The sequence below is a fragment of the Agrobacterium sp. S7/73 genome, assembly GCF_019355535.1.
Lineage (GTDB): Bacteria > Pseudomonadota > Alphaproteobacteria > Rhizobiales > Rhizobiaceae > Agrobacterium > Agrobacterium tumefaciens.
Map to the genome: position 1 here is coordinate 1,840,845 of NZ_CP072137.1, position 57,671 is coordinate 1,898,515.

Genomic DNA, 57,671 nt, shown 5'->3' on the forward strand with positions numbered 1-57,671 from the left:
GGGAGCTGGAGGAGGCGGCCCGCATCATCGATGCGGACATAAGCTGGCTCGGCCATGGCCCGGCGGATATCATCCACGACTTCGGCTTCTCCAAGGATGGCGACCAGACCTTCGGTCGATGGGGGCAGCAGCGCATCGTCGAGCGGCTGGTGCGCGCCTATCGCAAGGAACGGCCCGATATCGTCATTCCGACATTTCTCGATGTGCCGGGACAACACGGGCACCACCGCGCCATGACGCGCGCGGCGAAAAGCGCAATCGCGCTGGCGGCTGATCCTGCCGCCTATCCCGAGCATTTCTCCGAGGGGCTGAAGCCGTGGAAGGTGGCCAAATATTATCTTCCTGCATGGTCTGGTGGTGGTGACACCTATGATGACGAGGTGCCTCCGCCGGAAACGACGCTGACAGTCAACGCGGTGGGCAAGGAGCGGGCAACCGGCGCGCAATATGACCGCATCGGCGAATGGTCGCGTTACTATCATGCCTCACAGGGAATGGGGCATTGGCCGAAGCGGGCGCAGGAAGCATGGCCACTGCATCTCGAGCTCTCCAACGTCGCGGGCGGTGAGGAAAGCTCGATCCTCGACAGCCTGCCGTCGTCGCTGGCTGATCTCTCGGCTTTTCCGGGTCTTACCGCCGATTTGGCAAAGGCGCTGGTTGCAGCCGAACAGGCAATCACTGACGCAATCGATACCTTTCCCGACACGCAGCGGATCACGGCCTCACTTCTGACGGCGGCAACCCTTTTGCAAGAGGTCGACGAGGCCGCAGCGCCGGACTTCAGGGAGTTGCATGGGCACCGGATCGCGCGCAAACGGGCGCAGGTCGATGCCGCTATCCTGACGGCACTCGATCTTTTCGAGCGAGCCTATGCCGAGCCGGCCGAGATCGTTCCGGGCGGGACGTCATCTCTCTATGTGGAACTCGCGGGAAAGGCGGCTGAATTTGACGTCGAGGTTACCCCGGTCCTTCCGGCTGGCGTATCGTCTTCGGTTCAGTCGCGTGGCCAGACAATGGTCTTCTCACTTGCCGCCGATCAGGACGCGGCCGTTTCCGGGCTTTACCAGCCCGACTGGAAAGCCTCAGGCGGCAATGGTCATGCCTCGGTGCGCCTGTCCGTAAGGATTGGAGGCAGGGAGGTTTCAGCCAACTTCGATCTGGAGGAGCCGTTTTTCGTGACGCCGGCGCAGTCGCTGACGATTTCGCCCGATGCGCTTCTGGTTCCACTTGGACAGGGGCAGGATTCCCATGTTTTTCAGGCACACATAAAGGGTGCCGATGCACCGCTGTCTTTCAGGAGTACGGGTGGCTGGAACCTGCGCAAGACCGGCAATGACTGGATTGCCGAGCGTACCGGTGAGGCAGCGGTTGGCCTTGCCCAGATCGAAGCGCTTGTCGGTTCACAACCTGCCTTCCAGATCACGCCCATCGCATATCCGCATATAGGCCGGGCGCGGTTTCTGGCACCCTCCACTCTGAAAATCCTCTCTCTAGATCTCAAGCTGCCCCAGGGGGCGCGCGTCGGTTATGTCGGCGGCGGTGCCGACCGGGTCGGGTCGTGGCTTTCGCGCATGGGTCTTGATGTCACCGAACTCGATGCGCAGGCGCTTGGCGGTGATCTCTCGTCCTTCACGACGATTGTTGTGGGCATCTTCGCCTTCGGCATTCGCAAGGATCTGGCTGCGGCAACCGAAAGGCTTCACCGCTTCGTCGAAGAAGGCGGCCATCTTGTCACGCTCTATCACCGTCCAACCGACGGATGGAATCCCGAGACGACGCCCGTCAGGCGACTTGAGATCGGTAAGCCTTCCCTGCGTTGGCGGGTGACGGACCCAAATGCGGAGGTGACGGTGCTATTGCCCGATCATCCATTGCTTGTCGGGCCCAATACGATCGGTGCTGCCGACTGGACGGGCTGGGACAAGGAGCGCGGGCTCTATTTCGCTGCGCGCTGGGATGATGCTTATGAACCCCTGCTCGCCATGCACGATGTCGATGAACAGCCTCTGAAAGGGGCGCTGGTCTCGGCGGCCATTGGCAGGGGCCGGCATACGCATACAAGCCTCGTGCTGCACCACCAGATGGACAAGCTGGTGCCGGGGGCATTCCGCCTCATGGCAAACCTTGTGCAACCCGCGTGAATGGCCAGGACCAGAGTGAAAAACAGGAAAACCCGCGCGAAAACGATGCTCGCGCGGGCATCGGCTGGCTGCTCATGGATATGTCCCTCGTTTCGGGCGGAATGACAGCCCTCGTCAAGGCGCAGGGTGTGACCTATCCGGCATTCCAGCTCGTCTTCATAAGAGCGATGATCGGCCTGATCTTCATCCTGCCGCTTATCTGGCGACACCGGGGGGAAATGGCGCGCGTCAAATATCCCTGGCGCAACCTTTTCCGAATCTGCTGCAACGCCATTGCACTCACCAGCAACTTCGTCGCCATCACCCTCTTGCCGCTCGCCACCGTCAATGCTGTCGGCTTCTCACGCCCGCTGGTGACGATGGCCATGGCGGTTGTCTTTCTCGGTGAAAAGGTAAGCCGATATCGCTGGGTCGGCGCTTGCCTCGCATTTGTTGGCGTCCTTGTTGTCATCGGGCCGGGCGGCGCGGAGATTAACGCAGGCGTGCTCGTCGTCCTCGTCTCCGTCGTGTTCGGCGCGCTTGCGGTGATCCAGACCCGGGCGCTGCGGCAGGAAAACACCACTGTCATGATGGTGTTCTACACTGTGGGTCTTGCCGTCATTACCGCCGTTCCGGCGATCTGGACGTGGAAACCGGTCATGCCGCTCGACTGGGTGGCGCTGCTCGCCATCGGCCTGCTTGCGCAAATGGGGCAATATTGCTTCCTGCGGGCCTATCGCATCGCTGACGCCAGTGTTCTGGCGCCCGTCGGATATCTGTCGATATTGTTCGTGACCGCTGTGGGATACTTCCTGTTTGACGAGGTGCCCGAAGCCCGTGCTATTCTTGGCATTGCCATCATTCTCGTCTCCTTGCAGGCAACCGCCTTTGCGGAATATCTTTTGAAGAAGTTGCGCGGCCGGCGGTGAAAGGTGCCGCTTTTATCTTTGACGCGCCAGAACGCTCAGCCGGATCCAGCCCAGTGTCGCGCGCTTGAAGCGATCGTAAAACGAACGGGCAAACCGCACATATCGCATGATCCATGCGAACCAGGCGTAGGTGAGGAGCTTCTCCCGACCGGCGTGGTAAATGCGCTCGACAATCAGGAATGTGGCGAGGTGAGCGAGGATCGTCAGCGCAATTCCCGTTTTGACGGTGCCGTGCGCGATGAGGAGCAGGCCGATGATTTTCATCGGTTCGGCGATGGCAAATGGCACCGCCAGCAAAAGAAGAATGGCAAGACGCGGTAATCCGCCAATCCGGCTTTCCAGTTTCCTGATGAATGTCAGTCTGGATATCGCCTTGATGATCGGCCGATAGAGCGGGCGAAAAATGCCGTCGAGGATCAGGGCAAACACGATGATTGCCCGAAGCGGAAAGATGAGGATCTTCCTGATTTTGTTGTTCACCTCATTCGGTCTCCAAAAGGGGCTGTATGGCCAATTCTTAATCGCCTGAAACGTGGCAAAACGAAGTTGTTTTTTACGATCTGCTCTGCTGAACGCTCGCATACATGCCGGTGGTGCGGAATTCGCTTGGATTGATGCCATATAGCCTGCGGAAGACCTTCGAGAAATAGTTCGGGTCTTCGAAGCCGCATAGCACGGATACCTCCTTGATGGGGATGTTTTCGGCTGTGGTGAGAAGCTTGGCTGCCCGCCTCAACCGTCGCTGCAATACAAATTCGGCCGGTGGCAGGCCTTCGCTTGCCGTGAAGATGCGGGAAAAATGCGCACGGCTGAGGCCGGCGACGGCGGCAAGATCGCTGACGGAAAGACGCTCTCCGAGATGCCCGTCTATATAGCTCAGCACCTGCTGCATGGTGCGATATTCACCGCCAAAGGAGGGATGCGAGCCGAACACGTCGTCATAAAGCGTCATCGCCGCTTCATAGGCGACGGCGGAGGCCGCCCCTGGTGTTTCCGCGCCGTTGACGAGGCGCGAGCAACAATGGGCGAGATGATCGACGGTTTCCTGTTGCAGCTTGAGGATCGGCCCGGTGACGGCAAGAATATTGCGGTGAATGCGCAAGGCCTCTTCGCCATTCATGGAGATCCAGAAGAACTCCCATTGCTTTCCCGCTTCCAGCCAGTAGCGATGATTGTGCGGGATGAGCAACAGGAGGGTTTCGCCCGGCTTCACCACGTAATGACGGTTCTCGTAACGAAGGTTTCCCTGTCCGCCAATGCAATATTGCAGCACAGTGAATGGTGTCTGTCCGCGCTTTCGTCCGTCCCAGTCATAATTGCCACTGCTGCGGATTTCATAGCCGCTGCTGGTGGGCATTGTGTGCAGGGTCTGGCGGCCGCGGGGCAGCGAGACGGTCCGCATCCCCGGCCCCTGATCGATCAAATCGCGCAGCACAAAATTACCCATGAAAGCATAATCCTTCTCTGGTTCCGCTCGTCATTATACGCATAATCCCGAACCGAGGAGACAGCCAGCGCGATATTGTTGCGGAGAATTTTTTAGGAGCGCCGGTTTTCCGGGGTTCTTACAGGTATATTCTCGCAGCGCCTTATTATGATCGTTTGGCCCGTTTCATCCGTTCGATTTGCAACAGAGGTGGCGTTATGAGTTTCAAAATCGCTATAATCGGCGCCGGAAGCGTCGGATTCACGAAAAAACTGTTCACCGATCTTTTGTGCGTGCCGGAGTTTCGCGACATCGAGGTCGCGCTGACGGATATCAGCCAGCACAATCTGGATATGATCAGGGCGATCCTCGACAAGGTCGTGGAAGCCAACGGTTTTCCGGTGAAAGTGACGGCGCATACCGACCGCCGTCGCGCGCTTGAGGGTGCGAAATACATCATAAGCTGTGTGCGGGTCGGCGGTCTGGAAGCCTATGCGGACGACATCCGTATTCCGCTGAAATACGGGATCGACCAGTGCGTCGGTGACACCATCTGCGCCGGCGGCATTCTCTATGGCCAGCGTAACATTCCGGTCATTCTGGATTTCTGCAAGGATATCCGCGATGTCGCCGCACCCGGTGCCAAGTTCCTGAATTACGCCAACCCCATGGCCATGAATACATGGGCAGCCATCGAATACGGCAAGGTGGATACGGTTGGTCTTTGCCACGGTGTGCAGCACGGTGCGGAGCAGATCGCTGAAATTCTCGGCGCAAAATCCCCGTCCGAACTTGATTACATCTGCTCGGGCATCAACCACCAGACATGGTTCATCGATCTAAGGCTGAATGGCCGCAAGATCGGCAAAGAAGAGCTGGTCGCCGCTTTCGAGGCGCATCCGGTTTTCTCACAGCAGGAAAAGCTGCGCATCGACGTGCTTAAGCGCTTCGGTGTCTATTCGACGGAGAGCAACGGCCATCTGTCCGAATATCTGCCGTGGTACCGCAAGCGCCCGGATGAAATCGCCCGCTGGATCGATATGTCGGACTGGATTCACGGCGAAACCGGCGGTTATCTGCGCCACTCCACCGAGACGCGGAACTGGTTCGAGACGGAATTCCCGCAGTTCCTGGCGTCAGCCGCCAAGCCCATCGAACCGGAGAAGCGCTCCAACGAACATGCGAGCCACATTCTGGAAGCGCTTGAAACCGGGCGTGTCTATCGCGGCCACTTCAACGTCAAGAACAATGGCGTCATAACCAACCTTCCTTCTGATGCGATCATTGAGTCGCCCGGTTTCGTGGATCGTTTTGGCATCAACATGGTCTCGGGTATCACGCTGCCGGAAGCCTGCGCGGCGACCTGCATGGCGTCTATCAACGTGCAGCGCATGTCGGTACATGCGGCGGTCAGCGGCGATATCGATCTTCTGAAGCTTGCCGTGCTGCATGACCCGCTAGTCGGCGCCGTCGCCACTCCGGAGGAGGTCTGGCAGATGGTGGACGAGATGGTCGTCGCACAGGCGCGCTGGCTGCCGCAATATGCGGATGCCGTGCCTGATGCCAAGGAGCGGCTTGCGAAATCCACCGTCAAGACCCGCGACTGGGCGGGTGCGGCGCGCCGCAATGTGCGCTCAATCGAGGAACTACGGGCCGAGAAATCGGCGCTGAAAAAGGCCGTTTGAAGGAAAAGGCATGGGAACAGGCCGGTGGTGAAAAGGGAGTTCGCCGCCGTGGCTATCGCGACAACAGAGGGTGGGCGGTCGAAGAGCTGCCATTTGGGAGGAATGACGATGCAACTTCAACGCAAGATCGGTATCATCTCGGCATTGGGTCTTGGTGTTTCGATGATCGCACTCAGTGCGAACGCCTTCGAAACCACCACGCCGCCGGAGCCGCCGCAGTTTCCGGCCGAAGGCAAGATCGATTATGTGGCGCGCGACTCGATCCTGGAATTCAAGGCCCTGCCTGATTACAGCGAGCCGGACTGGATCACCGAAAAATTCGAGAAGACTGGCAAGCTGCCGCCCTTGAAGGAACGCTTGCCTGAGGAGCCGCTGGTCTACAAGACCGGCAACATGGTGGATGGCATCGGCGTTTATGGCGATACGATGCGCCATGTGATCGGCGGACGGCCCGAAGGCTGGAACTACATTGCCGGCCAGAGCCAGGGCTGGGGCGGCATCGATATTGCGCTTTCCGAATGCCTGACGCGCACAGCGCCGCTGTTTCAGGTGAATGCCAAGGACACCGAACCGCTGCCCAATCTCGCCAAAGGCTGGGAATGGTCGCAGGATGGCCATAAGCTGACGATGCATCTGGTCAAGGGTGCCAAATGGTCTGACGGTGTGCCGTTCAACGCCGATGACGTCATGTTCTACTGGGAAGACGCGGTTCTCGATCCCAACGTCTCGCCGCTCGGCGGCGGCGCGTCGCCTGAAGCCTTCGGCGAAGGCACCACGCTCAAAAAGATCGATGACTATACGGTGGAGTGGACTTTCAAGACCGCTTTCCCGAAGCAATATCTCTACACCATGGCTTATCCGAGCTTCTGCCCCGGACCGGCGCATATTCTGAAACCACAGCACCCGAAATATTCCAAGAACACCTATAACCAGTTCAAGAACGCCTTTCCGCCGGAATATATGAACATGCCTGTCATGGGTGGTTGGGTGCCGGTGGAATATCGCCCCGACGACATCATCGTGCTCAGGCGCAATCCATACTACTGGAAGGTCGACGAGAAGGGCCAGCAGCTGCCTTATCTCAACGAGCTTCATTACAAGCTCTCCACCTGGGCCGATCGCGATGTGCAGGCTGTGGCGGGATCGGGCGATTTCTCCAATCTCGAGCAGCCGGAGAATTTTGTCGCTTCGCTGAAACGCGCAGCTGACCCGAATGCGCCGGCTCGCCTTGCCTTCGGGCCACGCCTGATCGGCTATAACCTGCAGATGAACTTTTCCGCCAATGGCTGGGGCAATCCGGACGAGCGCGGGCAGGCCATTCGCGAGCTGAACCGCAACGAGGTGTTCCGTCAGGCGGTGACCTCGGCCCTCGATCGCAAGGCAATCGGCGACTCGCTCGTCAAGGGCCCATTCACGGCGATCTATCCGGGTGGCATTTCCTCGGGCACCGGTTTTTACGATCGCAATTCCACGGTCTATTACCCCTTCAACCTTAAGGAAGCGAAAGCCGCCCTTGCATCAATCGGCCTGAAGGACACCGATGGCGACGGCTTCTTGAACTTCCCGAAGGAGACACTGGGCGGACGAAACGTCGAGATCATTCTTCTGGTCAATAACGGCTACACGACGGACAAGAGCATTGCGGAAGGCCTTGTCGGGCAAATGGCGAAACTTGGCCTTCGCCTCGTCATCAACAGCCTTGATTCCAACCAGCGCGATGCGGCCCATTATGGCGGTCAGTTCGACTGGCTGGTGCGCCGCAACTCCACCGAGCTTTCGTCCGTGGTGCAGAATACCGAGCAGTTGGCACCCGTTGGCCCGCGCACCAGCTGGAACCATCGCGCACCTGAAGGCAAGGAACTGGATCTGATGCCGTTCGAAAAGGAGATGGCCGATATCGTGCGCAAATTCATCTCCTCGCAGGACAATGCCGAGCGGGCGGAACTGATGAAGCAATATCAGAAGGTCTACACGCAGAACCTCTACACGATAGGGCTTACCGAATATCCCGGCGCGCTTATCGTCAACAAGCGGTTCTCGAATGTGCCGCAGGGCACGCCGATCTTCATGTTCAACTGGGCTGAAGACGCCATCATCCGCGAACGCCTTTGGGTCGCGGCCGACAAGCAGGGCAAATACGAGCTTTTCCCCGAGCAGCTTCCCGGCAAGCCGGGTGAGGGCGGCCCGATCAACTAGAACTCCTCCCGGAGAAAACCCGGTACCGGTCGCGCGTGAAGCGCGGCCGGAGACACACGGACTAGCCAAGTGGAGGATACCCGTTCGATGCTGAGATTCCTGACAATACGCATAGGCTCCGCCATTCCGGTGCTGCTTATCCTGAGCGTGGTGACATTCGCCATCATTCAGGCGCCACCCGGCGACTATGCTGACTACATCCGCTCGCAATTGATGAACCAGGGCGGTGCGTCCTTCGAACAGGCGGAAGCGCAGGCGCAGGCCTACCGCATCGAACACGGTCTCGATAAGCCGATCGTCGTGCAATATTTCAACTGGATCGGCGGTATCATCACACGCGGCGATTTCGGCTACAGCTTCTATTACAACAAGCCGGTTGCCGATGTGGTCGGCGAACGCCTGCCGCGCACCATCGCACTCGCCCTTGTCTGCCACATTCTTTCATCGCTTCTCGGCATCGGTTTCGGCATCTGGGCTGCCACCAGACAATATTCCTGGATCGATAATCTGCTTTCGACCGTCGCCTTCCTCGGCATGACCATTCCGCGCTTCCTGATGGCGCTGATCCTCGTCTACCTGATGGTGTTTCATTTCGACGTGTCGGAAATCGGCAGCTTCTTTTCGCCGCAATATGGCGGTGCGCCATGGTCATGGGGGAAGTTCGTCGATCTCGTCAGCCATGTCTGGCCGGTGGTTGCCATCGCCGTTTTCGGTGGACTTGCCTATAATATGCGGGTGATGCGCGGCAATCTGCTGGATACGCTGAACGCCCAATATGTGGAGACGGCGCGCGCCAAGGGCCTTTCGGAAGGCGCGGTCATCATGCGCCACGCCGTGCCGAACGCCGTGCATCCGCTCATTATGTATCAGGGCGTCGTGCTGCCCTATATGCTGAGCGGCGAAATCGAAACTGCGATCATCTTTGCGCTGCCGACCGTCGGTCCCGCCATCGTCGGGTCCATGGCGGTCGGCGATGTCTATGTCACCGCAACCTTCATGATGGTGCTGGCCGCCACGCTCATCATCGGCAACATCATCGCCGACATGCTGCTCGCCATGCTCGACCCGCGTGTGCGCGAATTCGGGAGGGCTTGAGATGGTGGCCGTTGACGAACTCAAGAATGAATCGGCTGCCGCAGCGAAGCCCGAGCGGGGTGTTCAGGGTAACGAGACCTATCTCGCTCTGGTGTGGCGGCGCCTCAGACGCTCTTTCACCGGCATGGTGGGGCTGGTGCTGGTGGTGCTGTTGATCACGATCTCAGTCTTCGCCGATTTCTTCGCGCCGATGAACCCGCTCGAAACCAATGACAGTTTCTCCCCGCCGCAGGTGGTGCGGTTCTCCGACAAGGACGGCAATATCAGCCTGTTCCCTCGGGTCTATGCCACCGCTGAAACGGATGAGCTCGATCCGGTGACCTTCCAGCCTATCGTCGGCCCGGATTACGACAATCCGCTTTATCTCGGCTTTTTCGTGAAAGGCGCGGAATATCGGCTGTTCGGCCTCATCCCGGCAAACCGGCACTTCTTCGGCACCACGGACGGGCAGCCGGTGCATTTTCTCGGAACCGACAAGTTCGGACGCGATGTGCTGTCACGCGCCATTTATGGATCGCGCATCTCGCTTGCCATCGCGCTCAGTGTCGTCACCATCGTTACCGTCATCGGCACCAGCGTCGGGTTGATCTCAGGATATTTCGGCGGGCCGCTGGATGCCTGGGTGCAGCGTTTCGTGGAAGTGGTTCTGGCCTTTCCACAATTGCCGCTCTATCTCGCCTTGACGTCGCTTATCCCGGTCACTGCCCCGACGACTGTTTTCCTCCTCTTCGTGGTCGGCGTCATGTCAGCGCTCGGCTGGGCGCAGATGTCTCGCGAGGTGCGCGGCAAGACGCTGGCGCTGGCGCGTATCGATTATGTCCGCGCCGCGATTGCCGTCGGTGCCACCGACCGGCGCATTATCTTCCAGCACATCCTGCCGAATGTGATGAGCCATGTGATCGTTGCCGTCACGCTGCATATTCCAAGCGTCGTGCTGCTCGAATCCTTCCTTGGCTTTCTCGGTTTCGCGGTCAAGCCGCCGCTGATCTCCTGGGGGCTGATGCTTCAGGATACGGCCACCTATTCCGTCATTGGTTCCTATCCATGGATCCTTGCGCCGGTCGGCTTTGTGCTGGTCACCGTTTTTGCCTTCAACGCGCTGGGCGATGGCCTTCGCGATGCTGTCGATCCCTATTGAGAGGAGCGTAACATGGTTGCTGCACAGAATACCTACGCCCCTGCCATCCGCTTCGATGCTGATAATCGAAACGACCAGGCCATCATCGATGCACGCAATATTGCCGTGACTTTCAAGGTTGAGCACGGCACGGTGGAGGCAGTGAAAGACATTTCCTTCCAGCTTTACCGGGGGGAGACGATCGCCATCGTTGGCGAATCCGGTTCGGGAAAATCGGTGACCGCCCGCACCATCATGGGGCTTTTGACGAAGCGGGCCTCGGTTTCGAAAACCGCGACCGTGCGCTTCAACGGCGACGACATCCTGAAATTTTCAAGCCGCCAGCGGCGGGCGTTGCGCGGCAACCGTATCTCGATGATCTTTCAGGAGCCGATGAGTTCGCTGAACCCGATCTATACAATCGGCAGTCAGATCGTCGAGGCGATCCGCGTCCACTCGAAGCTGAGCAGGAAGCAGGCCGAGGCGAGGGCGCTCGATCTTTTGCGGCAGGTGCAGATTCCGGAACCCGAGGCGCGGCTGAAGCAATATCCGCACCAGCTTTCCGGCGGTCAACGGCAGCGTGTCATGATCGCCATGGCGCTCTCCAACGATCCGGATGTTCTGATCGCCGACGAACCCACCACAGCACTGGATGTGACAGTACAGGCGCAGATCCTCAACCTCATACGCGATCTGCAGAAGAAGCGCGGCATGGCCGTGGTGCTCATCACCCATGACCTGACGATCGTGAAGCAGTTTTCCGATTACGTCTACGTCATGCAGCATGGCGAGATGCGTGAGCACAACACCACTGAGCGGCTGTTTGCAGCGCCGAAGCACCCCTATACCCGAAAGCTGCTTGCTTCCGAGCCGCATGGCACCGCCAAACCATTGCCGGAAAATTCCGGTGTGCTGCTGACGGCGAATGGCGTGCGGGTGTCGTTCATGATGCGCTACGGTGGCCTGTTCAAGCCGGAATTGAAGGAACTTGTTGCCGTCGACGATCTTGGTCTAGCCCTCAAGCGCCATGAAACGCTGGGAATTGTCGGCGAATCCGGGTCTGGCAAAACGACCTTTGGCCAATCCCTGTTGCGGCTGAACGAGCCGGTGGCCGGAGAGGTGATTTTCGATGGCGAGAGGGTCGACGGCCGCTCCCGGTCTCAAATGCGGCCTCTGCGCTCACGCATGCAGGTCGTCTTTCAGGACCCTTTCGCCTCGCTCAATCCACGCATGACCATCGGCCAGATCATCGAGGAAGGGCTGGTTATCAACGGGCTTGGTAAAACCAAGGCCGAAAGGCTGGAGCGGGTGCGCGACGCGCTGGAAGCGGCAGGCATGCCCGGCAACATCCTCTCGCGTTTCCCGCACGAGTTCTCAGGCGGCCAGCGCCAGCGCATCGCCATCGCGCGTGCAGTCGCGCTGGAGCCGGAATTCATCCTGCTCGATGAGCCGACCTCGGCGCTCGACCTTTCCGTTCAGGCGCAGATCATAGACCTGCTGCGCAAGCTGCAGGACGAGCGGGGCTTGAGCTACCTGTTCATCTCGCACGACCTGAAGGTCGTTCGGGCTCTCTGCCACCGCGTCATCGTCATGCAGCGCGGCAGGATCGTGGAGGAAGGCCCCGTCGAGGAGGTGCTGAACCGCCCGAAAACCGAATACACCCAGCGGCTCGTCCGGGCCGCCTTTGAAATCGCATAGTTCAAGATGCCGGAGGCAAATATGGCACGAGATCCCAAGATCACATTTATCGGCGCAGGTTCCACGGTGTTCATGAAGAACATCATCGGCGACGTGCTGCAACGTCCGGCCCTTTCCGGCGCAACGATCGCGCTGATGGACATCAACCGCGAAAGGCTGGAAGAAAGCGCCATCGTCGTCAACAAGCTGATTTCGACGCTCGGGGCAAAGGCGAAAGCCGAGACTTTTACAGACCAGAAAAAGGCGCTCGCCGGTGCCGATTTCGTCGTCGTCGCCTTCCAGATCGGCGGATACGAGCCCTGCACAGTCACCGATTTCGAGGTGCCGCGTAAATATGGCCTGCGCCAGACCATTGCCGATACGCTTGGTGTCGGCGGCATCATGCGGGGCCTGCGCACCGTGCCGCATCTGTGGAAGATTTGCGAGGATATGCTCGCCGTCTGCCCCAATGCGATCATGCTGCAATATGTCAACCCGATGGCGATCAACACCTGGGCGATTGCGGAGAAATACCCGACAATCCGGCAGGTCGGCCTTTGCCATTCGGTGCAGGGCACGGCCATGGAACTCGCCCATGACCTCGATATTCCCTACGAGGAAATCCGCTATCGTTCGGCCGGCATCAACCACATGGCGTTTTTCCTGGAATTCGAGCACCGCCAGCCTGATGGCAGCTACAAGAACCTCTATCCCGATCTCGTACGAGGCTATCGCGAAGGCCGTGCGCCGAAGCCCGGCTGGAACCCGCGCTGCCCCAACAAGGTGCGGTACGAGATGCTGACGCGTCTCGGCTACTTCGTTACCGAAAGTTCCGAGCATTTCGCCGAATACACACCCTATTTCATCAAGGAGGGGCGCGAGGACCTGATCGAGAAATTCGGTATTCCGCTCGATGAATATCCCAAGCGCTGCATCGAGCAGATCGAGCGCTGGAAGGGGCAGGCGGCGGCCTATCGCTCAGCCGAAAAGATCGAGGTCAAGCAATCCAAGGAATATGCCTCCTCCATCATCAACTCGGTCTGGACCGGCGAACCGTCTGTCATCTACGGCAACCAGCGCAACAATGGCTGCATCACCTCGCTGCCATCAGATTGCGCGGCGGAAGTGCCCTGCCTTGTCGATCATAACGGCGTGCAACCAACCTTCATCGGGGAATTGCCGCCGCAGCTGACCGCGCTGATGCGCACAAACATCAACGTGCAGGAGCTGACGGTGCGGGCGCTGATGAGCGAAAACCGTGAGCATATCTTCCACGCGGCGATGATGGACCCGCATACGGCAGCGGAACTCGATCTCGACCAGATCTGGTCGCTGGTGGACGATCTTCTTGTCGCGCACCGGGACTGGTTGCCGGAATGGACGCAGGTGGAGATGAAGCGGGCGCGGGCGGTGTAAGGAACGCAACGGCTGCGTTGACGGCAGGCTGGCGCACCTTGCGTGGCGTTCGCCGGTTGTCATTCCGCTATAGATTTAACGTCATCCTCGGGCTCGTCCCGAGGAACCAACCACCTAGCAGAAAATGATAGCTAGCAGATGCTCGGGACAGGGCCGAGCATGACGAAGTGGGTTTTAGTCCTTCATCCACTTGACGTGTGTCAAAGCCTCGAAGCGCTCCCTCACCTAAACAGTCCCTAGCAACCTGTCTTCTCGCTCCAATATGGGAAATATCAGGTGGGATTTATGAACGTAAAGGTGGCTGGCTTCTTCGGTTTTATCGTATTACGGTTGAAACTCGAAGGGTTCATGGGGAAGACGGATGTCTAAAAAAGGCTTGCTCGTTGGTCTGGCGGTTGGGGTTATTGCCGTTGCTGCCTATTTCGCCTGGTCGAAGTTGACGGCAGAGGGTCTGCCCTCCGGTTTCGTTTCCAGTAACGGCCGGATCGAGGCGGTCGAGATCGATATTTCCACCAAAACCGCCGGCCGTCTTCAGGACATCATGGCGCGCGAAGGCGATTTCGTGAAGGCAGGGCAGGTGCTTGCCCAGATGGATACTGCCCAGCTGGAGGCCAAAAAGCGTCAGGCGGAAGCGCAGCTTCGTCGCGCAAAGATCGCAATCGATACCGCCCATAGCCTCGTTGCCCAGCGGGAGGCGGAAAAGACCTCGGCGCTTGCGGTGGTGGAACAGCGCAAGGCCCAGCTTGATTCGGCGTCCAAGACCTATGCGCGCTCAAGACAGCTGTTGACCGGCAATGCCGTGTCGCAGCAGATCGTCGATGACAGTGAGGCGGCAGAACAGTCCGCCCGCGCCACTCTTGCCTCGGCGCAGGCCTCGCTTGCCGCCTCTGATGCGGCAATCAACGCCGCCAAGGCACAGATCGTCGATGCGGAAGCGGCTGTCGATGCCGCGCAGGCCGATATTGAGAGCATCGAGACAGACATAGCCGATGCGACGCTGAAATCACCCCGCGACGGCCGTGTGCAATATCGCATCGCCCAGCCCGGCGAGGTGCTTTCCGCCGGCGGGCGGGTTCTCAACCTCGTCGATCTCGGTGACGTCTACATGACGTTCTTCCTGCCCACGGCTGAGGCTGGCCGTACATCCATGGGCTCGGATGTGCGCCTGATACTGGACGCAGCGCCGCAATATACCATTCCCGCCAAGGTTTCCTTCGTCGCCGATGTGGCGCAATTCACGCCAAAGACGGTGGAAACCGAGGAGGAGCGCCAGAAGCTTACCTTCCGGGTGCGGGCGCAAATTCCGCAGGAGCTGCTGCAGAAATATATTCAGTATGTCAAAACCGGTCTTCCCGGCATGGCCTATGTCCGGCTTGATCCGCAGGCCGTCTGGCCGGAGAATCTCGAACGCAATCTTGTGAAGTGAGAGTGGCCGCGATGGTCACACCCTCCGCGACGAATACTAAAAATCCCGGCGCGCCAGTCGCGCGGTTGACGGATGTACGGCTGGCGTTTGGCAGCACGGTTGCGCTTGCCGATATATCGGTCGAAATTCCCGCCGGACGGATGATCGGCCTTATCGGGCCTGACGGTGTCGGCAAGTCCAGCCTCCTCTCTCTGGTTTCCGGCGCCCGGGCTATACAGAAAGGCAAGGTGGAGGTCCTCGGCGGCGATATGTCCGATCCGCGCCACCGCGAGGATACTTGCCCGCGCATCGCCTATATGCCGCAGGGCCTCGGCAAGAACCTCTATCCAACCCTCTCGGTCTTCGAAAATATCGACTTTTTTGGCAGGCTGTTCGGGCAGGACGGCAGGGAGAGAAAGGCACGCATTGCCGAGTTGCTGAAGAGCACCGGCCTTGAACCTTTTGCCGACCGGCCGGCAATGAAGCTTTCCGGCGGCATGAAGCAGAAGCTCGGGCTCTGCTGTGCGCTGATCCACGATCCTGACCTGCTCATTCTCGATGAGCCGACGACGGGTGTCGATCCGCTGTCGCGCCGGCAATTCTGGGAGCTGATCGATTCCATCCGCGCCGGTCGTCCGGGTATGAGCGTGATTGTCGCTACGGCCTATATGGAAGAGGCCGCCGGTTTCGACTGGCTGGTCGCCATGGATGGCGGCAAAATTCTTGCCACCGGCTCGCCCACCGAGTTGCTCTACCGCACCTCCGCCGCCAATCTCGATGCAGCCTTCATCGCGCTTCTTCCGGAAGAAAAGCGTAAGGGTTACCACGAGGTGAATATCGCGCCGCGCACGGTGACCGGCGAGGGCGATTATGCCATTGAGGCCTCGCATCTGAGCATGCGTTTCGGTGATTTTACCGCCGTCGACAATGTCAGCTTCAAAATTCCGTGTGGCGAGATTTTCGGTTTTCTCGGCTCGAACGGCTGCGGGAAATCCACCACCATGAAGATGCTGACCGGTCTTCTGGCCGCCAGTGAAGGCGAGGCGAAGCTATTCGGCCACGAGGTGGATGCCAGCGACATGGCGATCCGCCACCGCGTCGGTTACATGAGCCAGGCCTTTTCGCTCTATTCCGAACTCACGGTGCGACAGAACCTCGATTTTCACGCGCGGCTGTTCAAGCTGCCGGAAGCGACCATTCAGCCGCGCATCGCCGAGATGGCAGAGCGCTTTGATCTCGGCACGGTCATGGACACGCTGCCGGACGACCTACCGCTCGGCATCCGGCAAAGACTGTCGCTTGCGGTGGCGATGATCCATTCTCCTGACATTCTCATCCTCGATGAGCCGACCTCCGGCGTCGATCCCGTGGCGCGGGACGGGTTCTGGCAAATCCTAGCCGATCTCTCCCGCAACGATAATGTCACCATCTTCATCTCCACCCATTTCATGAATGAGGCGGAGCGTTGCGATCGGATTTCGCTGATGCATGCCGGCAAGGTGTTGATAAGCGATACGCCTGACGCGATCACCAAAAGCCGTAATGCCGCAACGCTGGAAGAGGCTTTCGTCGCCTATCTCGAGGATGCCTCGGGTGTCAAAAAGGCGGAACCTTCAATAGCGCCCGCTCCGGCAACGGAGGTGGTCCCGACGCAGCATGTTGCACCAGCCCGCAAACGGTTTTTCGATGTCAGGCGCATGTTCAGCTATACGCGCCGCGAGGCGCTGGAACTGCAACGCGATCCCATTCGCGGCACTTTAGCGGTTCTTGGCAGCGTCATCCTGATGTTCGTGATCGGATACGGCATCAATCTCGATGTTGAGGACCTGACCTTCGCGGTACTGGACCGCGACGATTCCACCATCAGCCGCGATTATGTGCTCGATATAGCCGGTTCCCGTTACTTCATCGAGAAAATGCCGATCCGCGACTATGCGGATATGGACCGGCGCATGCGTGACGGGGAACTCAGCCTTTCCATTGAAATTCCACCCGGTTTCGGCCGCGATGTGCTGCGCGGCAAGACGGTGGAGGTCGGCGCTTGGATCGATGGCGCCATGCCGCAACGGGCAGAAACCGTGCGCGGTTACGTGCAGGGCATGCACCAGACATGGTTGGCGCGCAAGGCGAGCGAAATCTATGGCAATGCAGCGACGCAAAGCAGCTTCAGCATCGAAACGCGCTATCGTTACAACCCCGATGTCAAGAGCCTCGTCGCCATGGTGCCGGCGGTCATTCCGCTGCTGCTGATGCTCATTCCCGCCATGCTGGCGGCGCTCAGCGTCGTTCGGGAAAAAGAACTTGGCTCGATCGTCAATCTTTACGTGACGCCGACCACGCGGTTGGAATTCCTGATCGGCAAACAGCTTCCTTATGTGGCGCTCGGCATGCTCAATTTCCTGCTCTTGACGGCATTTGCGATCTTCATCTTCCGGGTGCCGTTTACCGGGAGTTATCTCGCTTACGCGACGGGCGCTTTACTCTTCGTCATCATCGCCACATCCATCGGGCTCGTCATGTCTTCCTTCATGAAGAGCCAGATCGCGGCGATCTTCGGCACGGCCCTGTTGACGCTCATTCCGGCCACACAATACTCGGGCATGATCGATCCCGTTTCGTCGCTGCAGGGGGCGGGGGCCTTTATCGGCAATATCTATCCCGCCACCTATTTCATGACGATCTCACGCGGCACCTTCTCCAAGGGGCTGGATTTCGACGGTCTTTCGGGTTCCTTTCTGCCGCTTCTCATCGCCATTCCGCTGCTGCTCATCGCTGGTGCTACTCTTTTGAGGAAACAGGCGTCATGAGTTTGTTTTCATCCAACATCTTCCAGCTCGGCATCAAGGAACTGCGCGGGCTTGCGCGTGATGGCATGTTGTTGCTGCTGATCGTTTACGCTTTCACGCTGCAAATCTACACCGGTTCCAGCGCGTTGCCCGAAACCCTAAACAACGCCGCCATCGCCATTGTTGATGAGGATCAGTCGCCGCTTTCCGGTCGCATCAGCACGGCGTTTTATCCGCCCTATTTCGCGCCGCCGAAGCAGATTTCCATTGCTGAAATGGACAAGCGCATGGATGCAGGGCTCGACACCTTCGCGCTCAACATTCCGCCGGATTTCCAGCGTCAGCTAATGGCCGGGCAGCACCCTGCCATCCAACTCAATATCGATGCCACCCGCATGAGCCAGGCCTTCAGCGGCGGCGGTTACGTGCAGAACATCGTGACGAGCGAAGTTGAGGAATATGTCAACCGCTATCGCGGCGCGACGACGGTGCCAGTCGATCTGACGCTGCGTTCTCGTTTCAACCCTGAACTGGACAAATCCTGGTTCGGCTCGATCAACAATATCATCACCGCCATCACCATGCTGTCGATCGTGCTGACGGGCGCGGCGCTCATTCGCGAGCGTGAACATGGAACGGTCGAGCATCTGCTGGTCATGCCGGTCACGCCGCTGGAAATCATGCTCAGCAAGGTCTGGTCCATGGGCCTTGTCGTGTTGGTGGCCTCGGCATTTTCCCTTTTCGTTGTCGTCAAGGGGCTGCTCGCTATTCCCATCGAAGGCTCGCTCTCCCTTTTCCTACTTGGAACGGCGTTGCAGCTCTTTGCGATGACCTCGATGGGTATTTTCCTGGCAACAGTGGCGGGTTCCATGCCGCAATTCGGCATGTTGCTGATCTTGTTCCTGCTGCCGCTGCAGGTGCTGTCCGGCGCCATGACGCCGCGCGAAAGCATGCCGGATATCATCCAGTACCTCATGCTGCTCGCACCCAACACTCATTTCGTAATTCTGGCGCAATCGGTGCTTTTCAGGGGGGCGGGGCTGGATGTGGTCTGGCCGCAATTGCTGGCGCTGCTTGCGATAGGCTCTGCACTCTTCATTTTTGCGCTTCGCCGCTTCCGGCGGTTCCTGCGCTGACCGGCGGACATTAGCCCGTTTTCCAGCATTTGCGAACGAGTTGAATTAATTGTGTTCGGTAACGGTATGTTCGCCCTCCGGGAATATGCCTATGAGGACGGTTGGGTAAAAGAGGGCTTTGTTGAGGAGTAGCAAATGAATATCGCAGGACGTCTGTCACTCACGGCCATGATCGCACTGGCCACGACACCATCCCTCGCATCGGAGGATATGGCTTCGCAGACGAGTGAAGCGATATTTGGTTTCGGTGGTGTTTTAACGAAAGAAGACATGTTGAAAAGCGCTGCCCTCGTTCCCGTGGAATACGAAAAGAATGCCATTCTGGGTGGCGGTTATCAGTTCTATCCCTATCGCATCGGCAATGTGAAGCTGGGCGGTGAAATCGGCGTTGCCGTCAGGTTTGGCAAGGGGTTCACCGGTGAAGTCTGGGCAGGACCTGTCGCGCGTTATGACAAGATCAGGCTCGGGGAACGGTTGTTCGTTTCGCCGAGTTTCACGGCGGGTCTGAGCCTCGTCTCGGATGCGCAGCCGGGGCGGGAGAGGCAAGAAGAAATCAAGGACAACGGCAACGCCAATGTCCTGTTTTACCTCGGCCCGGAAATCAACGTTTCCTTCAGCGAAGAATCCTCGACGGAGTTCTTCTGGCGGCTTCACCACCGTTCCGGCGGCGGCAAGACGCTGGGCAATATGAAGGGCGCGACGAATGCCAATGTGTTTGGCGTTCGCTACAAGTTCTGACGACGTGGTGTCGGTAGTGGCCCCCGATATGACTGAATTTACGCCATACTTCTGTTTTTCCGCGCCCCTCGGAGGATGACCTTTGCACTCAGCGCATGGGTGGCCTGCCTTATTCTGTCTGTTCTTTGGTCCCGACAAGGCGCATATAAGGGACATCAAAGGACGCCGGAACGAAACGTTACTGACGTCGCCAACACCTTGAAAGGGTAATGTCATGAACGTAGCACGCAGCTTTAATAACTGGCGCAAGTATCGTCAGACCGTCAACGAACTGGGCCGCATGAGCAGCCGCGAACTGCACGATCTCGGTATCGACCGTAGCCAGATCAACAGCGTCGCCCGCGCCGCCGTCGGCAAGTAATCAGGCAGCTATTGCCGCTTTTGAATGACTAAACGCCCGCTTCGCGGGCGTTTTTGTTTTTGGCGAACCGTCGACGCTTGTGTCTCCCACGGGGCATGCCGTGCAAAGGCGAAAATCAGCCTGTTGCATTGATGTTTCGGGTTGGAAAAATCGCCATGCGTTTGATGCATGTCTGAGGTGCAAGCTTGTGTCTGTGAAATGCAGAAAAAAATGATATCTTCAAATCATCGAAACGGATGTACCTCCTCCCACATTCTTTCGGTAATGCGGGTGATCCTACTCCTCCTCCCAAGGATTGCCCCGGGGACAGCGGTTTCCTCCTCCCATATCGCTGTTCAATCTTTCAAGAAGCCTGCCGCACCTCCTCCCGCGGCAGGCTTTTTTGTTTTCAGCGCCGGGCGCCGTTTTCAGGCAACCCGCTTTTTATCTCCACGAGAATGGTTCAGTCGAAAGCCATCATGCCGATGGGCGTAACGGCACGGGTGCCCGCGCGCTTGGCAAGTGCGTAGGAAAGGCACTGTTCCACGGCGTCCTGCGGCACAGGTTTTACGATAACGCCTGCGCCGATACCGAGATTGACCACCACTTCCGGATTTGCCGTCATGAAGATCACCACGACGCCGTGATCCTGCGAAAGCCGCCTCCCGATCTCCGGGCCGGTCTGGCCGTCGGCGAGATTGACGTCTACAAAGGCAATATCTGCGCGGCTGCCGAGTGCCACGGCCTGATCCAGCCGGTTGGCGATGCCGATGACGTCAGCTTCCTCTTCCGCCTGCATAATGGAATCTTCGATATCCATAGCGATGAGAAATTCGTCCTCCACGATCAGCACACGCGGTTGTTCCGTGCGGAAACCCGGTTCGTTTTGCAGGATGTATGCGGACATATGACTGCCTCCATTCCATGCGCTTTAGCGCGGTCGGAAGGCAAACACCTGCCGAAGCAACTCGTTCCAAAGTGAGATAAACATGGTGAATACAGTGTAAACGGACCGGCTTTTCGGCTATCACCTCTAGATAGCGAAGCAGTTGATTCGGTTTGGTTTTCATCCGGGGAAGGGGTCGGAGACAGTCGCCGTAGCGCATCTTTCGCCCCTGGAGCACAAGCCTTTAGCCGCAAGCGGGGCAAAGGCTTGCATGCAAATTCAAAGCGTTACAGCGTCCTTCACGCGCCAGGAAGGACATGCAGGAACGTTGCCGATCATTCGCGTGCCGCGGTTAAAAAACGGCGCGAGACCCTATGAGTTTAGAAAGAGAATAAGACGATGACCCAGTCTCCGCGCGCTCCAATCGCCCGCAATACGCCCAATATCGCTGTTATCGGCGTCGGTGGCGGCGGCGGAAACGCGATCAACAACATGATCGACGAGGGCATCGGCGGCGTTGATTTCATCGCCGCCAACACGGATGCGCAGGCGCTGAAGAAAACCAACGCGCCAAGGCTCGTGCAACTCAGCTCCGAACTTACAGGCGGGCTGGGTGCCGGGGCTGATCCGGAGGTTGGCCGGCAGGCGGCAATCGATTCGCTTGACGAGATCATGGATCACCTCAACGGTTACGACATGTGCTTCATCACCGCCGGTATGGGCGGCGGTACCGGCACCGGTGCTGCGCCCGTCATCGCGGAAGCGTGCCGTGCGAAGAACATCTTGACCGTCGGTGTCGTCACCCTGCCGTTCAGCTTCGAGGGCGCGCGCCGCATGCGTGCTGCCGAATATGGTTTCGCCAATCTGCTTAATACCGCCGATACCGTCATCGTCATTCCCAACCAGAACCTGCTGCGTATTGCGGATGCCGGCACGACCTTTGAAAGTGCCCTGAAGACGGCGGACAAGGTCCTGTCCCTCGGCGTGCGCTGCATTACCGATCTCATCCTGCGCGAAGGCCTGGTCAATCTCGACTTCGCCGATGTGCGTTACGTCATGAAGAATGGCGGACGCGCGCTTATGGGCACGGCGCAGGCCAAGGGTCCAAAACGCGCTTCGGAGGCGGCAGCCGCCGCCATCGCCAACCCGCTGCTCGGCGAACCGTCGCTGAAGGAGGCACGCGGCGCACTTGTGTCGATTTCCGGCGGTAACGACCTGACGCTTTACGAGATCGACGAGGCGATGACGCTTGTGCGCGAGGCAGTCAGCGAAGAGACCGATGTGGTGATGGGCGCGTCCTTCGATCCGACGCTGGACGGCGCTTTCAAGATTTCCGTCGTGGCCACCGGCCTGCGTAACTGAGGTCCCTACCTCGAAGCGGTGCTTTGTAAAAAATCAGCGATGTCACAAATTGAATTATTGAAGCCGTCGCGGGTAATTTTCGTGACGGCTTTTTGTTGTTTTTGAACAATTATTCCGCCATTCGAGGGGCAGGTGCTGCAACGCGGCGTTGATATGGAAAAAATATAATAGTACTCTTTATGTCGACAAGAGGGATTTGGTTATGACGGATATAATTGCTTCTGCCGAGCGTAAGCGTGGCTCCGGCGTGAAGATGGTCTACGATCTGCTGCGCGACGAGATTCTCGATCTGGTTCTGCCACCGGGTAGTCCAATCGATGAGGTGCAGCTTGCCGAGCGGTTCAAGATGTCGCGCACGCCCATTCGCGAAGCGCTGGTGCGGCTCTCGGGCGAGGGGCTGATCGATACGCTGCCGAACCGTTCGACCATGGTGTCGAACATCGATTTCCTCAATATGCATACCTATTTCGATGCGCTGGTGCTGATGTACCGGGTGACGACCCAGCTTGCTGCCCAATATCACCGTCCGGAAGATCTGGCCGGCATCCGCGCCCATAATGCGGAATTTGCCATTGCGGTGGAAGAGCAAGACGCGCTGGCGATGATTTCCACCAATGCGGCCCTGCACCTTTCCATCGCCGAAGCCGGGCGCAACCCCTATTTCACCAGTCTGTTCAAGCGTCTGCTGGATGAGGGACGGCGCATCTTGCGGCTGTATTACCAGTCCTATGATGATCGCCTGCCGAAACGTTTCGTCGACGATCACGATGCGATCATAGCGGCGATCGCCGCGCGCGACACTGTTCTGTCCGAGAAACTGGCCCGCGAGCATGCCGAACAGATCGTGCAGCAGGTGCAGAAACTACTGGTGCGCAATGAGCGGCTGGAAATAAATCTGTAGCTTGTCGATTTCTTGTCGACAAATAAAATACAAGATTGTAATGTCCTTGTTGAAAGGGTGGCGCGGAGGTGCGTCCATTCCCGAAAAACTGTCCCTTAGGAGCTAGTAATGACGGCCAGCATTTTTTCCGGCGTGATTCCCGCCTTGATGACCCCCTGCAAAGATGATCGCACCCCCGATTTCGACGCGCTTGTCCGCAAGGGCAAAGAGCTGATCGCCGATGGCATGTCTGCCGTCGTGTATTGCGGTTCCATGGGCGACTGGCCGCTTCTTTCCGATGAGCAGCGCATGGAAGGCGTGGAACGTCTGGTGAAAGCCGGCATTCCGGTCATCGTCGGCACCGGCGCGGTCAACACGGCATCTGCCGTTGCGCACGCCGCCCATGCCCAGAAGGTTGGCGCAAAGGGCCTGATGGTCATTCCGCGTGTTCTTTCGCGCGGCTCGGTCATCGCTGCCCAGAAGGCGCATTTCAAGGCCATCCTTGCGGCCGCTCCCGAAACGCCCGCTGTCATCTACAACAGCCCCTATTACGGTTTCGCCACCCGCGCCGATCTCTTCTTCGCGCTGCGTGCGGAACACAAGAACCTCGTGGGCTTCAAGGAATTCGGTGGTCCGGCGGATATGCGTTACGCTGCTGAAAACATCACCAGCCGCGATGATGAAGTCACCCTGATGATCGGCGTCGATACTGCCGTTGTCCACGGCTTCGTCAATTGCGGCGCAACCGGCGCGATCACGGGCATCGGCAATGTTCTGCCGAAGGAAGTCATCCATCTCTGCAAGCTGTCGCAGGCCGCCGCCAAGGGCGATGCGGACGCCCGCGCCCGCGCGCTGGAACTGGAGCAGGCGCTCGCCGTCCTCTCCTCCTTCGATGAAGGCCCGGATCTGGTTCTCTACTTCAAGCACATGATGGTGCTGAAGGGCGACAAGGAATATACGCTGCACTTTAACGAGACCGATGCCCTCAGCGACAGCCAGCGCGGTTATGTCGAGGCGCAGTTCAAGCTGTTCAACAGCTGGTACGCCGACTGGAGCAAGCTTCCGGGTGCGGTTCAGGCCTGCAAGGCTGCCTGATTACTTTCTGCAGTGAAAAAGGCCCGCATTTGCGGGCCTTTTTTCGTTTTATGAGGTTCGATAGATATCCTTCGTCATGCCTGATTGGGTTCGGCATGACGAAGGACTGATGTCAGGAGACGGCGTCCATCCCCTGTTCCAGCAGCCGGTCGAGACCGGCGATTTCGGCGGCGGTCAAGGTAATGCCTTCGCTTTCCGATTTGGCGCGTGCAGTGAAGCGGCGGCCGGAGGGCAGGCGGGCTCCCTGGCCGATAATGGCGTCGAACAGGATTTCCGCCCGCTGGAAAGGATCGCCCGGACGGCCCTTGGCGAAGGCTTCCGGGGAAAAGGCGACGATAAGCTCGCCATGGAAGGGTGCAAGCGTTGTGGTGCCGAGATACTCCAGTACTTCGGGGCTGGTCAGGTCACCGATCATGATACCCGCGAGAAGCTCGATCATGGTGCCGATGGCCGAACCCTTGTGGCCGCCGAACGGAAGCATGGCGCCGGCAAGCGCAGCCTCCGGGTCGGTCGTCGGGTTTCCGTCGGCATCCACGGCCCAGCCTTCAGGCAAAGATTTGCCCGCGCGACGGTGCAGTTCTATCTCGCCGCGCGCCGCAACAGATGTTGCGAAATCAAAGACATAGGGTGAAGTGTTCTTACGGGGCCAACCGAAGGCGAAGGGGTTGGTGCCGAGCAGCGGCTTGGTTCCGCCAGTGGGAGCGACGGTGGAATAGCTCGGGCACATGACCAGACCCGCTAGACCGTTCGCTGTCAGCCCCTCGACTTCCGGCCAGAGCGCCGAGAAATGCGTACAGTCATTGATGACGAGCGCGGCGATGCCGGTGCGTTTCGCCCGCTCCACCAGAACAGGCAGGCCAAGCTCGAAGGCGGGGTTGGCAAAACCGCCATTGGCGTTGACTTTCACGATCGCTGTGCCGTCGTCTTCGGCCACCTCCGGCATCGCATCGGGCTTAACCTTGCCTGCCTTGACGGTGCGCAGGGCGCCTTCGATGCGGTAGATACCGTGCGATTTGCAGGCGTCACGCTCACCGGCAACAATAACCCGCGCAAGCGCTCCCGCCTGCACGGCATTGAGCCCCGCCTTGCGGAAAATCGCTTCGACCCGCTGAAAAAGCCCGTCGATGGTCAATGTGGTGTTGTCGCTCATCATAATCCTCCGATATTGGGCTCGCACATTTTGAATACATAAAGTATACAACGGTCATTCTATTGCAACTTGTCTTTTCGGCATTCTGCGTCCGGTGCCCATGCCTGCCACAAGCGCCGGGATGAGAGTAGGGCGGAACTGCCCAACCAGGGCGTCATTTTCACGTGCTTTTCGGTCCCGAATTGCAAGCTCGCTGCCGTAGCACTGTTCGCTGCTGCAAAAATTCTTTTTGTATACTCATTGTATTTTTATGTTGATTTATCGCCTCCATGGGGAAATAGTGACCTCGCCTTCAATGGCAGAGCAATTCTGGGAGCAAATCAACAATGAAAAAATCGGTCATCGTCGCCGGCCTGCTGGCCGCCACTTTCGCTATTACTCCGGCCAAGGCCGACAAGCTTGACGACATCATTTCGTCCGGTACGCTGCGCTGTGCGGTCGTGCTCGACTTCCCTCCCATGGGCGCGCGTGATGACGCCAACAACCCGATCGGCTTCGATGTCGATTATTGCAACGATCTCGCCAAGGCGCTCGGCGTCACGGCTGAAATCGTCGAGACACCTTTCCCGGAACGTATTCCGGCGCTGATGTCCGGCCGCGTCGATGTTGGCGTTGCCTCCACGTCCGATACGCTTGAGCGCGCCAAGACGGTTGGCATGACCGTGCCTTACTTCGCCTTCGAGATGGCAGTCACCGCCAACGACAAGTCCGGCGTCAAGTCCTTTGAGGACATGAAGGGCAAGACCGTCGGCGCGACTGCCGGTACGTTTGAAGCCATTGCGCTCGAAAAGACCGTCAAGGAATGGGGCGTAGGCGAGTTCCGTCCTTACCAGACGCAGGCCGATGTGTTCCTCGCGCTCAGCCAGGGCCAGATCGACGCCACCGTTTCGACCTCGACCGTTGCACAGGCCAACGTCAAGACCGGCAAATTTGCCGGCATCTCGGTGGTCGGCAAGGCACCTTATGACATCGATTATGTCGCTCTCTTCACCAACCGCGATGAATATGGCTTCATCAATTACCTGAACCTGTTCATCAACCAGCAGGTTCGCACCGGCCGTTACGCCGAACTTTACGGAAAATGGGTTGGCGGCGAAGTTCCTTCGCTCACCGTCAACGGCGTCTATCGCTGATCGGAACTTTTCCCAAACGGCGCGGTCGGATCGATCGCGCCGTTGATCGTTTCTGAAAAGGTGAGACGGTTATGTTCAATTATACATTCCACTGGAATCAGGCGCTGAAGGCTTTGCCGCAGTTGCTGGACGGTGCGCTGGTGACGCTGCAGATCGCGGTCCTGTCGATGGTGATCGGTCTTTCCTGCGCCATCGTGCTAACCCTGTTCCGGCTTTCCGGTAACCGGATATTGGGTGCCATTGCCGCCGTCTGGGTGGAAATCGCCCGCAACACGCCGGCGCTGTTCCAGATTTACATGGCCCATTTCGGCCTTGGCAATTTCGGCATTCATCTCAGCCCCTATACGGCACTTCTGGCCGGCATCGCCTTCAACAATGCGGGCTATCTTGCGGAGAACTTCCGTGGAGCGCTGAAGGCGATACCGGATACGCAAACGCGCTCCGGCCGTTCGCTCGGCATGACGTCGATGCAGACCTTCCGCCTCATCATCATGCCGCAGATGCTGCGCGTCGCCTTCCTGCCTGCCACCAACCAGATGGTCTGGGCAATCCTGATGACCTCGCTCGGTGTCACCGTCGGCATGAATACGGATCTTGCCGGTGTCACGCAGGCCTTGAACGCCCGTTCGTTCCGCACCTTCGAATTCTTCGCGCTTGCCGCGGTCATCTATTACGTGATCGCCAAGATCGTCACGCTTGCCGCCAGATTGCTGGCCGCTCGTCTGTTTCGTTACTGAGAGAGGTGCGCCATGTTTGAAACCGCTCTCACCTGGAGTGATCTTGCCTTCCTTGCCAAGGGCGCGGGGATGACGCTTGCCGTCACCGCCGTTGCCGTGACGGCTGGCACCCTCATGGGTATCATCTTCGGTGTCATCCGCTTCCAGCTCGGGGCCTATTGGTCGCTGCCGCTGACCTTCGTGCTGGATGTTTTCCGCTCCGTGCCGCTCCTCATCCAGCTGGTGCTTGGCAATGCCTTCCAGTCGATCGCCAAGCTCGGCTGGCCGCCATTTACCACCTCATGCGTGGTTCTGTCGCTTTATACGGCGGCCTACTGCACCGAGATCGTGCGTGGCGGCATCGAAGCGGTGCCGTCGAACACGCGCCGTGCCTGCCGTTCGCTCGGCATGACCTGGTCGCAGGACATGCGCTACATCGTGCTGCCGCTTGCAACTCGCGTGTCGTTGCCCGCCTGGATCGGCCTGACACTTGGCGTCATGAAGGATTCGGCGCTCGTGCTGTGGCTCGGACTTATCGAGCTTCTGCGTGCCTCGCAGATCCTCGTCACCCGCCTGCAGGAACCGCTGACCATTCTCATGATCTGCGGCGCCATCTATTTCCTTATCAGCTTCCCCATCGCCCGTTTCGGCGGGTATCTCGAAAGACGGTGGTCCCCCAATGATTGAGATCGAAAACGTCCGCAAATCCTTCGGCCCGCTGGAGGTTCTGAAAGGGATCAACCTGACGGTCAACAACGGCGAGGTCGTCACTATCATCGGTGGTTCCGGCTCCGGCAAGTCGACGCTGCTGACCTGCATCAACGGCCTGGAGCCGATCGATAGCGGCAAGATCGTCATCGACGGCACCGAGGTTCATGCCAAATCGACCGACCTCAACAAGCTGCGTCGCAAGGTCGGCATCGTCTTCCAGCAATGGAATGCCTTTCCGCATCTGACGGTGCTTGAAAACGTCATGCTGGCGCCGCGCAAGGTGCTTGGCATTTCGAAAGAGCAGGCCGAGGAAATCGCGGTCAAGCAACTGACCCATGTCGGTCTTGCCGAAAAGCTGAAGGTCTATCCGAACCGCATGTCTGGCGGTCAGCAGCAGCGTATGGCTATTGCCCGCGCTCTTGCCATGTCGCCGGAATATATGCTGTTCGACGAAGTCACCTCAGCGCTCGATCCGATGCTGGTGGGCGAAGTGCTCGATACGCTGAAAATGCTGGCCGACGAGGGCATGACGATGATCTGCGTCACCCATGAAATGGCCTTCGCCCGCGATGTGTCGAACCGTGTCGCCTTTTTCCATCAGGGCGTGATGGCGGAAATCGGCACGCCGGATCAGCTATTCGGCGCGCCGCAGCACCCCGAGACGCAGAAATTCCTGTCGAGCGTGCGGTAATGTCTGCAAACAATGTCATCGTCATAGGGGCCGGCGTTGTCGGCCTCTCGGCAGCTATTGCCGCGCAGGGACGCGGCCTTTCGGTCACGGTTATCGATCGCGAAGGCCCGGCGGCCGGCGCTTCCGCCGGTAACGCCGGTGCCTTCGCCTTCACCGATATCCTGCCGCTCGCATCCCCCGGCATTCTCTGGAAAGCGCCGAAGTGGCTTCTCGACCCGCTCGGGCCTCTCAGCGTACCGCCTGCCTATGCGCTGAAGATTGCACCATGGATGTTTCGGTTCTGGCGCGCCTGTGCCGCCTCGAAGGTTGAACATTCCACCGCCGCCCAGACGGCGCTGATGGACCTGTCGAAATCTGAACTTGAGCCGTTTCTCAGGAGAACCGACACGATTGCCATGCTGCGCAAGGAGGGCAATCTCCAGGTCTATGAAAGCGAAGCCGAATTCGAAGGCTCGCTTGCCGGCTGGAAGGCGCGCGAGCGTCATGGCATCGAATTCCGGCACCTCAATGCCGAGCAGATGGCCGAGATACAGCCCGGCATCGCACCGCGTTTCACCTGCGGCACCTTCACGCCCGGCTGGCATTCCATCGCCGACCCGAAGCTCTATACGCTGGCTCTTGCCGAGCATTTCCGCAGCATCGGCGGTCGTATCGAACGTCTCGACATCGCAGCGCTCAGGCCGCTGGAAGACGGTGTAGAAGTGGTGAGCCATGACGGGCGCACCCGCAAGGCCGGCAAGGTGGTGCTGGCGGCAGGCGCATTTTCGCATCGCATTGCCCGTTCGCTTGGGGAAAAAATTCCGCTGGAAACGGAACGGGGGTATAATACCACCCTGCCTTCAGGCGCCTTCGATCTGCGCACGCAGGTGACCTTCGGCGGGCATGGTTTCGTTGTCACGCGGCTTTCGACCGGCATTCGCGTCGGCGGTGCGGTGGAGCTGGGCGGGCTCGAGCTTCCGGCCAATTTCGCCCGCTCCGAGGCGCTTCTCGCCAAGGCGGCAAGTTTTCTGCCAGGCCTGAAAACCGAAGGCGGCAAACAATGGATGGGTTTTCGCCCCTCGCTGCCCGACAGCCTGCCCGCGATTGGTGCGGCGCGGCATACGGCGCGGGTGATCTATGCTTTCGGTCACGGCCATCTGGGGCTGACGCAATCGGCCGGCACGGCCCGCATCGTCGCCGATCTACTGACGGGGCAAAAACCCGCCATCGATACAAGGGCATTTTCGCCACAACGTTTCTAGAGAATTTTGGCTTTTCTCCGAAACGCAAAAATTCTCTGGTTTTTTTTATGCATTTTCCAGACGCAAAACCGCGACGCACTTTTACTGGAAATGCTTTTGGGGAGATTTTCGATGTCTTCTTCCGGTTCGCCAACAGCCGTTCCTCAGGCGCGCAGCATCCTGCCGGGCGCGGCTGAAGGCGTGGTGATCGCCACGACAGAGGCGCTGAGTTTCTGGGGCGGTGTCGATCCCGCCACCGGCAAGGTGATTGACGTGCACCACCCGCTGCACGGCGTCTGTCTCACCGGCGGTGTGCTGTTCATGCCGTCAAGCCGTGGCTCCTGCACCGGTTCTGGCGTTTTGCTCGATCTCATCCTGACGGGCCGCGCACCCTCAGCGCTTGTCTTCTGCGAGGCCGAAGACGTGCTGACGCTCGGCGCGCTGATCGCTTCGGAAATGTTCGGCAAGCCTTTGCCGGTACTGCGCCTGGACGCGGAGAATTTCGCGCAATTCTCTCAAGCCTCTCATGTGCGTATCGATGAAAATACCATTGAGGCTGATGGCGTTTCCCTCGCGATCGCGCCGCCTGCGACGACGCATCTCGATCTCAAGAATGACGACAGGGCAATGGTCGAGGGCCGCGACGGCATTGCCGTGCAGCAGGCCATGCGCATCATTGTCGCCATGGCCGCCCAGCAGGGGGCGTCAGCGCTCGTCGATGTCACGCAGGGTCATATTGACGGCTGCATCTATGCCAGCCCCGCCAATCTCACCTTTGCAGAGAAGATGGCGGAGATGGGCGCAAGCGTGCGCGTGCCGACGACCATGAACGCCATCTCGGTGGACAAGGCGCATTGGCGCGCGCAGGGCGTGCCGGAGGATTTCGGCGATCCCGCCGCAAGGCTGGCAGATGCCTATGTACGCATGGGCTGTCGCCCCACCTTCACCTGTTCGCCATATCTGCTCGACAGCGCGCCGCAGGCCGGCGACATGATCGCCTGGGCCGAATCGAATGCCGTGATTTTCGCAAATACGGTTCTCGGCGCACGCACGGCTAAACATCCGGATTTTCTCGATCTCTGCATTGCCTTGACGGGCAGGGCGCCATTGTCCGGCGTCTATCTTGAGGAAAACCGCCGACCGCAACGCATTGTCGATGTCGCTTTGCCTGAGGATATCAATGACGCCTTCTGGCCGCTCATCGGTTATCTCGCTGGCAAGGCAGCCCCCGATTGCATTCCGCTTCTGCGCGGTCTTGGCGCAGCAAAGCCTTCGCGGGATGATCTGAAGGCGCTCTGCGCCGCTTTCGGCACCACGTCTGCGGCTCCCATGCTGCATATCGGTGGCGTCACCCCGGAAGCGAGACTGGAGCCGGTCGAAACGGCGGAAACCGTCACAGTTTCGCTAGCTGATATGGCCGCAGGCTGGTCGCTTCTGAATGAGGGACCAGAGGATGTGCAACTGGTTGCCATCGGCAGCCCGCATGCCTCGCTGGAGGAATGCCGCGCGCTGGCGTCCGCCTTCAACGGACGCAGGCGTCATGCAAATGTTGCCGTCATCGTCACTGCCGGACAGCAGGTCATCGACGCAGCAGAACGGGACGGCACCCTGCAACGCCTGCATGACAGTGGCGTCCAGGTACTGCCTGATCTGTGCTGGTGCTCGATTTCCGAACCGGTCTTTCCGACCAGGACGCGCGCGCTGATGACCAATTCGGGCAAGTACGCCCACTACGGTCCTGGCCTCAGCGGCCGGGCAGTGCGTTTCGGCAGCCTTGCCGACTGTGTTGAAAGCGCACTGACCGGTCGTGCTATTTCCCGTCTTCCATCCTGGCTTTCCTGAGGAGCACTAAATGCGCAGTATCAAGACAGTTCACGTCATCTCCGCCCATGCGGAAGGCGAGGTGGGTGATGTGATCGTGGGCGGCGTCAGGCCGCCGCCGGGCGAGACGATCTGGGAACAGAGCCGTTTCATCGCCCGCGATGAGACCCTGCGCAATTTCGTGCTCAACGAGCCGCGCGGTGGCGTGTTCCGCCACGTCAATCTTCTGGTACCGCCAAAACATCCTGACGCGGATGCCGCCTTCATCATCATGGAGCCGGAAGATACCCCGCCCATGTCGGGCTCCAACTCCATCTGCGTTTCCACCGTGCTTCTGGATGGCGGTATCGTGCCAATGCAGGAGCCGGAAACCCATATGCTGCTTGAAGCGCCGGGCGGGCTTGTGAAGGTGCGTGCCGAATGCCGCAATGGCAAGGCCGAACGCATTTTCGTGCAGAACCTGCCGAGCTTTGCCGCGAACCTCGATGTAGAACTCGAGGTCGAGGGTCTCGGTACGTTGAAGGTGGATACGGCCTATGGCGGCGACAGTTTCGTCATCGTCGACGCCGAGGCGATGGGCTTCAGCCTGAAGCCGGATGAAGCGCACGAGATTGCCCGTCTCGGCGTGCGCATCACCCATGCGGCCAACAAGGCTCTGGGTTTCGAGCATCCCGAAAACCCGGATTGGCGTCATTTTTCCTTCTGCCTGTTTGCGGGCAAGGTAGAGCGCACCGCTGAGGGCCTGCGGGCAGGTGCCGCCGTTGCCATCCAGCCGGGCAAGGTGGATCGCTCACCGACCGGTACGGCGCTTTCGGCCCGCATGGCGGTGCTGCATGCACGCGGTGAGATGAAAGAAGGCCAGACGCTGACGGCCGTGTCGCTCATCGGCTCCACCTTTACCGGTCGCATTCTGGGAACGACAACGGTGGGCGACCGCCCGGCCATCCTGCCGGAAATTTCCGGCCGCGGCTGGATCACCGGCATTCACCAGCACATGCTTGATCCTTCCGATCCGTGGCCGGAAGGATATCGTCTGACGGACACTTGGGGCGCTCGATAAGGACGATACACCGTACTTCCCTAATCCCTGTGACCAGCACAGGGATGAGGGAGGGAACTCCTCACCCGCCCACCCGCTTCGTCGTCTCGCGCACGATCAACTCGAACCCGACATCCACCCGCGCGCCTTCGGGAACGGCAGCGCCTTTTTCCGCTTCCAATATGGAAAGCAGCAATTCGCCCGCTTTTCGGCCGATCATCTGGGCGTCTACACGGATCGTTGAAATCGCTGGATAACATTGCCGACCGATGTCGAAATCGCCGAAGCCGAGGATGGAAATCTGTTCGGGCACATGAATGCCGCGACGATGACACTCCATCAGTGCGCCGACGGCGGAAATATCGGAGACCGCGAAAATGCCTTCGACATCCGGCGCCTTCGCCAGCAACGAGCCGAGCGTTTTGGCCCCATGGTCGTAGGAGACTGGGGCGCTGCCCTCGCGGATGATGAGGTCGTCGGCAATCCCGGCTTCGCGAAGTGCAGCACCAAAACCGAGCAGACGGCTTTCGCCGCGCCAGTCCTTTACATCGCCATCCGCACGCGATCCCAGTGCGCCAATTCTCTTAAATCCAAGCGATATTAAATATTTGGCGGCGTTTCTTCCCACTTCGTAGTTGGAAAAGCCGACCGCATGGTCGATGGGATGTTCGGGAACGTCCCAGATTTCGACAATCGGGATGCCGGCGCGCATCAAAACTTCGCTCGCCATCTTGGTATGCACCGTTCCGGCAACGACTATGGCGTCTGGCCGGCGCTCCATCATGGTGCGGATGACGCGCTCCTCCTCTTGCAGATCGTACATGGTATAGCCGATCAGCAGTTGATAGTCGGCGGCGCGTAGCGCGTTGGCGAGCCCCTGTGCGCTGTCGGCGAAGTTGGAGTTGGTGAGCGTCGGCAGGATGGCGGTGATGAAATTGGTGCGCCGGGAAGACAGCGAACCGGCGATCCGGTCAGGCACATAGCCCAGCTTCTCGATGGCCTTCATCACCTTCTGGCGCGTGTCCTCAGACACCAGCGCCGGATCGGCCAGCACCCGCGAAACGGTCATCTTGGAGACGCCCGCGAGTTTCGAGACGTCGCTCATGGTTGCTTTTTTTGACGTGACTAACGCTGCGGCCAAGGGCGTGCGCTCCACCAAAGCATGTCTCCCTGAATTAGAACCGGTTCAGGACAAGACATACACGAAGATATCAAGGGAAAGCACGCCGCATGATTGCAGATCGGTGCGGCGTGCACCGGATTTATGCGATGCGACGGTAGACGAGGTGATAGAAACGCCCGTCGCACATGCTCATCATCTCGTCCGTCAGCACCCGGCCTTCCAGTCTAACAGGCGAAACCAGCGCTTCTTCCACAGCCTCAATCGACGGATAGTCGATTTCCTGCACCATAATGATGGCCGCCGCGTCCGGGTCCGTACGCTCGGTGCGCATGACGCGCACGGCCTGCGCGTTCGGCATGCGTTTCCAGACCGGCAGAAGCTTTTCCTCGACAATGCGGAAAAACTCCTCCTCCCGACCGGCGTGGATCTTGCCTTCAAAAATTGCCGAGCGTGTATACATGGTTCCCTCCCGAATGAATGCCCGATGCAACAGTTCTGTAGATCGGACTTGCAATGATACCGATAACATGCATTATTGATCCTGCCAAGAACGCGAAATGGTGTCGACCAGAGGAAAATCGATAACCAGCCAAAATCATTGAATTTCATAGGGAATTCTAACAGTTTTGGATCTTCGCGTATTCTTGGGAGGAGTTTTTTGCAAATCGGGTTGAAATGTTATCGAGAACATTTTTCGGTTTGCGCAAAGGCCGCTGTTCCCGTGCGGACGGCAAATAAAGGGTTGGAGGAGAAACCATGAGCATTTCCAGATTTTTGAAGAACATGACCGTCGCAGTCGGTGTTGCCGCAGCAACGCTAGCCGCCACCACCTCGGCCCATGCCGTCTCGCTCAGCGAGATCACCGCGCGCGGCAAGGTCAAAATCGGCGTTCTCACCGGCGCGCCGCCGATGGGTATGGTGGACGAGAAGGGCAATCCTTCCGGATACGACGTTGATGTCGCCAATCTGATCGGCTCTTACCTGTCGCTGCCGGTCGAGCTGGTGCCGCTGACGCCGCCGGCCCGCATTCCGGCGCTCCAGACCGGCAAGGTCGATTTCCTTGTCGCGACGCTCGCCCCGACCGGTGAACGCGCCAAGACCGTCATGTTCACGCAGCCCTACAGCGCCTTCAACATGGACATCATCTCCGGCAAGGACCAGAAATTCGAAAATCTCGACAGCCTCAAGGGCAAGCGCGTTTCGGTCAATCGCGGTTCCTCGCAGGAAACCGCGCTGCGCAAGGCCAATGTCGAAGGTCTCGAAATCGTCGTCTACGAAGACGATTCCACCAGCGCCCAGGCTCTGCTTGCCGGTCAGGTGGATGCCGTCGCCCTGCCGTCCACGGTGGGTGAGGCGATCATCAAGCAGCGTCCGGAAGCCGGTCTGCAGGTCGGTTTCACCTTCTTCCAGCAGGGCAATTCCATGGCGACGAAGATTGAGGATTTCGAGCTGCGTCAGTGGCTGAACACCTCCATCTATCTCATGAAGATGTCGGGCGATCTCGACCGCATCTCGGTGAAGTGGACCGGCCGTCCGCTGCCGCAACTGCCAAGCTTCTGATTGAGCCATTCAACGCGCCCGCCGGGAGAAATTCCGGCGGGCCGGGAAATGTCCACGGAGTGACGCATGTCCTATACATTTCAATTCGGCGCACTTGCCCAATATCAGAACGAATTGTTGAGCGGCATATGGCTGACGATCAAGCTATCGGTCCTCTCCATCGTGCTCGGTTGCGCTTTCGGCATTCTTTTAGCCTCGCTGCGTTCCATCAATGGCGGCATCGTCCGCATTATCGTGGACGGCTATGTTGAGGTGATCCGCAACACGCCATTTCTGGTGCAGCTTTTCATCGTCTATTTCGGTCTGCCGGGGCTCGGCTTTCGCGTTGGAGCCGATACGGCAGCGCTGATCGGCATGACTATCAATCTTGCCGCCTATTCCACGGAAATCATCCGCGCCGGCATCGAGGCGGTCCACAAGTCGCAGATCGAGGCGGGCGAGGCTCTGGGCTTCACCAAATATCAGATCTATCGTCACGTCATCATCGTGCCTGCCATCGCCAAGGTCTATCCTTCGCTGTGCAGCCAGTTCGTGCTGATGATGCTGGCATCGAGCATATGTTCGGCCATCTCCACCCATGAGCTTGCGGCCGCCGCTGCCTTCGTGGAATCGCAGACCTATCGCTCCTTCGAGGTCTATATCGTCGTCACGCTCATCTATCTTGCGCTGGCGCTCAGCCTGCGGCTCATCCTTGCCCTTGTCGGCATGTGGCTGTTCGGCCGCCGCGTGGCGCGCAAGACGATGACCGCCTTGCCGGAGGTGCAGTCATGACACTCAGAACTTTCGGCTGGAACGAGTTCGGCTTCCTGCTCACCGCCCTGCAATGGACCGTGCTTCTGACGATCATTGCGCTCATCGGCGGCGGCCTCGTCGGTTTCTTCGTGGCGCTTGCCCGCACCTCGGATCTGAAGGCGCTGCGTATCGCTGCCGGCACCTATATCCAGGTCATCCAGGGCATTCCGGTGCTGATGATCCTGTTCCTGTCCTATTACGGCCTAAGCCTTGCCGGACTTGAACTGCCACCGCTGATTGCTGCCGGCGCATCGATGACGATCTATACGTCGGGTTATCTCGCCGAAATCTGGCGCGGGTGCATCCAGGCGGTGCCGAAGCAGCAATGGGAAGCGTCGGAGTCGCTGGCTCTCACCCGCGCCCAGCAATATCGCTACGTCATCCTGCCGCAGGCGATCCGCATTTCCCTGCCGCCGACCGTCGGTTTTGCCGTTCAGGTCGTCAAGAATACGTCCATCGCATCGATCATCGGTTTCGTCGAACTGGCGAGAGCGGGGCAGCTTATCAACAATGCCACGTTCCAGCCGTTTCGCGTCTTCGTCGCGGTGGCCGTGCTTTATTTCATCGTCTGCTACCCGTTGTCCCAGCTGTCTCGTTGGCTGGAAAGGAGGCTTCATGCCGGAAGTAATCGTTGAAAACGTTCACAAGAGCTTTGGCGCTCTGGAAGTCCTCAAAGGCGTGTCGCTGACGGTCGGCCGTGGTGAAGTTTTCGCCCTCATCGGCCGCTCCGGCTCGGGCAAGAGCACGCTGCTGCGCTGCATGAACGGGTTGGAGAAGATCAATTCGGGCCGCATCGAAATCGCCGGCCATGCGCTGGGCGGAGATGCCACGGCGCTGCGCAAGCTGCGCACCGATGTCGGTATCGTGTTCCAGAGCTACAATCTTTTCCCGCATCTAACGGTCGGCGAAAACATCATGCTCGCTCCGCGTATCGTCAAGGACGTGGCAAAGTCGGAAACGAAGGACATTGCCCGCGAGGTTCTGCAACTCGTCGGCCTGTCGGAGAAATTCGATTCCTATCCCGACCAGCTTTCCGGCGGCCAGCAGCAGCGCGTGGCGATTGCCCGTTCGCTTGCCATGCGGCCGAAGGTGATGCTGTTCGACGAGGTTACCTCTGCACTCGATCCCGAACTGACGGAGGAAGTGCTGACGGTCATGGAAAACCTCGCCAAGGGTGGCATGACCATGATCCTTGTTACCCATGAAATGGCCTTTGCACGCCGTGTGGCGACCGAAACCATCTTCATGCACAAGGGTAAGATCTGGGAACAGGGCCGCTCGGCAGAACTCTTCGCCAATCCGCAAACACCGGAACTCCGGCAATTCGTCAAGGCCGATGTGAAATAGCGCCTGATCCACAAGGACATATCCATGACTACTGAAATCGTACAACTGTGCCCGCTGATCCCGGCACTGGAAGAAGAACTCGCGCAGCGCTTCACTGTTCATCGCCTGTTTGAGGCGGCAGACAAGGCGGCGTTCCTTTCTGAAAAGGGTGCTGCAATCCGCGGCGTCGTCACCGGTGGCCATATCGGCCTGCCGGCGGATATCGGCGCCGCACTCCCCAATCTCGAGATCGTCGCCATCAACGGCGTCGGTTTCGACAAGGTGGATCTGGCGGAAGCCAAGCGACGCGGTTTCCGCGTTTCCAACACACCGGATGTTCTGACGGCGGATGTCGCTGACCTCGCGCTCGGTCTTGTTCTGGCGCAGGCGCGCAAGCTGCCGCAGGCTGACCAGCATGTGCGCACGGGGCAATGGCTGAAGGGTGATATGGGTCTTTCCACCCGTGTGGCCGGCCGCCGCTACGGCATTTTTGGCCTTGGCCGCATCGGTCAGGCGATCGCCAAAAGACTGGAAGGCTTTGATGCGCGCATTTCCTACACCGCCAGAAACCGTCGCGATGTTCCCTATGATTATCACGACAGCATCGAAGCGCTGGCCGCCAATTGCGACGTGTTGATCATCGCCGCCGCCGCCACCGCCGAAACGCGTCATATCGTCAATGCGGATGTGCTGAAGGCTCTCGGTCCCCAGGGTGTGCTCGTCAACGTGGCGCGTGGTTCGCTTGTGGATGAAAAGGCACTGGTCGAGGCGCTTTCGAGTGGCACGATCGGTGGCGCAGCGCTTGACGTCTTTGAGGATGAGCCACGTGTGCCGGAGGCGCTTTTCGCCTTCGAAAACGTCACGCTCGCGCCGCATGTCGGCAGCGGCACGCACCAGACCCGGCGCGCCATGGCCGATCTGGTTCTCGCCAATCTCGACGCGCATTTTGCCGGTAAAGAGCTCCCCACACCTGTCGTGTGATGGATAAGCAATTGACGGTTGCAGTCAAACGCTGCAGCCGTTGCAGCTCATGAGATTGACTACGAATTCCTGCAGCTCACGGTTCAGTGCTATGAAGTATTGAATGGGAAAAGCTTGCTTCACGGCGCAGATGCGCCACGGCTCAATGTCGGTTCAAGGCTGGCATCTTGCAGGAGAGGTTTTCCCTTTGCCGACAATCTGATCGCGCGGTATTTGTCGCGCCATTTCGCTTCAATCTCCCGCCGCCGTTCATATTTATATAATATGTATAATCCTACTATTCTGCTTCCTTATACAGTAACGAGGCGGATAGTTGCGTTCCAAAGGCCCGAAGTCACGCTTGCAGAACCGGCCGCCGCGGACGAAGTCCGATGCGCCGCCATCCGACCGGCATGCGCTGCTTGAAGCGATGATCGATCATGTGCCGGATTTCATCTACGCCAAGGACCTGGAAGGCCGCTTTCTTTTCGCCAACCGTGCCATCGTCACCGAAAACGGCTTCGACACAGTCGAGGAACTGATCGGTCTCACCGATTACGATATTAACGGCGATGCGGCGCAGCGTGCCGGCATTCCAGAGACCGAGGCGCGGGTGATGCGCACGGGAGAGCCGGATCTCGGTTTTGAGGAACGCGCAATGCGCGGCGATATCGACCGCTGGCTGATGATGTCGCGCGTGCCGCTTAAGGACAAGAACGGCGCGATCATCGGTGTGGTTGGTGCATCCAGGGATATTACCCAGAAGAAAGCCTCGGAGCGACTGCTTCAGGCGCAGGCGCATATTCTCGAAATGATTGTTGGGGCGGCGCGTATCGAGGATTTTCTCGAAGAATTCGTGAAAACCATCGAAAACCTCGCTACGGGTCTTGCCTGCGCTGTTCGCGTATTCGATGCCGCGGCCGGCGAACCCTCGGTCTATGCCTCACCGGCGCTTTCACAGCATGCGGGGGTGACAGCACTCATCTCCAGCGTCAGCGATCCCGAAAGCCTGACCTATCCCGCCGGTAATGTGGCCTTCAGTTTCGATATTCCCGCCAGCGAAGGCAATGCGCACGGTTTCGTCTGGTGCATGTTGGCGGGCCGCACACCGGATGCGGGGCTTTTGGAGTTCATCGCCGCCGCCGCGCGCATGGCGGGTCTTGCGATCGATCGCAAACGGGCGGCGGAACATATCGCGTTTCTTGCCGATCACGACATGCTGACACGGCTGCCCAATCGCCGCTTTCTGGATACGAGACTGCCGGAGATACTGGCAGCATCGGCAAAAGCGAAGCGGCATGTCGGCATCGGCTTTCTTGATCTCGATAATTTCAAGCAGATCAACGATACGCTCGGCCACAGCGTTGGCGATGCTTTGTTGTCCAAAACGGCTGAGCGCATCTCGCGCAGTCTCGGTCGAAACGATCTGGTGCTACGGGTGGGCGGGGATGAGTTCGTCATCATTCTGCATAAGCAGAAGGACGATTTCGAAAGCCGCCTGCAACATATCCGGGCTGCGGTCTCGCAGCCGCTGCGCCTCGGCAACTACGATATCAAGGTCACATGCAGCATTGGCATGGCATTTTTCCCGGAGCACGGGGAAACCACGGCGGAAATTGTCGCTGCGGCCGATCTTGCGATGTATGAGGCCAAGCATAGCGGGCGAGATGGCATTGCAACCTTCACGCCGCGTATGGCGGACGATCTGCGGAAGAAGTTCACCCGCATCGAGGAATTGCGCAAGGCGGTAGAGAGAGATGAGTTCGTTCTCCACTATCAGCCGCAGGTCGATCTTCTGACCGGTCGCATCAGCGGCGTGGAGGCGCTGGTGCGCTGGCAGCACCCGGTGGAAGGTCTGCTCGGCCCCGCGGAATTCATCGGTCTTGCGGAAGAAACCGGCCTCATCGTGGAACTTGGGGAAAGCGTTCTGAAGAAAGCCTGCCTTCAGGCCCAGGCATGGTGCAATGCCGGGCTGCCGCCCGTCAAAATGGCGGTCAATATTTCACCCAGGCAATTTCAGGGCGGCCTTGTGGAGCAGATCAGGTCTGCGCTCACGCAATCCGGCCTTGCACCGTCTCTGTTAGAAATCGAGATCACCGAAACCCTCATCATTCAGGATGTGGAAACATCCGTGCGGATCATGCGCGTCATCAAGGAGATGGGCGTCAGCCTGGCACTGGATGATTTCGGCATTGGTTATTCCTGTCTCGGCATGCTCAAGACCTTCCCCCTGTCGTGCATGAAAATAGATCGGTCGTTCCTCACCCATCTGCCGGAAAAAACCAAGGACAGCGCCATCGTCTCCATCATGATCCAGCTTGCGGGGTCTCTGGGCATCGATGTCATTGCCGAGGGCGTCGAGACCGGCGAGCAGGCAGCGTTTCTGCGCGCTGCCGGCTGCCCCTATGGGCAGGGTTATTACTTCAGCCGCCCGGTGCAGGCGGATGCGATCGACGCAATGTTGGGGAATATGATGACTTTCCCCGCTGGTCTATCGAACGACATGCAATAATTCCCACCTCGGTGGCCGGCCTCTAACCGGATTCGCCGGGCGCGAATTGGCGGAAGGCACGTTGCGCTGTCTTTGCCGCATAGTGGCGTCGGGAGGGAGTGCGGCTATATCACCCTTCTTGCGACCCCACGCGGCATCAAAAGCCCTCATCCCCTCATCTTCATCCATGAAACTTGATGCCTTTCCCAAGCGATTGCGGGATTGGGCGCAAGTTTGTTCTAGTATTATAATTCAAAAATATTAGAACTAATTTGCGCTATAACTAAGTAATAAATATCGAAATCACCAAATAAAACATTTATATATTGTATATTAAACTATTAATTTGTTGTAATTTTACTACGTGATTTGATTGTATGCTTTGAGTTTATTTGGATTTTTTAGATTTAAATTGCGAATCTCCCGAAGTTTCTGCCATTTGCTGGATCAGCGCAGAGAAGCGGGCGGCAGGGAAAAGACCAGTCCTCGGTTTTGCGCATTCGTTGAAAAATTTTTGACTGGAGATTAAAAATGAACATCAAGAGCCTCCTCATCGGCTCCGCTGCCGCTCTCGCAGCAGTATCCGGCGCACAGGCCGCTGACGCTATCGTCGCTGCCGAACCCGAGCCCATGGAATATGTTCGCGTCTGCGACGCCTTCGGTACCGGCTTCTTCTACATCCCCGGCACCGAAACTTGCCTGAAGTTCGACGGTTATGTCCGTTTTCAGACCGACTTCGGTCGCGACAAGTCCGGTCGATCTGATTGGGACACCTTCACGCGCGCCCAGTTCAATATTGATACTCGCACCGACACCGAACTCGGCGCTTTGCGTGGATATATTGGTTTCCAAGGTAACGCCGATAGGGGCGCTAACTCGGTCTCGTCGACTGATGGTTCGTCAGTTTTCGTAGATCAAGCGTTCATTGAGCTTGCTGGTATCAAAGTCGGTAAGTTCACTAGTTGGTGGGATGACGGTCTTTCTGGTGAGACAGACGTGCTCTCCACAAATGCGAAATTTAATTCCGCTCGTTACATATATGATGCAGGCTCTTTCTGGGCCGGCGTTTCCGTAGATGAACTGGAAGGTACAAGAACCCAGTTCGGCCGTCTCACAGGAGGAAGGGTAACAAGCGGGATAACCGGTAAGGTCTACAGTGTAAGAGCGAGGGAGAGCGACAATAACTTCGGTATTGCTGGAGGTCTGGGCGCGAAATTTGGAGCCGCGACGCTTCAACTCATAGGCGGCTACGATACCAAACTCGAAGAAGGTGCTCTTCGTCTGATCGCAACTGCTGATATCGGTCCTGGTAAACTGGGTCTTGCAGGCGTTTGGGCTTCCGGCGCGAATGCATACTACGCTGAGTCTGAATGGGCAGTAGCGGCGGAATATGCTATTGCAGCCTCTGAGAAACTTACAATTACGCCAAGCATTCAATATTCCGGCAACATGGCTAGAACGGGCACCGCTCTGACAGGTTATAGCACAGACGTGTCGGGTGGCGATTTGACTGAGTCCTACAAGGTTACGAATTCGTGGGGCAATGCTGACGAGTTGCGCGCTGGCGTGACTGTAGACTACAAGATCACGGACGGCTTCTCTGCGAAGGTGGGAGCAACTTATGTTGACCGCGATTTCGTCGCTGAACAATGGACAGGTCTCGTTCGACTTCAGCGCGGCTTCTAATAAATCAAAAAAAGCCTAAACCGGGTTAGATAACTCAGATCCACCCCGCTCTCTAGCGGGTGAGTAACTAAATCCAGTCAAAGTTCCTGACATGAAAGTCAGGTTTGCTCCCCGGAACCCTCTAGGCCGGGGAGTTTTTGTTTTGACGAAAGACCGAACGACTTTTTGTCAACAATGTCATTGCTGGCAATTGAAAGCGCGTGACGCGTCGACCAGCTTCTAGGCCGCATTTCCGTACTACCGGCCAAGCACCGCGGCGGGTAGCTGGGGAGGGTGCACTGGCTCTTCGAAGGTTCGCAGCAAACGGCCCCAGCCCGGATCATGCATATGCGCTTCAAGACCCGCGCGGGCGGCAAGTGCCAGTGCCTCTTCCTGTCCAAAGGAGAGAGACGCATCGACGTCGGTCGTCAGAACCCGGCTGTTTTCCATCAGCATCTTGCCATCGACGAAAACGGTGTCGACATCGCTTCCCAGAACCTGATGCACAAGACGGTGCACCGGCATCCACATCGGCATCAGATGTGGCTTGCGCATATCGATGATGACGACATCGGCCTTCTTGCCAATTTCGAGCGAACCGATTTCATCTTCCATGCCGATGGCGTGGGCGGCGTCGATGGTGATCATTTCGAATATCTTGCCCGGCGGCAAAAGGTAGCGATCGTGATTGTGCAGCAGGTGCTGCGTGAATTGCGCCAGACGGGCGGTCTGGAGCATATCGAAGTGACGGCTGGGTGCCGCGCCGTCGGTGGTGATGGCGACTCGAATCCCCTTGGACATCATTTCCATGATCGGCGTTGAGCGGCCCGGCGGGGCGTGGGTCACGCGCGTGCCGGTTTCCGCCAGAATGTCGATTTCTTCATGCGAGATGCCCCAGCAGTGCTGGAGGTGGATATCCGGGCCGAGAAGCGCATTTTCCTTATCCTGAAACGCCATGCGAATTTGTCCCGCAAATGCATCCGAATGCAGCCTGACGCCCATTTTCCGGGCCGTCTCACGTATTCGGCGCGCCTGCATGCGGTCGTTTTCCGTCAGTTTCACCGCCTGGTCGGGGCTTGAAGCGTTGGAGGGTTCCACCGAGGGAACGATGGTAAAGGGTGTCAGAAAAACACTGATGCGTCCGTCTGCCGTTCCGTTCAGGGCGTCGATCGTGGCTTCGCTGCCTTCGATCATTTCCTCGAAGCTTACATTTCGGCGCTCCGGAGAGCCGCTTTCCCATCGGGTCACCGGGTGCGGCCAGGGCAGGCCGGAAGGTCCAACGCAGATGATTTCACGAAGCCCGATCTCGTCATAAGCGCGGGCGTGGTTGATGGCAAAGACGGGGTCGTCGGCGCGTGGCATCGAGGTGATGATGCTGGCACCTGTCGTCACGCCGGCGCGAAGCCGCTCGATGCCGGATACCAGGCCGTCCGCATACCAGTAATCGCGTGTGACGTAGTGATAGTAGGTCGGCGTCACGACCTTCATCCACATGGCGTTGGTGTCGGCCGCAATGCTGCGGATCAGCGCGTGCCCTGCATGGCCATGGGCGTCAATGAGGCCGGGAATGATGAGTTTTCCCCGGCAATCTATGATCTGCTTGTCGGTGTGACGTGGCGCCAGCTGCGCTGCTGTACCGATGTCGACAATACGGTCGCCCTGAATGGCAAGGCCACAATCCTCGATGATGCGTCTTTCACGATCCACCGTCACCATCGTGCCGTGCAGCAGCAGAAAATTCCCCATTTCGTCCTCTCCCTCATTGACGTGCAGCTTGTATCCATAACGCAGTGATTTTGGATACGATAATTGTCAACAATATTATTGACAATACGGCTGTGCGAAACAATACTCCGCCTTGTCCGGCCGGTAGGTCTGCCGGCTATCCAATGATTTATAAAAAGGGGGGATCAAATGTCCCGAATTAGAAGTTTCGTTCTGGCCGCCATGGCCGCCGCCGCCATTGCCGTTCCCGCAAACGCAGAAACCCTGCGTTGGGGCGGTCGCGCGGATCTTTACTCGCTTGATCCGTATTCGGTGCCTTCCACCTCCAACCTCGCCTTTCTCAATCATATCTATGAAGGGTTGGTGCGTTACGGGCCGGACTTCAAGATTGAGCCGGCGCTTGCGACGGAGTGGAAACTTGTTGATGAAAAAACATGGCGTTTCACCCTGCGCAAAGGTGTGAAGTTCCACGACGGTGCTGAGTTTACCGCTGACGATGTCGTTGCATCTTTCACGCGCGCTTCGGATGCCACCTCACCATTGCGCGGCAATATTCCGGTTTTCGCCGGCGTGAAGAAGGTCGATGATTACACCGTCGATCTGAACGTCACCGCGCCCACCTCGCTTTTCCTCAACGACATCACCAATATCTTCATCTTCAACGCCAAGTGGTTGAAAGATAACAACAGCGAAAAGCCGACCGATTTCGCTTCCAAGGTCGATGGCTACACGACGATGCACACCAACGGCACCGGCCCGTTCAAGCTTGAGAGCCGTGTTCCCGATAGCAAGACGGTTCTTGTCGCCAACGATGCCTGGTGGGATCAGAAAAAACACAATCTCGATCGCATCGAATTCGTGCCGATTGCCTCGGCCGCAACCCGCGTTGCAGCTTTGCTCTCCGGCGAAATCGACCTGATCGATTCCGCGCCGATCCAGGATCTGCCGCGTCTGGAATCCTCGCCCAACATCACGGTGAAGAAGCGCACCGAGCTGCGTACGCTGTTCATCGGTTTCAATCGCCGCGAAAAGCTGGAAGACGGCAAGCCTAACCCGTTCAACGATCTTCGCGTTCGCCAGGCATTCGAGGCGTCGATCGATCGTGATCTCATCAACAAGAAGGTCATGCGCGATCTTGCAAGACCGTCCGGCTCGCTTATTGCGCCTGAGATTGCGGGTTACGCCAAGTCGCTTGATACCTACCAGCCTGCCGATCCGGCAAAGGCGCAGAAGCTGCTTGCCGATGCAGGTATGAAGAACCTTGCATTCACCTATACCTGCATGAATGACGAAAGCATCAACGAGGAAGACATCTGCTCCGGCGTTGCCAACATGCTCAAACGCGGCGGTTTCCAGCCGACAATCGACATCGCCCCGCGTTCGGTACAGTCTCCCAAGCGCAATGGTGGCAAGGCCGATGTCTTCAACCTTAGCTGGGCGAACGAGCCCACGCTCGATGCCTTCTCGTTCCTGTCGCAGATCCTCTCGACCCGCAAGGGCGCGATGGGCGTATCCAACTATGGAGGCTGGTCTAACCCCGAGATCGACAAGCTGGTGGATCAGGCAGCACACGAGCAGGACAATACCAAGCGTGTCGCGCTTGAAGAAGCTGCATTGAAAATCGCCAAGGACGAGACGATGCTTGTTCCGCTGCACCAGCAGCCCATCGCCTGGGCCATGCTCGGAAAGGTCAAGAGCGTTGATTTCCGCGCCGACAACAAGCCGCGCCACTGGCTGACGCAGGTCGGCAGGTAATCTGGAATATCAGGGAGGCATTGGGCATTTCGCTGAACGCCTCCCTGAATGCTCCGCTGCCGGTGCAATTGTTGACAATGTTACGGGCGCATGCGGCCCGTACCCCGTCTCTTGCAAAAATGGGCAAACCTGCCTGCCTTTTGGCCACGGGTTTGCATCCGAGAGGTTACAATGCTGGTTTTCATCATCAAGCGTATGGGAAATGCCATTCTGGTCATGCTTTCCGTCGCGCTTATTGCATTTCTCATTTTCAGGCTTGCCGGAGACCCTGTCGAGCTGATGGTGGGGGAGCAGACATCGCAGGAAGATCGCGCCGCCTTGCGTGAGCGTCTTGGTCTTAACGACAGTCTGCCAACGCAATATCTGCGGTTTGTCAAAGATGCCGCCCAGGGCAATTTCGGCGTTTCCTATCGCAACGGCCAGCAGGTGCTGCCGCTGATCGCGGAGCGGTTTCCAGCCACGCTGGAACTGGTTCTGGTGGCCACGATCATATCGCTTGTCGTCGGCCTGCCGCTTGGGGTGCTGACGGCGATCAGGCGCGGAAAGTGGTATACGGAGGGCCTGCAATTCCTGTCGATTGTCGGCGTCTCGCTGCCAAGCTTCGTTGTCGGCATTCTGCTTATTCTCGTCTTTTCGGTCAGCCTCGGCTGGGCGCCGGCCTTTGGGCGCGGTGATGTCGTGCAGCTCGGCTGGTGGTCCACCGGCCTGCTCACCTCATCGGGGCGTGCCGCACTCATTCTGCCTGCCATCGCGCTCTCGCTTTACCAGATCACGCTCGTCATGCGTCTGGTCCGCGCTGAAATGCTGGAGGTGCTGCGGTCCGACTTCGTGAAGTTCGCCCGTGCACGAGGCATTCCCCGCTGGCGCATATATTTCCGCCATGCGCTGCGCAACTGTCTTATGCCTGTTGTGACGCTGACGACGATGAATGTCGGTTCGCTCATCGCTTTTGCGCTCATCACCGAGACGGTGTTTCAGTGGCCGGGCATGGGCATGCTGTTCATACAGGCGGTGACGTTTCTCGATATCCCCGTCATGGCGGCCTATCTCTGCATCATTTCCTTCATCTTCGTTGTCCTCAACACGTTCGTCGACATTGCCTATGCGGTGATCGATCCGCGTCTGCGCACTGCGCGCTAACCGAAGGGAGCCGGTTTCATGGCCACAGACCTTCCGCAAACGGCAAAACCTGCCCGCCCGTCGCTCATCAAGCGCATACGCAACAGCGATCTCTACTGGTCGTTCAGCCACAGCAGATCGGCCAAGATCAGCGCGCTGATCCTTGCAGTCCTCATCCTCGCCGCCGTTTTCGCGCCCCTGATCGCACCGCAGAACCCTTATGACGGCGCGTCGCTCGACATGTGGAAGGCCGAACTGCCGCCGGTGTGGCAGGAGGGCGGCGAATGGCCCTATCTGCTCGGCACGGATACGCAAGGGCGCGACATGCTCTCCGCTATCCTCTACGGCACGCGCATATCGATAGTCATCGGTGTTGCCTCGGTGGCGCTGTCCTTGGTCATCGGCATGACTGCCGGGCTTGTCGCCGGTTACTTCGGCGGTTTTGCCGATAATCTCCTGATGCGCATCGGCGATATCACGCTCTCCATTCCGACAATTCTGGTGGCAATTCTCGTCTCCACGGTCGTCAGACAGATGCTTCCGGACAATCTTCGCGAGGTCGGCGCATCTGCCGTACTCATTCTCGCCATCGCGCTTTCCGCCTGGGTGCAATATGCGCGCACCGTGCGTGCCCAGGCGATTGTCGAAACCGGCAAGGACTATGTGCAGGCGGCGAAGCTGATCGGCGTTCCCGCGCGCCGCATCATGGCAAACCATATTCTGCCCAATACGCTGACGCCGATCATGGTTGCCGCCACGCTCAACTTCGGCATGGCGATCCTGACCGAAGCGACGTTGTCGTTCCTCGGCATCGGCATGCCACCCAGCCAGCCGTCGCTCGGAACGCTGATCCGCATCGGCAACCAGTTCCTGTTTTCCGGTTCCTGGTGGATCGTGTTGTTTCCCGTTTTCCAGCTCTGCCTGCTCGTCGTCACCGTCAACCTTCTGGGTGACTGGCTGCGCGATGCGCTCAATCCGAAACTGAGGTGAGTTCCATGTACGATCTTCTGCTCCGCAACGTCAGGCCCATGGCGGGCGACACCTGCGATATTCTGGTAAGACAGGGAAAGATTGCCGGTTTTGGAAAATTCGAAGCCGAACCCGGCATGGCGGTCGAGGATGGCAACGGCGCAATCGTCGCGCCCGGTCTCATCGATGCACACACCCATCTCGACAAGACGACATGGGGCATGCCCTGGCATGAGAACAACCGTGCCGCCATCCTGCGCGGACGGATCGATTTCGAGCGCGAGAACCGCACCCAGATCGGTATCGATCCGCACCGCCAGTCCATGCGCCACGCCATCGGCCTTGCTGCAAACGGCGGCACGCATATCCGCAGCCATGTGGATATCGATCCGACCCACGGCCTGAAGCTTGTTGAAGGCATATGGGAAACACGTGAGAAGCTGAAAGGCATCATCGACATAGAGGTCGTTGCCTTCCCGCAGTCCGGCGTCATGGTCATGCCCGGCACGGTGGAGCTGCTGGACGAGGCCTTGAAACAGGGTTGCGAAGTCCTTGGCGGCATCGATCCCTGCGGCATCGATCGCGATCCCAAAGGTCAGCTCGATATCCTCTTTCAACTCGCGGTCAGGCACGGCGTGCCGATCGACATTCATCTGCATGAGGCTGCCGATCTCGGCGCCTTCACGATGGAGCTGATCTTCGAGCGTATTCGTGCCAATGGCATGGAAGGCAAGGTCGCAATCAGCCACGCCTTTGCGCTGGGCATGAATGATTACATCAGGGTCGGCAAGCTGATCGATGAAATCGCCCGGCTCGATGTGGCGATCCTGACGACGGGCGCGCCCTCGGCAACCGTGCCGTCGATCATGCGGTTGAAGGAAGCCGGCGTTCGCGTTGGCGGCGGTTGTGATGGCATTCGCGATACCTGGGGACCTTGGGGCCAGCCGGATATGCTCGACCGGGCCAAGATCATCGGCATGAAGAACGGCTTGCGCTCGGATATCGAGCTTGCGCATGTCCTGCATGTCGTCTCGCAGGGCGGTGCCGATGTCATGGGCCTCAAGGATTACGGTCTTGAGGTTGGCTGCTCCGCCGATTTCACGCTGCTGACCGGCGAAACATTGGCCCATGCCGTTGTCGATGTCGCGCCGCGGCCCATGGTCGTAAAGGGCGGACGCGTGACCGCCAGAGGCGGCAAGGCGGTGGTGGAGGCGCCATGATGAGCAATCCGCTACAGTCTATCGCTCTCGGTGAACGCCCCTCCGGTCGCACGCTGCTCACCGCAAGCTGGGTGGTCGGTCATAAGGACGGGTCTCACCGGCTGTTGAAAAACGGCGAAGTGGTTTTCGAGAACGGCGAAATCCTTTTTGTCGGCCATGGCTTTCCAGGCGAGGTCGCGCGCCGCGTCGATTTCGGCAATGCTCTGATCAGCCCCGGCCTGATCGACCTCGATGCGCTTTCCGATTTCGATACGACTATTTTGGGGATCGACAATCATCCCGGCTGGGCGAAGGGCCGTGTCTGGCCGCGCTCTTATGTCGAGGCCGGTCCTTACGAGATGTATTCCGAGGAGGAGCTTGCCTTCCAGAAACGTTTCGCCTTTGGCCAGCTTCTCCTCAACGGCATCACCACGGCGGCACCCATTGCCTCGCTGTTTTATCGTGAATGGGGAGAAACGGTCGCTGAATTCGAGGCTGCGGCCGATGCTGCCGGCGAACTTGGTCTCCGGGTCTATCTCAGCCCCGCCTTCCGCTCCGGCGGCATGGTGCTGGAAGAGCCGGGACGCATGGTGCCCGTGTTCGATGAGGAGCGCGGTCTTCAGGGGCTGAAGGAAGCAGTGTCGTTCATCGAACGGCAGACCGGAAGACACGGCGACCTCGTCCGCGGCCTTCTGGCACCTGATAGGGTTGAAACATCGACGCTCACCCTGCTGGAAAGAACCGATGCGGCCGCCGGTGATCTCGGCTGCAAATTCCGGCTGCATATGGCGCAGGGCACCATGGAAGTTGACACGGTTCGCAAGCTGCATAGCTCAACCGCGCCGGTATGGCTCGCAAAAGCAGGCCTGCTGAGCGACCGCCTTATCGCGCCGCATGCCACCAATGCGACGCAGGAAGATCTGGCGCTCTATGCGGAAAACGGCGTGTCGATCGTCCACTGTCCGCTGGTGTCGGCCAGAAGCGGCAGTACGCTGTCGTCCTTCTCCGCGTGCCGCCAGCTTGGAATAAACATTGCGATGGGCACCGATACGGCGCCCGCCGACATGCTGATGAACCTGCTTGTCGGTCTCATAACCTGCCGCATCAATGACGGTGCTCCAGATAAGGTCCGCTCAGCCGATCTGTTCGACGCCGCCACACTCGGCGGCGCTCGGGCGCTGGGTCGCTCCGATCTCGGACATCTTTCCAAGGGTGCGCGCGCCGATATCGCGGTCTTCGATCTGGATGACACGGTCATGGCGCCGAGCCTCGATCCGATCACAACAATTGTCACCGGCGGTTCAGGCAAAATCACGCGCGCCGTGTTTGTCGATGGTCGTCTCTCCATGCGGGAAAGACAGGTCGCGAACATCGACATGGCGAGCGCCCGCATTCAGGCGCAGGCACAGTTCGATGGGCTGATCGCGAAATATCCGGAGCGAAGCTGGGCCAATCCGCCCGTTTCGGAAATCTTCCCCCCGAGCTACCCGGTGGAGGTGAATACCAATGGATGACATGAACCAGTCGGTTATCGATGTCCGCAATTTGAAAGTCGAGTTCCCTGGCCGCCGGGGAACGGTGACGGCACTTTCGGATATCAGCCTTTCCATCCGCCCTGGCGAAATCCTCGGTGTGGTCGGGGAGTCCGGTGCCGGAAAATCCATGACCGGCCTTGCGATACAGGGCCTGCTCGAAAAACCGGGTCGCATCGCGGATGGCGAAATATGGCTTGGGTCGCGTCGTATCGATCAACTCGATGACAGGGCGATGGAAAGCATCCGTGGCCGGGAAATCGGCGCGATTTTTCAGGATCCGCTCACCTCGCTCAATCCGCTGTTCACGGTTGGCGCGCAGCTTGTGGAGACAATCCGCCAACATCTGCCGCTTTCGAAAAGGGATGCAAAGGCACGCGCAGTCCAGCTTTTGCGTGATGTCGGTATTCCATCTCCGGAAGAGCGCGTCGATCACCATCCGCATCAATTCTCCGGTGGTATGCGCCAGCGCGTCGTCATAGCGCTCGCACTTGCGGCGTCGCCGAAACTGATCATCGCCGATGAACCGACGACGGCGCTTGACGTGTCGATCCAGGCGCAGATCATCTCGCTGCTGCGCAAGCTCTGCAAGGAAAAGCAGACGGCTGTCATGCTGGTCACCCATGATATGGGCGTCATCGCCGAGGCAGCCGATCGCGTTGCCGTGCTTTATGCTGGCAGGTTGATAGAGGTGGGGCCGGTCGAACAGGTTCTCCATGCGCCGAGGCACCCCTATACGCAGGGCCTGATGGCCTCCATTCCTTCGCTCGGCGCGCGAGTGGAACGGCTCAACCAGATCGACGGTGCCATGCCGCGTCTCGACGCCATCCCGCCCGGATGCGCCTTCAATCCGCGCTGCGGGTTCTCAGGACCGCGCTGTCTTCGCGAGCGGCCGGAACTGGAAGCGGTGGGTGATGGCGCCAGCGCTTGCTGGATGAATGCAGGAGGTACAGCATGAACACGCCGGTTCAAAGAACACCCGCATTGACGGTCAAGGGCCTCACCAAGACCTTCGATGTCTCTGCCCCATGGCTCAACCGGATCATTGAGCGCAAGCCCCGGCAATTCGTCCAGGCCGTAAACGACATCGATTTTACGGTTCCGGCGGGCGGCTGTCTCAGCATCGTAGGGGAAAGCGGCTGCGGCAAGTCCACGGTTGCCCGTCTGGTGACCGGGCTGTTCCGGCCAAGCGCGGGTGATTTCCACTTCGCCAAGGGTCGCAAGGATACACCGCTTTCGGCGCAGATGATCTTTCAGGATCCCTATGCCTCGCTCAATCCGCGCTGGCGGGTGAAGAATATCATTGCCGAACCCATCCGCGAACTGAAACTTCGTGCGACCCGGGCCCAGACCATGGAACGGGTGGAGGAACTGTTGCTGACGGTTGGTCTGTCTGCTTCGGACGGCGAAAAGTTTCCGCATGAATTTTCAGGCGGCCAGCGTCAGCGCATCTCCATTGCCCGCGCTTTGGCAAGTGAGCCCGAGTTTCTGGTCTGTGACGAGCCTACATCGGCACTCGATGTATCGGTGCAGGCGCAGGTGCTGAACCTGATGCGACGCCTCCAGGACGAGTTGGGGCTGACCTATCTGTTCATCAGTCATGACATGAGCGTGGTTCGCCACATGTCGGATCGCATCGCGGTCATGTATCTTGGCCGCATCGTGGAGGAGGGCGACACGGAGGAGCTGTTCGCCCGCCCGCGTCACCCCTATACCCAGCTTCTGCTGCAGACCATTCCCAATATCGACGCGCCGCGCCGTGACCGGGAACTGGTTGCCGGTGAAGTTCCAAGCCCGCTCAAACCGCCATCGGGATGCACGTTTCATCCGCGTTGCCCGCTTGCAACGGCGCGCTGTTCGGCGGAGGTGCCAAAGGTGCGCACGCTTGTCGGCGGCACACGTGTCGCCTGCCATCTGGTGTCGGACGAAGAAGAGCTGGTTGTGAAGGAAAGAGAACTCGTCTGACCGTCGGGTCAGGCGAGTGCGGCGCGCAGATCGTGGGAAAGGTCGCGGATTTCGCTGAGATCGAGTTCCGCTTCCACGTGTTCCAGATGGTGGGTCATCAGATGCGTGGCTTTCGCCGGGTCGTTATTGGCAATCGCATCGACGATTTCCGCATGCTCGTCCGGTCCGCAATTGAAGCGGTCGGTGTTGCGGTAAACGGCGGTGATGAGAGAGGAACGCGAAATGAGGTCGCGCATGGTGGTGAACAGGAAATCGGAACCGGCCGTTTCCGCAAGCAGCAGATGGAACCCGCCGGAGAGCTTGATGATATCTGTGGTGATGTTGTGAGCATTGGCCACGCGCTCCTTGGCGACATGGTCGCGAAGCCGTTTCAGATCGGCCTTGGTGGCCGATTTGCACAGACGTTCAACGACACATTGCTCCACGGTGCGACGCACGAAAAACACGTCTCTGGCTTCTTCGACCGATGGTTTCGAAACGAAGGCGCCGCGATTGGGAACGATGGTGACGAGACCGTCGCGCTCCAGAACGGACAGGGCCTGACGGATACGTGCACGGCTGACACTGAAAATTGTCGCCAGTTGTTCTTCCTTCAGCTGCACGCCGGGACGCAGCCGCCGCTCAGCGATGGATAGCCAGACTTTCTCGACAATTTGCTGTGTGGACTGGCCGTTCTGCTCGGTCATTTTGTTCGCTCTCCATTAGGGTTAGAAAAGCGTGATGCCGCCGAAAAAGTCAACTGTTTCAACAGGGTTTTGGTTGCACAATTGTCAACAATATGAAACAATATTGTATACTATAAACGGGACAACGTCATGGAATTCGACTTCACCACGCTTGAGCCACAGAGCCGCTATCGGTTGCTGACGAATTTTATTGGTCCACGGCCGATAGCGCTTGTCACGACCCGCTCGGAAGCGGGCCACAACAATGCAGCGCCGATGAGCTTTTTCAACGTCTTTTCCCATGATCCGCCCATCGTTGTTCTCGGAATCCAGCCGCGTCTGAATGGCGAGGAGAAGGACACGATGGCCAATATTCGCCGCACCGGCGAGTTTGTCGTCAACATGGTCGATATGACTATATCCGAACATATGCTTGTCTGCGGCCTCGGTTTCGACAGCGAGGTCGATGAACTTTCCATGGCGCAGCTGACGCCGGCGCCCTGCAACAAGATCGATGCAAGCTTTGCAGCGGAATCGCCCTGCGCCTTCGAGTGCCGGGTGGAGCGTCTGATCGATTATCCGCGGCGGACGCTGGTGCTGGGGGAGGTCGTGCACATGCATGTCCACAGGGACTGCCTCGACAAGGAGGGGCATTATGTCGATCCGGACCGATACCAGCCGATCGCACGCCTCCATGCCGACAATTACATTACCTCGGATCGCCAGTTCGTCTTGAAGGCGCCCCCCATTACCGACTTCATCAAGCCAGATGGCAAGTGACAGTCCCGAAAGGCTGACCTGAATGCATATTCGTCTGATCAACCCGAACTCAACCGCCTCGATGACGGCGCAGGCGCTCGAGAGCGCCTTGCGCGTCAGGCAGGCGGATACGAAGATTTCCGCTGCAAACCCTGTCGATACGCCGGTCAGTATCGAAGGCGGGGCCGATGAGGCGCTGGCTGTTCCCGGCATGCTGGAGGAAATCCGCAAGGGCGAGCGGCTGGGCGTCGATGCCTATGTCATTGCCTGCTTTGATGATCCGGGCCTGCATGCGGCGCGCGAAGTCGCGCGTGGTCCCGTGATCGGCATCTGCCAGGCCGGCATTCAGGTGGCGATGACGATCAGCCGCCGCTTTTCCATCATCACAACGCTGCCGCGCTCCATCCCCATTATCGAAGATCTCGTCGATAGCTACGGTGCACAGCGGCATTGCCGTAGGGTTCGTGCCATCAATCTGCCGGTGCTGGGTCTTGAAGAGGATCCGCTTGCAGCCGAGGCGATGTTGATCCGCGAAATCGAAGCGGCCAAGAAAGAAGATGCGGCAGAAGCCATCATCCTCGGTTGCGCCGGCATGTCCGCACTGTGCGACAGGCTGCGCGAGGCAACCGGCGTCCCTGTCATCGATGGTGTCACGGCCGCCGTCAAGCTGGCCGAAGCCCTGGTGGGCGCGGGTTACGTGACATCCAAGGTCAATGCCTATGATTATCCGCGGGTGAAGGAAACCAAGCTCGTCGCCTGACCGGGAAACGCGGGTGCGGCAAAGCGCCTCCACGGCGTTTGCGACAAAGCTCGCCTCGCTCTAGTGTCTGCTTTCGCGCCGGTCCGCAGAATGGTCGCGCGGGATGGGAGGCAGGATGATCGACAAGCTGGAGTTTTTCATTGCACTTGCGCGCGCGGAGCATTTCGGGCGGGCCGCGGAGGAGTGCGGCATCTCGCAGCCGACGCTGTCTGCGGCCATCCGGCAACTGGAAGATCAGCTCGGTGTCGTGCTCGTAGTGCGCGCGGCCCGATATCAGGGCCTGACGCCGGAGGGACAGCGGGTGCTCGAATGGGCAAGGCGCATCGTTGCCGATACACGCACGATGCGGGAGGAAATGCGCGCTGCGCGTAAAGGTCTCGCCGGCCATATCCGGCTGGCCGTCATCCCCACCGCTCTCGCCATGGTGCCCAGGCTCACCGAACCCTTTCAGGCGCGTCACCCGGCAGTCACGTTTTCCGTCACCTCCCGCACGTCGTTGCAGGTTCTCAGCCAGATCGAAAATCTCGAAATCGACGCGGGAATCACCTATCTCGACAACGAACCTCTGGGCCGGGTGACGACGGTTCCGCTTTACTCGGAGCGATATCACCTGATTGCGGCTGCAGGCACGCCCCTTGCCGATCAAGAGAGCGTGACCTGGAAGCAGGTTTCGGGTCTTCGGCTTTGCCTATTGACTTCCGACATGCAAAACCGCCGCATTATCAACAAGCACATGGCCGAAGCGGGTGTTGAAGCGAAACCCACGCTCGAGTCCAATTCGATGATTGTACTGTTTTCCCATATCCGAACCGGACAATGGGCTTCAATTATGCCGCGTAACATCGCGGAATCGTTTGGTTTTCCAAAACAGATTCGAATGATCCCGATTGTCGAGCCCGATGCCGAGCATCTTGTCGGCCTCATCGCCACCTATCGTGAACCCCATACGCCACTTGTTTCCGCACTGCTGCATGAGGCGCGATTGCGCGTCGCGGCCTCCGCTTTTGATAGAAATTTCCTATCGACTGACGGAAAGACGATATTGACCTGATCTTGCTCCGCTCGCCATTCTTTCGCCATCAGGCAGCGCGGCGCGCCGGATAAGGATGTGGAGGTCCTCCGGTTCAAACGCCCGCCACCTGTCGGTTTGGGAGGACTGGCTCATGAATATTCGTGCTGTCGCCGCAGATGAGGCGACGCGTGTGCAGGCTATCATTGACGACTGTCTGCATATGGAAGGGCCAATGCTGCCCATCCTGCACAGGGTGCAGGAAGAATTCGGCTATGTGTCTGATAGCGTCAAACAGGTGATCGCCCTGGCCCTCAACGTATCGCGTGCCGAAGTGCATGGTGTTGTGAGCTTCTATCCCGATTTCCGCGACCATCCCGGCGGGCGCCATGTGCTGAAGCTCTGTCGGGCCGAGGCTTGCCAGTCGATGGGCTGCGAGTCTCTTGCCGACACCATCAAGGGGAGACTTGGTCTCGACTGGCACCAGACGGCAAAGGATGGCTCGGTCACACTCGAGCCGGTCTTCTGTCTCGGGCTCTGCGCCCAGGCACCCGCGCTGATGCTGGATGGCGAGGTTCATGCCAGAGTGGATGAGCACTGTCTTGGCGACATTCTGGCGGAGGTGCGTCGATGAGCGTGACCGTTTTCGTGCCTTGCGATTCCGCAGCACTCGCCGTTGGTGCCGACCGCGTTGCCGAAGCAATCCAAGGTGAGGCCGCGGCCCGCAATCTTGACATTCGCCTTGTCCGCAACGGTTCGCGCGGCCTGCTCTGGCTTGAAGTGCTGGTAGAGGTCGACACCCATCATGGCCGCGTTGCTTATGGTCCGGTCAAAGCTTCTGATGTTTCCGGGCTGTTCGATGCGGATTTTCTTGATGGCGGCGATCATGCGCTCTGTCTTGGTCTGACCGAAGAAATCCCTTTCCTGAAGAATCAGACGCGCCTCACTTTCGCTCGCTGCGGCGTGACCGATCCGCTTTCGCTGGAAGACTACCGTGCCAACAAGGGCATGAAGGGGCTGGAGAGAGCCGTCGCACTCACCCCCGCGGAGATCGTCAAACAGGTCACCGATAGCGGCCTTCGCGGACGGGGTGGCGCGGGTTTTCCGACCGGTATCAAGTGGAAAACCGTGGCGGATGCCACCGCCGATCAGAAATACATTGTCTGCAATGCGGATGAGGGCGACAGCGGCACCTTTGCTGACCGCATGATCATGGAAGGTGATCCCTTTGTCCTTATCGAGGGCATGGCCATTGCCGGCCTCGCGGTTGGTGCAACGAAGGGCTACATCTACACCCGCTCCGAATATCCCCATGCCGTTAGGACGATGGAAAAAGCCATCGACATTGCCCGGCGAGAAGGGGTGATCGGCGCGTCTGTGCTGGGTTCGGGTCGCGCGTTCGATCTCGAGGTGCGCATGGGCGCTGGAGCCTATGTATGCGGTGAGGAAACCTCGCTGCTCAACAGTCTCGAAGGCAAGCGCGGCACGGTGCGCGCCAAGCCGCCGCTTCCCGCCCTGCAGGGGCTG

50 protein-coding genes (2 of these 50 cut by a window edge) are annotated in these 57,671 nt (G+C 58.7%); 42 read left to right on the forward strand and 8 right to left on the reverse strand.

The annotated features are described in order from the left end of the window. Nucleotides 1–2,141, forward strand: the 3' portion of a protein-coding gene (locus J5276_RS23335) for a PIG-L family deacetylase (RefSeq protein ID WP_209159665.1). Its footprint begins 262 nt before the window's first position; only the last 2,141 of its 2,403 coding nucleotides appear in the window; its start codon lies off the left edge, out of view; it ends in the stop codon at nt 2,139–2,141. Beyond that, nucleotides 2,138–3,049 carry a DMT family transporter gene (locus tag J5276_RS23340; protein WP_174012425.1) on the forward strand — a complete coding sequence of 304 codons (912 nt, stop codon included), beginning with the start codon at nt 2,138–2,140 and terminating at the stop codon, nt 3,047–3,049. The genes J5276_RS23335 and J5276_RS23340 overlap by 4 nt, the downstream gene beginning before the upstream one ends. Before the next feature lie 12 nt (nt 3,050–3,061). Here J5276_RS23340 and J5276_RS23345 read toward each other — a convergent pair whose 3' ends face one another. Further along, nucleotides 3,062–3,529 carry a hypothetical protein gene (locus tag J5276_RS23345; protein WP_035200397.1) on the reverse strand — a complete coding sequence of 156 codons (468 nt, stop codon included), beginning with the start codon at nt 3,527–3,529 and terminating at the stop codon, nt 3,062–3,064. Nucleotides 3,530–3,602: 73 nt separating this feature from the next. After that, complete coding sequence (locus tag J5276_RS23350; protein WP_013761096.1) at nt 3,603–4,496, reverse strand: AraC family transcriptional regulator; 894 nt, start codon at nt 4,494–4,496, stop codon at nt 3,603–3,605. 197 nt (nt 4,497–4,693) lie between these two features. Here J5276_RS23350 and J5276_RS23355 point away from each other — a divergent pair, with 197 nt between their 5' ends. From J5276_RS23355 to J5276_RS23405, 11 genes are all read left to right on the forward strand, one after another. Then, on the forward strand, nt 4,694–6,160 hold the full coding sequence (locus J5276_RS23355; protein WP_111796698.1) for an alpha-glucosidase/alpha-galactosidase: 1,467 nt from the start codon (nt 4,694–4,696) through the stop codon (nt 6,158–6,160). A 108-nt stretch (nt 6,161–6,268) separates the two neighbouring features. After that, the gene (locus tag J5276_RS23360) at nt 6,269–8,356 is read left to right on the forward strand and encodes an ABC transporter substrate-binding protein (RefSeq protein WP_112236128.1); all 2,088 of its coding nucleotides are present in this window, start codon (nt 6,269–6,271) and stop codon (nt 8,354–8,356) included. An 87-nt stretch (nt 8,357–8,443) separates the two neighbouring features. Next, nucleotides 8,444–9,451: an ABC transporter permease gene (locus tag J5276_RS23365; RefSeq protein WP_004431273.1), complete on the forward strand. Its 1,008-nt coding sequence runs from the start codon at nt 8,444–8,446 to the stop codon at nt 9,449–9,451. 1 nt (nt 9,452) lies between these two features. After that, nucleotides 9,453–10,589: an ABC transporter permease gene (locus J5276_RS23370; protein ID WP_013761093.1), complete on the forward strand. Its 1,137-nt coding sequence runs from the start codon at nt 9,453–9,455 to the stop codon at nt 10,587–10,589. Nucleotides 10,590–10,601: 12 nt separating this feature from the next. Then, complete coding sequence (locus J5276_RS23375) at nt 10,602–12,266, forward strand: ABC transporter ATP-binding protein (RefSeq protein WP_013761092.1); 1,665 nt, start codon at nt 10,602–10,604, stop codon at nt 12,264–12,266. Nucleotides 12,267–12,287: 21 nt separating this feature from the next. After that, entirely contained in the window at nt 12,288–13,661 is a 1,374-nt protein-coding gene (locus J5276_RS23380) for an alpha-glucosidase/alpha-galactosidase (protein WP_035200672.1), read from the forward strand. Nucleotides 13,662–14,022: 361 nt separating this feature from the next. Next, nucleotides 14,023–15,087 (forward strand): HlyD family secretion protein, encoded by a 1,065-nt coding sequence (locus J5276_RS23385; protein WP_038495399.1) that lies wholly within the window; start codon nt 14,023–14,025, stop codon nt 15,085–15,087. An 11-nt stretch (nt 15,088–15,098) separates the two neighbouring features. After that, on the forward strand, nt 15,099–17,873 hold the full coding sequence (gene rbbA, locus J5276_RS23390) for a ribosome-associated ATPase/putative transporter RbbA (protein WP_075807686.1): 2,775 nt from the start codon (nt 15,099–15,101) through the stop codon (nt 17,871–17,873). Then, nucleotides 17,870–18,988 carry an ABC transporter permease gene (locus tag J5276_RS23395; RefSeq protein WP_004431287.1) on the forward strand — a complete coding sequence of 373 codons (1,119 nt, stop codon included), beginning with the start codon at nt 17,870–17,872 and terminating at the stop codon, nt 18,986–18,988. The genes rbbA and J5276_RS23395 overlap by 4 nt, the downstream gene beginning before the upstream one ends. Nucleotides 18,989–19,123: 135 nt before the next feature. After that, nucleotides 19,124–19,726 (forward strand): hypothetical protein, encoded by a 603-nt coding sequence (locus J5276_RS23400; protein WP_004431289.1) that lies wholly within the window; start codon nt 19,124–19,126, stop codon nt 19,724–19,726. 214 nt (nt 19,727–19,940) lie between these two features. Next, entirely contained in the window at nt 19,941–20,087 is a 147-nt protein-coding gene (locus tag J5276_RS23405; protein WP_004431290.1) for a DUF1127 domain-containing protein, read from the forward strand. A 442-nt stretch (nt 20,088–20,529) separates the two neighbouring features. On the opposite strand, the gene J5276_RS23410 is transcribed toward J5276_RS23405, so the two are convergent. Next, nucleotides 20,530–20,973, reverse strand: coding sequence for a response regulator (locus tag J5276_RS23410; protein ID WP_004431292.1), 444 nt, complete (start codon nt 20,971–20,973; stop codon nt 20,530–20,532). Between the two features lie 378 nt (nt 20,974–21,351). Between J5276_RS23410 and ftsZ the strand changes: the two genes are divergently transcribed. The 3 genes from ftsZ (at nt 21,352) to J5276_RS23425 (ending at nt 24,289) form a co-directional block, all read left to right on the forward strand. Further along, complete coding sequence (ftsZ, locus tag J5276_RS23415) at nt 21,352–22,314, forward strand: cell division protein FtsZ (RefSeq protein WP_019566702.1); 963 nt, start codon at nt 21,352–21,354, stop codon at nt 22,312–22,314. Nucleotides 22,315–22,516: 202 nt separating this feature from the next. Beyond that, complete coding sequence (locus J5276_RS23420; protein WP_004431295.1) at nt 22,517–23,215, forward strand: GntR family transcriptional regulator; 699 nt, start codon at nt 22,517–22,519, stop codon at nt 23,213–23,215. 108 nt (nt 23,216–23,323) lie between these two features. Next, nucleotides 23,324–24,289 carry a dihydrodipicolinate synthase family protein gene (locus J5276_RS23425; protein WP_013761087.1) on the forward strand — a complete coding sequence of 322 codons (966 nt, stop codon included), beginning with the start codon at nt 23,324–23,326 and terminating at the stop codon, nt 24,287–24,289. A gap of 112 nt (nt 24,290–24,401) precedes the next feature. On the opposite strand, the gene J5276_RS23430 is transcribed toward J5276_RS23425, so the two are convergent. After that, on the reverse strand, nt 24,402–25,439 hold the full coding sequence (locus tag J5276_RS23430; RefSeq protein ID WP_111788460.1) for an Ldh family oxidoreductase: 1,038 nt from the start codon (nt 25,437–25,439) through the stop codon (nt 24,402–24,404). A 326-nt stretch (nt 25,440–25,765) separates the two neighbouring features. Between J5276_RS23430 and J5276_RS23435 the strand changes: the two genes are divergently transcribed. The 7 genes from J5276_RS23435 to J5276_RS23465 all read left to right on the forward strand — a co-directional run bounded on the left by J5276_RS23435 (nt 25,766) and on the right by J5276_RS23465 (nt 32,791). After that, nucleotides 25,766–26,572 (forward strand): transporter substrate-binding domain-containing protein, encoded by an 807-nt coding sequence (locus J5276_RS23435; protein ID WP_013761084.1) that lies wholly within the window; start codon nt 25,766–25,768, stop codon nt 26,570–26,572. Nucleotides 26,573–26,643: 71 nt separating this feature from the next. Then, entirely contained in the window at nt 26,644–27,309 is a 666-nt protein-coding gene (locus J5276_RS23440) for an amino acid ABC transporter permease (RefSeq protein WP_111809841.1), read from the forward strand. 12 nt (nt 27,310–27,321) lie between these two features. Further along, the gene (locus J5276_RS23445) at nt 27,322–27,975 is read left to right on the forward strand and encodes an amino acid ABC transporter permease (RefSeq protein ID WP_004431304.1); all 654 of its coding nucleotides are present in this window, start codon (nt 27,322–27,324) and stop codon (nt 27,973–27,975) included. After that, nucleotides 27,968–28,690 (forward strand): amino acid ABC transporter ATP-binding protein, encoded by a 723-nt coding sequence (locus tag J5276_RS23450; protein ID WP_004431309.1) that lies wholly within the window; start codon nt 27,968–27,970, stop codon nt 28,688–28,690. Before J5276_RS23445 ends, J5276_RS23450 begins: the two co-directional genes overlap by 8 nt. Next, the gene (locus J5276_RS23455) at nt 28,690–29,931 is read left to right on the forward strand and encodes an FAD-binding oxidoreductase (RefSeq protein ID WP_111796648.1); all 1,242 of its coding nucleotides are present in this window, start codon (nt 28,690–28,692) and stop codon (nt 29,929–29,931) included. Before J5276_RS23450 ends, J5276_RS23455 begins: the two co-directional genes overlap by 1 nt. Before the next feature lie 111 nt (nt 29,932–30,042). After that, nucleotides 30,043–31,752 carry an aconitase X gene (locus tag J5276_RS23460; RefSeq protein ID WP_111789967.1) on the forward strand — a complete coding sequence of 570 codons (1,710 nt, stop codon included), beginning with the start codon at nt 30,043–30,045 and terminating at the stop codon, nt 31,750–31,752. Between the two features lie 10 nt (nt 31,753–31,762). Beyond that, nucleotides 31,763–32,791, forward strand: a complete 1,029-nt coding sequence (locus J5276_RS23465) for a proline racemase family protein (protein ID WP_174012429.1) — start codon at nt 31,763–31,765, stop codon at nt 32,789–32,791. A gap of 61 nt (nt 32,792–32,852) precedes the next feature. Here J5276_RS23465 and J5276_RS23470 read toward each other — a convergent pair whose 3' ends face one another. Both J5276_RS23470 and J5276_RS23475 read right to left on the reverse strand, forming a co-directional pair. Continuing rightward, the gene (locus J5276_RS23470) at nt 32,853–33,875 is read right to left on the reverse strand and encodes a LacI family DNA-binding transcriptional regulator (protein ID WP_025594918.1); all 1,023 of its coding nucleotides are present in this window, start codon (nt 33,873–33,875) and stop codon (nt 32,853–32,855) included. A gap of 157 nt (nt 33,876–34,032) precedes the next feature. Next, entirely contained in the window at nt 34,033–34,353 is a 321-nt protein-coding gene (locus J5276_RS23475) for a hypothetical protein (RefSeq protein WP_004431319.1), read from the reverse strand. A 296-nt stretch (nt 34,354–34,649) separates the two neighbouring features. Between J5276_RS23475 and J5276_RS23480 the strand changes: the two genes are divergently transcribed. The 7 genes from J5276_RS23480 to J5276_RS23510 all read left to right on the forward strand — a co-directional run bounded on the left by J5276_RS23480 (nt 34,650) and on the right by J5276_RS23510 (nt 42,708). Then, a complete protein-coding gene (locus J5276_RS23480; RefSeq protein ID WP_004431321.1) occupies nt 34,650–35,453 on the forward strand; it encodes a transporter substrate-binding domain-containing protein in 804 nt (267 codons plus the stop codon). A gap of 66 nt (nt 35,454–35,519) precedes the next feature. Continuing rightward, nucleotides 35,520–36,224: an amino acid ABC transporter permease gene (locus tag J5276_RS23485; protein WP_004431329.1), complete on the forward strand. Its 705-nt coding sequence runs from the start codon at nt 35,520–35,522 to the stop codon at nt 36,222–36,224. Beyond that, on the forward strand, nt 36,221–36,880 hold the full coding sequence (locus J5276_RS23490; RefSeq protein ID WP_003505666.1) for an amino acid ABC transporter permease: 660 nt from the start codon (nt 36,221–36,223) through the stop codon (nt 36,878–36,880). The genes J5276_RS23485 and J5276_RS23490 overlap by 4 nt, the downstream gene beginning before the upstream one ends. Then, entirely contained in the window at nt 36,861–37,592 is a 732-nt protein-coding gene (locus J5276_RS23495) for an amino acid ABC transporter ATP-binding protein (RefSeq protein ID WP_004431334.1), read from the forward strand. Before J5276_RS23490 ends, J5276_RS23495 begins: the two co-directional genes overlap by 20 nt. A gap of 24 nt (nt 37,593–37,616) precedes the next feature. After that, the gene (locus J5276_RS23500) at nt 37,617–38,552 is read left to right on the forward strand and encodes a 2-hydroxyacid dehydrogenase (protein ID WP_065661913.1); all 936 of its coding nucleotides are present in this window, start codon (nt 37,617–37,619) and stop codon (nt 38,550–38,552) included. A gap of 340 nt (nt 38,553–38,892) precedes the next feature. Then, a complete protein-coding gene (locus J5276_RS23505; RefSeq protein ID WP_209159675.1) occupies nt 38,893–41,043 on the forward strand; it encodes a bifunctional diguanylate cyclase/phosphodiesterase in 2,151 nt (716 codons plus the stop codon). Between the two features lie 510 nt (nt 41,044–41,553). Next, nucleotides 41,554–42,708 carry a porin gene (locus tag J5276_RS23510; protein ID WP_111796646.1) on the forward strand — a complete coding sequence of 385 codons (1,155 nt, stop codon included), beginning with the start codon at nt 41,554–41,556 and terminating at the stop codon, nt 42,706–42,708. Nucleotides 42,709–42,945: 237 nt separating this feature from the next. On the opposite strand, the gene J5276_RS23515 is transcribed toward J5276_RS23510, so the two are convergent. Next, complete coding sequence (locus J5276_RS23515; RefSeq protein ID WP_111796645.1) at nt 42,946–44,433, reverse strand: amidohydrolase family protein; 1,488 nt, start codon at nt 44,431–44,433, stop codon at nt 42,946–42,948. 168 nt (nt 44,434–44,601) lie between these two features. Between J5276_RS23515 and J5276_RS23520 the strand changes: the two genes are divergently transcribed. From J5276_RS23520 to J5276_RS23550, 7 genes are all read left to right on the forward strand, one after another. Beyond that, nucleotides 44,602–46,167: an ABC transporter substrate-binding protein gene (locus J5276_RS23520; protein ID WP_174012431.1), complete on the forward strand. Its 1,566-nt coding sequence runs from the start codon at nt 44,602–44,604 to the stop codon at nt 46,165–46,167. A gap of 171 nt (nt 46,168–46,338) precedes the next feature. After that, entirely contained in the window at nt 46,339–47,307 is a 969-nt protein-coding gene (locus J5276_RS23525; protein ID WP_004431345.1) for an ABC transporter permease, read from the forward strand. Nucleotides 47,308–47,325: 18 nt separating this feature from the next. Beyond that, complete coding sequence (locus tag J5276_RS23530) at nt 47,326–48,276, forward strand: ABC transporter permease (protein ID WP_038495432.1); 951 nt, start codon at nt 47,326–47,328, stop codon at nt 48,274–48,276. A 5-nt stretch (nt 48,277–48,281) separates the two neighbouring features. Beyond that, the gene (locus tag J5276_RS23535; protein WP_065660320.1) at nt 48,282–49,475 is read left to right on the forward strand and encodes an amidohydrolase family protein; all 1,194 of its coding nucleotides are present in this window, start codon (nt 48,282–48,284) and stop codon (nt 49,473–49,475) included. Further along, on the forward strand, nt 49,475–50,968 hold the full coding sequence (locus J5276_RS23540) for an amidohydrolase family protein (RefSeq protein WP_174012433.1): 1,494 nt from the start codon (nt 49,475–49,477) through the stop codon (nt 50,966–50,968). The genes J5276_RS23535 and J5276_RS23540 overlap by 1 nt, the downstream gene beginning before the upstream one ends. Further along, the gene (locus J5276_RS23545) at nt 50,961–51,944 is read left to right on the forward strand and encodes an ABC transporter ATP-binding protein (RefSeq protein WP_004431353.1); all 984 of its coding nucleotides are present in this window, start codon (nt 50,961–50,963) and stop codon (nt 51,942–51,944) included. The genes J5276_RS23540 and J5276_RS23545 overlap by 8 nt, the downstream gene beginning before the upstream one ends. Beyond that, nucleotides 51,941–52,951, forward strand: coding sequence for an ABC transporter ATP-binding protein (locus tag J5276_RS23550; protein WP_111803985.1), 1,011 nt, complete (start codon nt 51,941–51,943; stop codon nt 52,949–52,951). The genes J5276_RS23545 and J5276_RS23550 overlap by 4 nt, the downstream gene beginning before the upstream one ends. An 8-nt stretch (nt 52,952–52,959) precedes the next feature. Here the strand turns inward: J5276_RS23550 and J5276_RS23555 are convergent, their stop codons facing one another. Then, a complete protein-coding gene (locus J5276_RS23555) occupies nt 52,960–53,637 on the reverse strand; it encodes a GntR family transcriptional regulator (protein ID WP_004431355.1) in 678 nt (225 codons plus the stop codon). A 129-nt stretch (nt 53,638–53,766) separates the two neighbouring features. Here J5276_RS23555 and J5276_RS23560 point away from each other — a divergent pair, with 129 nt between their 5' ends. The 5 genes from J5276_RS23560 to J5276_RS23580 form a co-directional block, all read left to right on the forward strand. Then, the gene (locus J5276_RS23560) at nt 53,767–54,396 is read left to right on the forward strand and encodes a flavin reductase family protein (protein WP_013761067.1); all 630 of its coding nucleotides are present in this window, start codon (nt 53,767–53,769) and stop codon (nt 54,394–54,396) included. Between the two features lie 22 nt (nt 54,397–54,418). Next, nucleotides 54,419–55,135, forward strand: a complete 717-nt coding sequence (locus J5276_RS23565) for an aspartate/glutamate racemase family protein (protein ID WP_013761066.1) — start codon at nt 54,419–54,421, stop codon at nt 55,133–55,135. 115 nt (nt 55,136–55,250) lie between these two features. Then, nucleotides 55,251–56,186, forward strand: a complete 936-nt coding sequence (locus J5276_RS23570) for a LysR family transcriptional regulator (RefSeq protein WP_004431358.1) — start codon at nt 55,251–55,253, stop codon at nt 56,184–56,186. A 112-nt stretch (nt 56,187–56,298) separates the two neighbouring features. Beyond that, nucleotides 56,299–56,778: a formate dehydrogenase subunit gamma gene (locus J5276_RS23575; RefSeq protein WP_209159667.1), complete on the forward strand. Its 480-nt coding sequence runs from the start codon at nt 56,299–56,301 to the stop codon at nt 56,776–56,778. Next, a protein-coding gene (locus tag J5276_RS23580; RefSeq protein WP_065660324.1) for an NADH-quinone oxidoreductase subunit NuoF crosses the window boundary here: on the forward strand, nt 56,775–57,671 show its 5' portion. It continues 660 nt past the right edge of the window; the window shows 897 of its 1,557 coding nt (coding positions 1–897); it begins with the start codon at nt 56,775–56,777; the stop codon falls past the right edge of the window. Before J5276_RS23575 ends, J5276_RS23580 begins: the two co-directional genes overlap by 4 nt.

Coding starts and splice junctions, on each gene's coding strand:
- J5276_RS23350 (WP_013761096.1), bottom strand. CDS start 4,496: ATGGGTAATTTTGTGCTGCGCGATTTGATCGATCAGGGGCCGGGGATG.
- J5276_RS23355 (WP_111796698.1), top strand. CDS start 4,694: ATGAGTTTCAAAATCGCTATAATCGGCGCCGGAAGCGTCGGATTCACG.
- J5276_RS23360 (WP_112236128.1), top strand. CDS start 6,269: ATGCAACTTCAACGCAAGATCGGTATCATCTCGGCATTGGGTCTTGGT.
- J5276_RS23365 (WP_004431273.1), top strand. CDS start 8,444: ATGCTGAGATTCCTGACAATACGCATAGGCTCCGCCATTCCGGTGCTG.
- J5276_RS23370 (WP_013761093.1), top strand. CDS start 9,453: ATGGTGGCCGTTGACGAACTCAAGAATGAATCGGCTGCCGCAGCGAAG.
- J5276_RS23375 (WP_013761092.1), top strand. CDS start 10,602: ATGGTTGCTGCACAGAATACCTACGCCCCTGCCATCCGCTTCGATGCT.
- J5276_RS23380 (WP_035200672.1), top strand. CDS start 12,288: ATGGCACGAGATCCCAAGATCACATTTATCGGCGCAGGTTCCACGGTG.
- J5276_RS23385 (WP_038495399.1), top strand. CDS start 14,023: ATGTCTAAAAAAGGCTTGCTCGTTGGTCTGGCGGTTGGGGTTATTGCC.
- rbbA (WP_075807686.1), top strand. CDS start 15,099: ATGGTCACACCCTCCGCGACGAATACTAAAAATCCCGGCGCGCCAGTC.
- J5276_RS23395 (WP_004431287.1), top strand. CDS start 17,870: ATGAGTTTGTTTTCATCCAACATCTTCCAGCTCGGCATCAAGGAACTG.
- J5276_RS23400 (WP_004431289.1), top strand. CDS start 19,124: ATGAATATCGCAGGACGTCTGTCACTCACGGCCATGATCGCACTGGCC.
- J5276_RS23405 (WP_004431290.1), top strand. CDS start 19,941: ATGAACGTAGCACGCAGCTTTAATAACTGGCGCAAGTATCGTCAGACC.
- J5276_RS23410 (WP_004431292.1), bottom strand. CDS start 20,973: ATGTCCGCATACATCCTGCAAAACGAACCGGGTTTCCGCACGGAACAA.
- ftsZ (WP_019566702.1), top strand. CDS start 21,352: ATGACCCAGTCTCCGCGCGCTCCAATCGCCCGCAATACGCCCAATATC.
- J5276_RS23420 (WP_004431295.1), top strand. CDS start 22,517: ATGACGGATATAATTGCTTCTGCCGAGCGTAAGCGTGGCTCCGGCGTG.
- J5276_RS23425 (WP_013761087.1), top strand. CDS start 23,324: ATGACGGCCAGCATTTTTTCCGGCGTGATTCCCGCCTTGATGACCCCC.
- J5276_RS23430 (WP_111788460.1), bottom strand. CDS start 25,439: ATGAGCGACAACACCACATTGACCATCGACGGGCTTTTTCAGCGGGTC.
- J5276_RS23435 (WP_013761084.1), top strand. CDS start 25,766: ATGAAAAAATCGGTCATCGTCGCCGGCCTGCTGGCCGCCACTTTCGCT.
- J5276_RS23440 (WP_111809841.1), top strand. CDS start 26,644: ATGTTCAATTATACATTCCACTGGAATCAGGCGCTGAAGGCTTTGCCG.
- J5276_RS23445 (WP_004431304.1), top strand. CDS start 27,322: ATGTTTGAAACCGCTCTCACCTGGAGTGATCTTGCCTTCCTTGCCAAG.
- J5276_RS23450 (WP_004431309.1), top strand. CDS start 27,968: ATGATTGAGATCGAAAACGTCCGCAAATCCTTCGGCCCGCTGGAGGTT.
- J5276_RS23455 (WP_111796648.1), top strand. CDS start 28,690: ATGTCTGCAAACAATGTCATCGTCATAGGGGCCGGCGTTGTCGGCCTC.
- J5276_RS23460 (WP_111789967.1), top strand. CDS start 30,043: ATGTCTTCTTCCGGTTCGCCAACAGCCGTTCCTCAGGCGCGCAGCATC.
- J5276_RS23465 (WP_174012429.1), top strand. CDS start 31,763: ATGCGCAGTATCAAGACAGTTCACGTCATCTCCGCCCATGCGGAAGGC.
- J5276_RS23470 (WP_025594918.1), bottom strand. CDS start 33,875: ATGAGCGACGTCTCGAAACTCGCGGGCGTCTCCAAGATGACCGTTTCG.
- J5276_RS23475 (WP_004431319.1), bottom strand. CDS start 34,353: ATGTATACACGCTCGGCAATTTTTGAAGGCAAGATCCACGCCGGTCGG.
- J5276_RS23480 (WP_004431321.1), top strand. CDS start 34,650: ATGAGCATTTCCAGATTTTTGAAGAACATGACCGTCGCAGTCGGTGTT.
- J5276_RS23485 (WP_004431329.1), top strand. CDS start 35,520: ATGTCCTATACATTTCAATTCGGCGCACTTGCCCAATATCAGAACGAA.
- J5276_RS23490 (WP_003505666.1), top strand. CDS start 36,221: ATGACACTCAGAACTTTCGGCTGGAACGAGTTCGGCTTCCTGCTCACC.
- J5276_RS23495 (WP_004431334.1), top strand. CDS start 36,861: ATGCCGGAAGTAATCGTTGAAAACGTTCACAAGAGCTTTGGCGCTCTG.
- J5276_RS23500 (WP_065661913.1), top strand. CDS start 37,617: ATGACTACTGAAATCGTACAACTGTGCCCGCTGATCCCGGCACTGGAA.
- J5276_RS23510 (WP_111796646.1), top strand. CDS start 41,554: ATGAACATCAAGAGCCTCCTCATCGGCTCCGCTGCCGCTCTCGCAGCA.
- J5276_RS23515 (WP_111796645.1), bottom strand. CDS start 44,433: ATGGGGAATTTTCTGCTGCTGCACGGCACGATGGTGACGGTGGATCGT.
- J5276_RS23520 (WP_174012431.1), top strand. CDS start 44,602: ATGTCCCGAATTAGAAGTTTCGTTCTGGCCGCCATGGCCGCCGCCGCC.
- J5276_RS23525 (WP_004431345.1), top strand. CDS start 46,339: ATGCTGGTTTTCATCATCAAGCGTATGGGAAATGCCATTCTGGTCATG.
- J5276_RS23530 (WP_038495432.1), top strand. CDS start 47,326: ATGGCCACAGACCTTCCGCAAACGGCAAAACCTGCCCGCCCGTCGCTC.
- J5276_RS23535 (WP_065660320.1), top strand. CDS start 48,282: ATGTACGATCTTCTGCTCCGCAACGTCAGGCCCATGGCGGGCGACACC.
- J5276_RS23540 (WP_174012433.1), top strand. CDS start 49,475: ATGAGCAATCCGCTACAGTCTATCGCTCTCGGTGAACGCCCCTCCGGT.
- J5276_RS23545 (WP_004431353.1), top strand. CDS start 50,961: ATGGATGACATGAACCAGTCGGTTATCGATGTCCGCAATTTGAAAGTC.
- J5276_RS23550 (WP_111803985.1), top strand. CDS start 51,941: ATGAACACGCCGGTTCAAAGAACACCCGCATTGACGGTCAAGGGCCTC.
- J5276_RS23555 (WP_004431355.1), bottom strand. CDS start 53,637: ATGACCGAGCAGAACGGCCAGTCCACACAGCAAATTGTCGAGAAAGTC.
- J5276_RS23560 (WP_013761067.1), top strand. CDS start 53,767: ATGGAATTCGACTTCACCACGCTTGAGCCACAGAGCCGCTATCGGTTG.
- J5276_RS23565 (WP_013761066.1), top strand. CDS start 54,419: ATGCATATTCGTCTGATCAACCCGAACTCAACCGCCTCGATGACGGCG.
- J5276_RS23570 (WP_004431358.1), top strand. CDS start 55,251: ATGATCGACAAGCTGGAGTTTTTCATTGCACTTGCGCGCGCGGAGCAT.
- J5276_RS23575 (WP_209159667.1), top strand. CDS start 56,299: ATGAATATTCGTGCTGTCGCCGCAGATGAGGCGACGCGTGTGCAGGCT.